The following is a 57,671-nucleotide window of genomic DNA, read 5'->3' on the forward strand; positions in this document are numbered from 1 at the left end:
CATTGAGAACTTCAAGCTGTTCCAGCGTCATGTTTGCCGAGCGATGCCCCACCATTTGTTGTTGCAGCGAGGGAACCGACAGCAGCGGCAAATCAACCATGCCGATATGTTTTTCCGAGAGTTTGCGCACCAGCGGCTGGTTAATGAAGAAGTTAAAAGTCTTCGGTGCACGAGCCATCAGCGGTGCGTAGCTCTCGACCGTGGCGACGAGGTGGTCGCGCAGGGGGCGCAAATAACGGGTGTGATAGAGTTGCAGAAAGCGAGAACGAAACTCAGGCACGTCAATTTTGATGGGACACTGAGTCGAACACGCTTTACAGGCCAGGCAACCCGACATCGCCTCTTTGACTTCGTGCGAGAAATCATATTCGCCTTTATTCGCATGCCAGCTATTGCGCGTGCGGGCAATTAACGTCCGCAAACTGACGCCGGATTCAGGCAGTTCTTGTTCCAGTTTGAGTGGGTCAATGCCGCGATCCGCCAACAAGCGCAGCCATTCACGCACCAGCGTTGCGCGCCCTTTCGGTGAATGAATCCGGTTCTGGGTGATCTTCATCGACGGACACATCGGACTACGGGCATCAAAGTTGAAGCATAAACCGTTGCCGTTACACTCCATCGCACCGCGCCACTGCTGGCGTACCGCAATGGGGATCTGCCGGTCGAATGTACCGCGCTTCACCGCGTCCACTTTCATCATAGGCGCGTCGATACCTTCCGGTGGGCAAATTTTCCCTGGGTTGAGCCGGTTTTGTGGATCAAATGCCGCTTTGACTTTACGTAATTCGCCGTAAAGTTCCTCTCCAAAAAACGCCGGGCTGTATTCGGCACGAAAACCTTTACCATGTTCGCCCCACAACAAACCACCGTATTTCGCAGTCAACGCCACTACATCATCAGAGATTTGCTTCATCAAAATCTCTTGTTGTGGATCGCACATATCCAGTGCCGGACGGACGTGTAAGACACCTGCGTCGACATGACCGAACATACCGTAGCTTAAGCCGTGGCTGTCGAGCAGCGCGCGAAATTCAGCAATATAATCCGCCAGATGTTCCGGCGGTACGCAGGTATCCTCAGCAAACGGAATTGGCTTAGCGGCACCTTTGGCATTGCCAAGCAGGCCGACGGCTTTTTTGCGCATGGCATAAATACGCTCAACACCTGCCAGCTCACTGCATACCTGCCAGCCGATCACACCTGCTTGCTGGCTGGCGATAAGTTCATCCAGCCGCGCACAGAGCGCATTCACCTGCTGATCGATAAGTGCTTCATCGTCTCCGGCAAATTCAACAATGTTTAGCCCGAGCATCTGTTTGTCAGGTACATCGGTAATCAGCTCACTGACGGAATGCCAGACGATATCTTCCCGCGCCAGATTCAGCACTTTTGAGTCTACCGTCTCTACCGAAAGCGCGCGCGCTTCGACCATAAACGGTGCGTTACGCAGGGCGGAGTCAAAAGAATCATATTTGACGTTCACCAGACGGCGCACTTTAGGCAAGCGCGTAATATCCAGCCGCGCTTCGGTAATAAAGGCCAGCGTCCCTTCTGAACCCGTCAGAATGCGCGTAAGGTCGAACTCAGTCATCTCATCGTTAAAGACATGACGCAGATCGTAACCCGTCAGAAAACGGTTAAGTTTGGGGAATTTGTCGATAATTAACTGGCGTTGCTGACGGCAACGTTGATAAACCGTGTTATAAATTCGCCCGATTGCGGTATTGGTTTTACCCAGCGTTTCTGCCAGTTCGATGGGTAAAGGTTGCGTATCGAGAATATCGCCCCCCAACAACACCGCGCGTACGCCAAGTACGTGATCTGACGTTTTGCCATAGACCAGCGATCCCTGACCGGATGCATCGGTATTGATCATCCCACCGAGCGTTGCCCGGTTGCTGGTCGAAAGTTCCGGCGCAAAAAAGTAGCCGAACTGTTTCAGGTACTGATTGAGTTGATCTTTTATCACCCCGGCCTCAACGCGCACCCAGCCCTCTTCAGGGTTAATTTCGATGATGCGGTTCATATGGCGGGACATATCAACAATAATCCCCTGGTTGAGCGCCTGACCGTTAGTGCCGGTGCCGCCGCCGCGGGGGGTAAAGATCAGCGATGAATAGCGTTCCTGCGCGGCAAGACGGGCGATCAGCGCCACATCTGCGGTCGAACGCGGAAATACCACTGCATCGGGGAGAAGTTGGTAAATACTGTTGTCGGTCGACATTGTCAGACGATCGGCATAACTTGTCGCCGTATCGCCAGTAAAACCCTGTTGCTCCAGCTCTTGCAAAAAATTAAGCACCAATTGAACGACGCCGGGTGCCTGGGAAATCTGTGGAATCATTATATTGACCCTTTCCTGCGGTCTGTGATGTAGATCGATACACTGTTCTTTCAGGCTGCTAATAGCGCACTGAAAGGTGATGTTTGTTTACTCTATGGATTTCGAGTTGCAGGAAGGCGGCAAGCGAGTGAACTCCAGGAGCTTACAAAGTAAGTGACTGAGGTGAACGAACGTAGCCGCAGCACATGCAATTTGAAATACGACGAGTAAATCGTTTGCGTGTTGCCTGAGTTGTTGTACCACATTTTTTTCTAACACGCCCATCAGAATTAAGGGCAGAATCGGCCTGTTAAAAACCGCTGAAATTGCTCATCATTATGCAGGTGAGTTTCGCGTGTTCACGTCGCGTCGACGATTTGACGCACAAAAAAGGTGAAAAGTAGTTATGGTAAATGTTCGTCAGCCCAGGGATGTCGCACAAATTCTGCTTTCGGTGCTGTTTTTAGCCATCATGATTGTGGCATGTCTGTGGATTGTTCAACCCTTTATTCTCGGCTTCGCATGGGCCGGTACGGTGGTTATCGCCACCTGGCCGGTATTGTTACGTTTGCAAAAGATCATGTTTGGCCGCCGCTCTCTCGCCGTTCTGGTGATGACGCTGTTATTAGTGATGGTGTTTATCATCCCTATTGCTTTGCTGGTTAACAGTATTGTCGATGGCAGCGGTCCACTGATTAAAGCCATTTCCAGCGGTGACATGACGTTACCCGATCTGGCATGGCTTAATACCATACCGGTGATTGGCACGAAGCTGTATGCAGGCTGGCACAACTTGCTGGATATGGGAGGCACGGCGATCATGGCCAAAGTCCGTCCTTATATTGGCACCACCACCACCTGGTTCGTTGGGCAGGCGGCGCATATCGGGCGCTTTATGGTGCATTGTGCGCTGATGCTTCTCTTCAGTGCCCTGCTGTACTGGCGCGGTGAACAGGTGGCACAAGGCATTCGCCATTTTGCAACCCGTCTGGCAGGCGTTCGCGGAGATGCCGCCGTACTGCTGGCTGCACAGGCTATCCGCGCGGTGGCGCTGGGTGTGGTGGTGACGGCGTTAGTACAGGCTGTGCTTGGCGGTATCGGCCTCGCCGTATCCGGCGTACCTTATGCAACGTTGCTCACGGTGTTAATGATCCTCTCCTGCCTTGTCCAGCTTGGCCCATTGCCGGTACTGATTCCGGCGATCATCTGGCTTTACTGGACCGGCGATACCACCTGGGGCACGGTATTACTGGTATGGAGTGGTGTGGTTGGCACGCTGGATAACGTCATCCGCCCAATGTTAATTCGCATGGGTGCCGATTTACCGCTGATCCTGATCCTCTCTGGCGTTATTGGTGGTTTGATTGCTTTCGGGATGATCGGCCTGTTTATTGGTCCGGTCCTGTTAGCCGTTTCCTGGCGTCTTTTTGCCGCGTGGGTGGAAGAAGTCCCACCGCCGACTGACCAACCGGAAGAAGTTCTCGAAGAACTTGGCGAAATCGAGAAACCGAATAAGTAATTTCTCATCAGGCGGTTCTGCCGCCTGATTGTTAACCACCGCTAATTGATATTTGCTTGCTCTTCCCCATATTTTCCTGCTTACCGCCATTCAGCTGGTAGTACCTGTCGCAAATTCTTTACAGTTTTTAAACTAATGAGACGAATCTGATCGACGCAAAAAGTCCGTATGCCTACTATTAGCTCACGGTTATAAATCAACATATTGATTTATAAGCATGGAAATCCCCTGAGTGAAACAACGAATTGCTGTGTGTAGTCTTTGCCCATCTCCCACGATGGGCTTTTTTTTAACATTTTTCTTCTTCGCTACCTCGCCCCCTCACTCTTTCCAATAATGTTGCACAAGATACTGTGACTCTCTTCAAGCCGTCGGCAGGCTGATAATGTTATTTATATTTTATTGTTTATTTCATGCAGCCATTACACGATGAACGCTTATGAACTCCAGGCTCTTCGCCATATTTTTGCCATGACTATTGATGAATGCGCGACCTTGATTGCCCAGACCGCTGACAGTGAAAGCTGGCATCAGTGGGAAAATGGCAAATGCGCCATTCCTGATCGTGTGGTCGAGCAACTGTTGGCTATGCGACAGCAACGAAAAAAACATCTTCATGCCATCATAGAGAAAATAAATAACCGCATCGGCAACAACACCATGCGTTTTTTCCCTGACTTAACCGCGTTTCAACGTGTCTACCCTGATGGCAATTTTATTGACTGGAAGATCTATCAATCGGTAGCCGCTGAATTATATGCACACGATCTGGAGCGCCTTTGTTAATTTTCCAAAGAAAGGAATTGTCGTTGTTACAACAATAATGAACGGATGCTGACACAACATCGCTTCACTTTTTAAAGCACCTTTGCTAAGTAGAACCTATGAAAAATCCCTATTTCCCTACCGCACTTGGGTTGTATTTTAATTACCTGGTGCATGGTATGGGCGTCATTTTGATGAGCCTGAATATGGCCTCGCTGGAGACGCTTTGGCAGACTAATGCCGCAGGCGTCTCAATAGTTATCTCATCGCTGGGTATTGGTCGATTAAGTGTCTTGCTTTTTGCAGGATTATTATCCGATCGCTTTGGTCGCCGCCCTTTTATCATGCTCGGGATGTGCTGCTATATGGCCTTCTTTTTTGGCATCCTGCACACCAATAACATCATTATCGCTTATGGTTTGGGCTTTCTGGCGGGAATGGCAAACAGTTTTCTCGATGCAGGCACCTATCCCAGTTTGATGGAAGCTTTTCCACGTTCATCGGGTACAGCTAATATTTTAATTAAAGCATTTGTTTCCAGCGGGCAATTTTTATTACCGCTAATCATCAGCCTGTTAGTGTGGGCTGAACTGTGGTTCGGCTGGTCCTTTATGATTGCCGCAGGCATTATGTTTATTAATGCTCTGTTTTTATACCGTTGTACGTTCCCACCCCATCCGGGTCGTCGCTTACCTGTCATAGAGAAAGCCACCAACTCTACGGAACATCGCTGTTCAATTATCGATTTAGCCAGTTATACCTTATATGGCTATATCTCAATGGCAACCTTTTATCTGGTTAGCCAGTGGCTGGCACAGTACGGACAATTTGTTGCAGGCATGTCATACACTATGTCGATCAAACTACTCAGTATCTACACCGTGGGTTCGCTGCTTTGTGTATTTATTACCGCTCCACTCATTCGTAATACCGTTCGCCCAACAACATTACTCATGCTGTACACCTTTATCTCATTTACTGCTCTGTTTACCGTCTGCCTGCATCCCACATTTTATGTGGTGATAATATTTGCTTTTGTCATTGGTTTTACCTCTGCTGGAGGTGTTGTGCAAATTGGCCTGACGTTAATGGCTGAACGTTTCCCCTACGCTAAAGGTAAAGCGACAGGGATCTATTACAGTGCGGGCAGTATTGCGACCTTTACTATTCCGTTGATTACGGCTCATCTGTCCCAAAGAAGTATTGCCGATATTATGTGGTTCGATACCGCCATCGCTGCCATTGGTTTTTTACTGGCACTGTTTATCGGCTTACGCAGCCGCAAAGAAACGCAGCATAACTCGCTAAAGGAAAATGTCGCTCCGGGTGGGTAATGCAATATTCTTTTCAGGTCATGCAAGATCTTACGGATAAATAACTCTTTCTGCGCTAACTAAGGAAAATCGCGGTCAAAAACAAACTATGACATGCAATATTCCTGGAAACATAAACTTTATGCCATGTACCCAGGGATAATCATCTTCAGTATAGTAATTATGTAAACCGTCGGAGAACAATACGTACGGTAACGAAATAATCTTTCAGCAAGGAGCTGTGAAAATGTCTCAAAATAAGGCTTTCAGCACGCCATTTATCCTGGCTGTTCTTTGTATTTACTTCAGCTATTTTCTGCACGGCATTAGTGTTATTACGCTTGCCCAAAATATGTCATCTCTGGCAGAAAAGTTTTCCACTGACAACGCGGGCATTGCCTATTTAATTTCCGGTATCGGTCTGGGCCGATTGATCAGTATTTTATTCTTCGGTGTGATCTCCGATAAGTTTGGTCGTCGGGCGGTAATATTAATGGCAGTAATAATGTATCTGCTATTCTTCTTTGGTATTCCCGCTTGCCCGAATTTAACTCTCGCCTACTGTCTGGCAGTGTGCGTAGGTATCGCTAACTCAGCATTGGATACGGGTGGCTACCCTGCGCTCATGGAATGCTTTCCGAAAGCCTCCGGTTCGGCGGTCATACTGGTTAAAGCGATGGTGTCATTCGGACAAATGTTCTACCCAATGCTGGTGAGCTATATGTTGCTCAATAACATCTGGTACGGCTATGGGCTGATTATTCCGGGTATTCTGTTTGTACTGATCACGCTGATGCTGTTGAAAAGCAAATTCCCCAGCCAGTTGGTGGACGCCAGCGTAGCTAATGAATTACCGCAAATGAACAGCAAACCGTTAGTCTGGCTGGAAGGTGTTTCATCGGTACTGTTCGGTGTAGCCGCATTCTCGACCTTTTATGTGATTGTGGTGTGGATGCCCAAATATGCGATGGCTTTTGCTGGTATGTCAGAAGCTGAAGCATTAAAAACCATCTCTTATTACAGTATGGGCTCGTTGGTCTGTGTCTTTATTTTTGCCGCACTACTGAAAAAAATGGTCCGGCCCATCTGGGCTAATGTATTTAACTCTGCACTGGCAACAATAACAGCAGCCATTATCTACCTGTACCCTTCTCCACTGGTGTGTAATGCCGGAGCCTTTGTTATCGGTTTCTCAGCAGCTGGTGGCATTTTACAGCTCGGCGTTTCGGTCATGTCAGAGTTTTTCCCCAAAAGCAAAGCCAAAGTCACCAGTATTTATATGATGATGGGTGGACTGGCTAACTTTGTTATTCCGCTGATTACCGGTTATCTGTCGAACATCGGCCTGCAATATATCATTGTTCTCGATTTTACTTTCGCGCTGCTGGCCCTGATTACCGCAATTATTGTTTTTATCCGCTATTACCGCGTTTTCATTATTCCTGAAAATGATGTGCGGTTTGGCGAGCGTAAATTTAGCACCCGGTTAAACACAATTAAGCATAGAGGTTAAAGGAGTTAATTATGGATGTTACCGCAAAATACGAATTGATTGGGTTGATGGCCTATCCTATCCGGCACAGTTTATCGCCCGAAATGCAGAATAAAGCCTTAGAAAAAGCGGGATTGCCATTTACCTATATGGCCTTCGAAGTGGATAACGATAGCTTTCCCGGAGCAATTGAAGGATTAAAAGCCCTCAAAATGCGCGGAACTGGTGTATCGATGCCAAACAAACAACTGGCGTGTGAATATGTTGATGAATTAACGCCAGCGGCCAAACTGGTGGGTGCCATCAACACCATCGTTAATGATGATGGCTATCTGCGTGGCTATAACACCGACGGCACGGGCCATATTCGCGCCATTAAAGAGAGCGGTTTTGATATCAAAGGCAAAACGATGGTGCTGTTAGGGGCCGGTGGTGCCTCAACGGCGATTGGCGCGCAGGGGGCAATTGAAGGTTTAAAAGAAATTAAACTCTTTAACCGTCGGGATGAGTTCTTCGATAAAGCCCTCGCCTTCGCGCAACGGGTTAACGAAAACACCGATTGCGTCGTGACAGTCACCGATCTCGCCGATCAGCAAGCCTTTGCTGAAGCCCTGGCTTCCGCCGACATTTTAACCAATGGCACAAAAGTGGGTATGAAACCCCTTGAGAATGAATCATTGGTTAATGATATCAGTCTGTTACATCCGGGACTTCTGGTCACTGAATGCGTGTATAACCCGCATATGACGAAGTTATTGCAGCAGGCGCAACAAGCTGGTTGCAAAACGATTGATGGATACGGCATGTTGTTGTGGCAAGGGGCTGAACAGTTCACGTTATGGACTGGCAAAGATTTCCCTCTGGAATATGTTAAACAGGTCATGGGGTTCGGTGCCTGACAGGCTGACCGCGTGCAGAAAGGGTAAAAAATGAAAACCGTAACTGTAAAAGATCTCGTCATTGGTACGGGCGCACCTAAAATCATCGTCTCGCTGATGGCGAAAGATATCGCCAGCGTGAAATCCGAAGCTCTCGCCTATCGTGAAGCGGACTTTGATATTCTGGAATGGCGTGTTGACCACTATGCCGACCTCTCCAATGTGGAGTCTGTCATGGCAGCGGCAAAAATTCTCCGTGAAAGCATGCCAGAAAAACCGCTGCTGTTTACCTTCCGCAGTGCCAAAGAAGGCGGCGAGCAGGCGATTTCCACCGAGGCTTATATTGCTCTCAATCGTGCAGCCATCGACAGCGGCCTGGTTGATATGATCGATCTGGAGTTATTTACCGGCGATGATCAGGTTAAAGAAACCGTGGCCTACGCCCACGCGCATGATGTGAAAGTTGTCATGTCCAACCATGACTTCCATAAAACGCCGGAAGCCGAAGAAATCATTGCCCGTCTGCGCAAAATGCAATCCTTCGACGCCGATATTCCTAAGATTGCGCTGATGCCGCAAAGTACCAGTGATGTGCTGACGTTGCTTAGTGCAACCCTGGAGATGCAGGAGCAGTATGCCGATCGCCCCATAATCACAATGTCGATGGCAAAAACTGGCGTAATTTCTCGTCTGGCTGGTGAAGTATTTGGGTCGGCGGCAACTTTTGGTGCGGTAAAAAAAGCCTCTGCGCCAGGGCAAATCTCGGTAAATGATTTGCGCACGGTATTAACTATTTTACATCAGGCATAAGCAATAATATTTCGGCGGGAATATCCTCCCCCGCCGAAATGAAAAAAGTATTTTTAACCGTATTTAATAAAAATATTTCGTGAGTCTCTGTGCGCTAATTCTCCATCTGGCGTAGGGAAAATCACACCTGAATCAGGAATTAACAATGAAACCTGTAAAACCACCTCGTATTAATGGACGAGTGCCGGTCCTGTCGGCACAGGAAGCGGTGAATTATATTCCCGACGAAGCGACACTTTGTGTGTTAGGCGCTGGCGGCGGTATTCTGGAAGCCACCACGTTAATTACTGCTCTTGCTGATAAATATAAACAGACTCAAACACCACGTAATTTATCGATTATTAGTCCAACAGGGCTTGGCGATCGCGCCGACCGTGGTATTAGTCCGCTGGCACAAGAAGGTCTGGTGAAATGGGCATTATGCGGTCACTGGGGACAATCGCCGCGTATTTCTGATCTCGCAGAACAAAATAAAATTATTGCTTATAACTATCCACAAGGTGTACTTACACAAACCTTACGCGCCGCCGCAGCCCACCAGCCTGGTATTATTAGTGATATTGGCATCGGAACATTTGTCGATCCACGCCAGCAAGGCGGCAAACTGAATGAAGTCACTAAAGAAGACCTGATTAAACTGGTCGAGTTTGATAACAAAGAATATCTCTATTACAAAGCGATTGCGCCGGATATCGCCTTCATTCGCGCTACCACCTGCGACAGCGAAGGCTACGCCACCTTTGAAGATGAGGTGATGTATCTCGACGCATTGGTTATTGCTCAGGCGGTGCACAATAACGGCGGTATTGTGATGATGCAGGTGCAGAAGATGGTTAAGAAAGCCACGCTGCATCCTAAATCTGTCCGTATTCCGGGTTATCTGGTGGATATTGTGGTAGTCGATCCGGATCAAACCCAACTGTATGGCGGTGCGCCGGTTAACCGCTTTATTTCTGGTGACTTCACCCTTGATGACAGCACCAAACTTAGCCTACCCCTAAACCAACGTAAATTAGTTGCGCGGCGCGCATTATTCGAAATGCGCAAAGGCGCGGTGGGGAATGTCGGCGTCGGTATTGCCGACGGCATTGGCCTGGTCGCCCGGGAAGAAGGTTGTGCTGATGACTTTATTCTGACGGTAGAAACAGGCCCAATTGGCGGTATTACTTCACAGGGGATCGCCTTTGGCGCGAACGTGAATACCCGTGCCATTCTGGATATGACGTCCCAGTTTGATTTTTATCACGGTGGCGGTCTGGATGTTTGTTATTTGAGTTTTGCTGAAGTCGACCAGCACGGTAACGTCGGCGTGCATAAATTCAATGGTAAAATCATGGGCACCGGTGGATTTATTGATATCAGTGCCACTTCGAAGAAAATCATTTTCTGCGGCACATTAACTGCGGGCAGTTTAAAAACAGAAATTGCCGACGGCAAATTAAATATCGTCCAGGAAGGACGGGTGAAGAAATTTATTCGGGAACTACCGGAAATTACTTTCAGCGGAAAAATCGCTCTCGAGCGAGGACTGGATGTTCGTTATATCACTGAGCGCGCCGTATTCACGCTAAAAGAAGACGGCCTGCATTTAATCGAAATCGCTCCTGGCGTCGATTTACAAAAAGATATTCTCGACAAAATGGATTTCACCCCAGTGATTTCGCCAGAACTCAAACTGATGGACGAAAGATTATTTATCGATGCGGCGATGGGTTTTGTCCTGCCTGAAGCGGCTCATTAACAGGAGTATAATGATGGATTTTTCTTTAACTGAAGAACAAGAACTGCTGCTGGCCAGTATTCGCGAGTTGATTACGACCAACTTCCCGGAAGAGTATTTCCGCACCTGCGATCAAAACGGGACATACCCGCGTGAGTTTATGCGGGCACTGGCGGATAACGGCATTTCTATGCTTGGCGTGCCGGAAGAATTTGGTGGCATCCCTGCGGATTACGTCACCCAGATGTTGGCGCTGATGGAAGTGTCAAAATGCGGTGCTCCGGCATTTTTGATTACCAACGGTCAATGTATTCACAGCATGCGCCGTTTCGGTTCTGCTGAGCAGCTACGTAAAACGGCAGAGAGCACCCTGGAAACGGGTGATCCCGCCTATGCCCTGGCGTTGACGGAACCAGGCGCAGGCTCAGACAATAACAGTGCCACTACCACTTACACGCGTAAAAATGGCAAGGTTTACATCAACGGCCAGAAAACCTTTATTACCGGCGCGAAAGAGTACCCATATATGCTGGTGCTGGCGCGCGATCCAGAACCGAAAGATCCCAAAAAAGCCTTCACCCTGTGGTGGGTCGACTCCAGTAAGCCCGGCATTAAGATTAACCCGCTGCATAAAATCGGCTGGCATATGCTCAGCACCTGCGAAGTCTATCTCGACAACGTGGAAGTTGAAGAGAGCGACATGGTGGGCGAAGAAGGAATGGGTTTCCTCAATGTGATGTACAACTTTGAGATGGAACGCCTGATCAACGCCGCGCGCAGCACCGGCTTTGCCGAGTGTGCCTTTGAAGATGCCGCACGCTATGCCAACCAGCGTATCGCTTTTGGTAAGCCCATTGGTCATAACCAGATGATCCAGGAAAAACTGGCGCTGATGGCGATTAAGATCGACAACATGCGCAACATGGTGTTGAAAGTGGCATGGCAAGCCGATCAGCATCAGTCACTGCGCACCAGCGCGGCGCTGGCAAAACTGTACTGCGCACGTACCGCAATGGAAGTCATTGATGATGCGATTCAAATCATGGGCGGTCTGGGCTATACCGATGAGGCGCGCGTCTCTCGCTTCTGGCGTGATGTCCGTTGTGAACGTATCGGCGGCGGTACAGACGAAATTATGATTTACGTAGCAGGTCGGCAGATCCTGAAAGATTATCAGAACAAATAATCTGCAGGCGGCGCAGCTTCTTAACAAACTGCGCCGCCAGATTTATCCGACAAGACTTACTGGTTGAGGAAATTCAGATAGGATTTCTTGTTCCGCAAAACAGTTTTTAAATTGCCTGCGGTAATCGCTGGGCGAACAGCCGACATGGCGCAAAAACAGTTTGGCAAAGTGATCGACATTTTCGTAACCCACACGCCAGGAGATCTCTGCCTGTGATAATTCAGTATTGGTGAGTGACCATTTCGCTTCCGTCATACGCCGTTGAATAACATAGTTAATAGGGGAAATACGATACTCTTTGGTAAATTCATGGCAAATATAACTGACGCTGGCACGAAATTTTTTCGATAACTGCTCTAAAGTGATTTTTTCGCGATAATTATTATTCAGATAGAAAAGAATATCTTTTATCAGAACATCTTTTTTAATATACCCCTGCTCCGAACGATAAGCATTTTTAAAGTTTTCGTAGTAAAGAATTGCTAACGTATAGGCAAATGCGTCCCATAACGAAGATGTTTGGCTATTTTTACTTTGCGGCAAAATCACACTTAGCTCATTAAATAAGGTTTTAATGACTTCTTTTCCCTGCCCTGCGGCAATGACCGGGCAAGAATGCGGTTGCAGTAGCTGATTTTCCTCAGTCCCCTGAAACTGAAAGCCGTACAGCGCACAGGTACACGTCGTTGCTGGATCGTTAACGTCAGAGGCCACCGCATGCAACCTGCCACGTTCTATCACCACAATGTCATCGGCATGCGCGACATATAACGAAGAATCGATGGTAAACCTTGCTACCCCTTTCTTGACGTAAATCAACTCGGTTTCATTGTCATGAACGTGATGTCCGGACTCCCATTTTGGATCATCGCTAAATGCAAAACGTGAAAGCCGTGGCGTTTTACCGGCGACAAACAGCGTTTCGCTGGCGTTATCAAAACAGCGTTGATACATGACAACCTCCCTATTCCATGAGCAAGCAAAAACAATATATGCCGGATAAAATACGGCGTGTATTGCGGTTATACAACCGCGTTTAGCGAGAGCTAAACAAGATTATTTACACTGAATGCAAGATTGTACGGTCATGGAATAACAACATTGCCGCAAATTGCACTTTTGTTTTAGCGATCGCATTTTTTTTGCAAGATTGTTGGCAAGGAAAACAGCTTGCTCCGTCGAAAACCCCGCACCGCTATCGCACACTATTTTCAGGCCATTTTTACCTTCTATCGGAGATGGTTCCGTATGCGACTCACAGGAGAAATCATGAAAATAATAACCTGCTTTAAGCTGGTGCCTGAAGAACAGGACATTGTTGTCACTCCAGAATATACCCTGAATTTCGACAATGCCGACGCCAAAATCAGCCAGTTCGATCTCAATGCCATTGAAGCTGCAAGCCAGATTGCAACAGATGACGATGAGATAGCCGCGCTGACCATTGGCGGCTCATTGTTGCAGAACTCGAAAGTGCGCAAAGACGTGCTATCCCGCGGGCCGCATAGCCTGTATTTGGTGCAGGATGCGCAACTTGAACATGCACTGCCTCTCGATACCGCAAAGGCGCTGGCGGCAGCAGTTGAAAAGATCGGCTTCGATTTACTGATCTTTGGTGAAGGTTCCGGCGACCTTTATGCCCAGCAGGTTGGCTTGCTGGTCGGAGAAATTCTGCAACTTCCGGTGATTAATGCAGTGAGTGCTATTCAGCGTCAGGGCAATACACTGGTGATTGAACGCACGCTTGAAGATGATGTTGAAGTTATTGAGCTCTCTGTTCCAGCCGTGCTCTGCGTCACCTCCGATATTAACATGCCACGCATTCCTTCGATGAAAGCCATTCTCGGCGCGGGTAAAAAACCGGTAAATCAGTGGCAGGCAAGTGATATTGGCTGGAGCCAGAGCACACCACTTGCTGAACTGACCGGCATTCGCGTACCGCCGCAAACAGAACGTAAGCACATCATTCTCGATAACGATTCGCCGGAGGCCATTGCCGAGCTGGCGGAACATCTGAAGAAAGCCCTGAACTGAAGCCTACGGAGAAGAAACGATGAGTCAATTAAACAGCGTCTGGGTCTTTAGCGATAATCCTGAACGTTATGCTGAACTGTTTGGCGGCGCTCAGCAATGGGGCCAACAGGTGTATGCCATTGTACAAAATACCGACCAGGCGCAGGCAGTTATGCCTTATGGGCCAAAATGTATTTATGTTCTTGAGCAAAACGACGCGCTGCAACGTACTGAAAATTACGCCGAAAGCATTGCTGCCCTGCTGAAAGATAAACACCCCGCTATGTTGCTGTTGGCCGCGACGAAACGTGGTAAAGCTCTGGCAGCACGGTTAAGTGTGCAACTGAATGCGGCGCTGGTGAACGATGCCACGGCGGTGGATATTGTCGATGGTCACATTTGCGCCGAACACCGGATGTATGGCGGGTTAGCGTTCGCTCAGGAAAAGATCAACAGCCCGCTGGCGATCATTACCCTTGCACCCGGTGTTCAGGAACCGTGCACCAGTGATATCTCTCATCAGTGCCCGACAGAAACGGTACCTTATGTTGCCCCGCGTCATGAAATTCTCTGTCGCGAACGCCGTGCGAAAGCGGCAAGCAGCGTGGACCTGAGCAAAGCAAAACGTGTGGTTGGCGTCGGTCGTGGTCTGGCGGCGCAGGATGACCTGAAAATGGTCCACGAACTGGCGGCGGTGCTGAATGCTGAAGTCGGCTGTTCACGTCCAATTGCCGAAGGCGAGAACTGGATGGAGCGTGAACGTTATATCGGTGTCTCCGGCGTGTTGCTGAAATCCGATCTCTACCTGACGCTGGGGATCTCCGGGCAGATCCAGCATATGGTTGGCGGCAACGGTGCAAAAGTGATTGTCGCCATTAATAAAGATAAAAATGCGCCAATCTTCAACTATGCCGACTACGGTCTGGTGGGCGATATCTACAAAGTCGTCCCTGCCCTGATTAGTCAGTTGAGTCGCTAATTCCCTTTCAACCACATCTCCCGCTGTAAACGCAGCGGGAAGGGAGCATAACGCATGTCGGATGACAAATTTGATGCCATTGTGGTCGGTGCGGGCGTTGCCGGTAGCGTTGCCGCACTGGTCATGGCGCGAGCCGGGCTGGATGTCCTGGTGATAGAACGCGGCGACAGTGCCGGATGTAAAAACATGACCGGCGGGCGTCTTTATGCCCACACACTTGAAGCGATCATTCCGGGCTTTGCTGCATCAGCACCGGTAGAACGCAAGGTCACACGCGAGAAAATCTCCTTCTTAACCGAAGAGAGTGCCGTTACCCTCGATTTTCACCGCGAGCAACCAGATGTTCCGCAACACGCGTCTTATACCGTATTGCGTAATCGTCTGGACCCGTGGTTGATGGAACAAGCCGAACAGGCTGGCGCGCAGTTTATCCCGGGCGTTCGTGTCGATGCGCTGGTTCGTGAAGGAAATAAGGTCACTGGTGTTCAGGCCGGGGATGATGTTCTTGAAGCGAATGTGGTGATTCTGGCTGATGGCGTTAACTCGATGCTTGGCCGCTCGCTGGGAATGGTTCCCGCTTCCGATCCGCATCATTACGCTGTTGGTGTTAAAGAGGTTATTGGCCTCACACCAGAACAGATCAACGATCGCTTTAATGTTACGGGCGAGGAAGGTGCCGCCTGGCTGTTTGCCGGTTCCCCTTCTGACGGCCTGATGGGCGGCGGATTCCTCTATACCAACAAGGATTCCGTATCGTTGGGGCTGGTTTGTGGATTGGGTGATATCGCCCATGCAAAAAAAAGCGTGCCGCAAATGCTGGAAGATTTTAAACAACACCCCGCCATTCGCCCACTGATTAGCGGCGGCAAACTGCTTGAATATTCCGCGCACATGGTACCGGAAGGCGGTCTGGCGATGGTGCCGCAGCTGGTTAATGAGGGCGTGATGATCGTCGGTGACGCCGCAGGTTTCTGCCTCAATCTGGGCTTTACGGTTCGCGGAATGGATTTAGCCATCGCATCGGCCCAGGCTGCCGCCACAACAGTGATTGCCGCTAAAGAACGCGCTGACTTCTCCGCCAGCAGCCTGGCGCAATACAAACGTGAGCTGGAACAAAGCTGCGTCATGCGTGATATGCAGCATTTTCGCAAGATCCCGGCGCTGATGGAAAACCCGCGCCTGTTTAGCCAATACCCACGAATGGTCGCCGACATCATGAACGAAATGTTCACTATCGACGGTAAGCCTAACCAACCGGTACGCAAAATGATCATGGGACATGCGAAGAAAATTGGGCTGATCAACTTGCTGAAAGATGGCATTAAAGGAGCAACCGCGCTATGAGCCAGAACGCTACGGTTAACGTCGACATCAAATTAGGTGTCAATAAATTCCATGTTGATGAGGGTCACCCGCATATCATTCTGGCGGCAAATCCCGATATCAATGAATTCCGTAAATTAATGAAAGCTTGCCCTGCCGGACTTTATAAGCAGGATGACGCAGGAAACATACATTTTGATTCCGCCGGTTGTCTCGAATGCGGCACCTGTCGGGTGTTGTGTGGCAATACGATTCTCGAACAGTGGCAATATCCCGCAGGCACCTTCGGTATTGATTTTCGCTACGGCTAATCATGCATCCCACAGGCCCGTATCTCGGGCCTGATGTTCTGTTTCGAGAGTCCAAAATGAAAGTGACATTAACGTTTAACGAACAACGTCGTGCGGCGTATCGTCAGCAAGGATTATGGGGCGATGCTTCGCTGGCCGATTACTGGCAGCAGACCGCTCGTTCGATGCCAGATAAAATTGCCGTGGTCGATAATCATGGTGCATCGTACACCTATAGCGAGCTCGATCATGCCGCGAGCTGTCTGGCAAACTGGATGCTGGCGAAGGGTATTGAATCAGGCGATCGCATCGCATTTCAACTGCCAGGCTGGTGTGAATTTACCGTTATCTATCTTGCCTGCCTGAAAACCGGTGCGGTTTCCGTGCCGCTGTTGCCTTCCTGGCGGGAGGCTGAACTGGTGTGGGTGCTCAATAAGTGTCAGGCAAAAATGTTCTTTGCACCGACGTTGTTTAAACAAACGCGTCCGGTAGATTTAATCCTGCCGCTGCAAAATCAGCTTCCACAACTACAACAAATTGTCGGCGTGGACAAACTGGCTCCCGCCACCTCTTCCCTCTCATTAAGTCAGATTCTCGCCGACAATACCCCACTGACTACGGCGATAACGACCCACGGCGATGAATTAGCCGCTGTGCTATTTACCTCCGGAACCGAGGGTCTGCCAAAGGGCGTGATGCTAACGCATAACAATATTCTCGCCAGTGAGCGGGCTTATTGCGCGCGGCTGAATCTGACCTGGCAGGATGTCTTTATGATGCCTGCGCCACTTGGTCACGCAACGGGCTTTCTGCATGGCGTAACAGCACCTTTTTTGATTGGTGCTCGCAGCGTGTTGTTAGATATTTTCACTCCTGATGCGTGTCTCGCGCTGCTTGAGCAGCAGCGTTGCACCTGTATGCTCGGCGCAACACCGTTTGTCTATGACCTTTTGAATTTACTGGAGAAACAGCCCGCAGACCTTTCAGCGCTGCGCTTCTTTCTTTGCGGCGGCACCACGATCCCCAAAAAGGTGGCGCGTGAATGCCAACAACGCAGCATTAAATTATTAAGTGTTTATGGTTCCACAGAAAGTTCGCCGCATGCGGTGGTAAATCTCGACGATCCTTTGTCGCGCTTTATGAACACCGATGGTTACGCTGCCGCAGGCGTAGAGATTAAAGTGGTCGATGATGCACGCAAGACCTTACCGCCTGGTTGTGTAGGTGAAGAGGCTTCGCGTGGTCCCAATGTGTTTATGGGTTATTTTGATGAACCGGAATTAACCGCCCGTGCGCTGGATGAAGAAGGCTGGTATTACAGCGGCGATCTCTGCCGAATGGATGAAGCTGGCTATATAAAAATAACCGGGCGCAAGAAAGATATTATTGTCCGCGGCGGCGAAAATATTAGCAGCCGTGAAGTAGAAGATATTTTATTGCAGCATCCTAAAATTCACGATGCCTGTGTGGTTGCGATGCCCGATGAACGTTTAGGTGAACGCTCATGCGCTTATGTCGTGCTGAAAGCGCCGCATCATTCATTATCGCTGGAAGACGTGGTGACTTTTTTTAGCCGTAAACGGGTCGCGAAATATAAATATCCTGAACATATCGTGGTAATCGAAAAACTACCGCGCACTGCCTCAGGTAAAATACAAAAGTTTTTGTTAAGGAAAGATATTATGCGGCGATTAACTCAGGATGTCTGTGAAGAGATTGAATAAGTTTCATCTCGGGGATCACATAAACCCGGCGACAAAACGCCGCCGGGGATTTATTTTATTTCTTCAGTTCAGCCAGGCTTAACCAGGTTTGCACCACGGTATCCGGGTTCAGAGACAGGCTATCGATCCCCTCTTCCATCAACCATGCGGCAAAGTCTTCGTGGTCGGACGGACCCTGACCGCAAATCCCGACATATTTGCCCTGTTTCTTCGCGGCACGAATCGCCATCGACAGCAGTGCTTTCACCGCATCGTTGCGCTCATCGAACAGTTCAGACACCACGCCGGAGTCACGATCCAGACCGAGCGCCAGCTGCGTCATGTCGTTTGAGCCAATTGAGAAGCCGTCGAAATATTCGAGGAACTGCTCTGCCAGCAAGGCGTTGGACGGAATCTCACACATCATGATGATTTTCAGCCCGTTCTCACCACGCTTCAGCCCCTGACGCGCCAGTTCCTCAACCACCGCTTTCGCCTGATCTACGGTACGCACGAACGGGATCATGATCTCAACATTGGTCAGCCCCATGTCGTTGCGCACACGTTTCACTGCTTCACACTCCAGCGCGAAGCAGTCGCGGAAGCTGTCGGAAACATAGCGGCCCGCGCCACGGAAGCCGAGCATCGGGTTCTCTTCATCTGGCTCGTAACGCTCACCACCGACCAGGTTGGCATATTCGTTCGATTTAAAATCAGAGAGACGGACAATGACGCGCTTCGGATAAAACGCAGCACCCAACGTCGCGATCCCTTCAGTCAGACGACCAACGTAAAACTCACGCGGAGAATCAAAACCTTTCATCATCTCGCGGATTTCGTTTTGCAACTGCGGTTCCTGATCGTCAAACTCAAGCAGTGCGCGTGGGTGGACGCCAATCATACGGTTGATGATAAATTCCAGACGCGCAAGGCCCACGCCTTCGTTCGGCAGGCAGGCGAAATCGAAAGCACGGTCCGGGTTACCGACGTTCATCATCACTTTCAACGGCAGATCCGGCATCGTTTCTACGCTGGAGCTTTTCACGCTAAATTCCAGCAACTCAGCATAGACGTAACCGGTATCACCTTCTGCACAAGAAACAGTGACGTTCTCACCGTCTTTCATCCGTTCTGTTGCATCACCACAGCCCACTACCGCCGGAATGCCCAGTTCACGAGCGATGATCGCCGCGTGACAGGTACGTCCGCCACGGTTAGTGACGATAGCCGATGCTTTCTTCATGATCGGTTCCCAATCTGGGTCGGTCATGTCAGTGACCAGCACGTCGCCAGGTTCAATGCGGTTCATTTCGCTGATGTCATGAATGACTTTCACCGGACCCGCGCCGATGCGATGACCGATAGCGCGGCCTTCGGCGATAATCTTGCCCTGTGAATGCAGCGTATAACGTTCCATAACCTGACCGCGAGAACGCACAGTTTCTGGACGCGCCTGCACGATAAACAATTTACCGGTGTGGCCATCTTTCGCCCACTCAATATCCATCGGGCGACCGTAGTGTTTCTCAATTTGTACGGCCTGTTTTGCCAGTTCCTGCACTTCTTCGTTGGTCAGCGAGAAGATGTCACGCTGTTCCTGCGGTACGTCTTCGATTTTAACCTGCTTGCCGTGCTCCTGGGTCGGCGCGTAAACCATGCGGATTTTTTTTGACCCCATGGTGCGGCGCACGATAGCCGGGCGATTCGCCGCCAGTGTCGGTTTGTGCACGTAAAACTCATCCGGGTTAACCGCACCCTGCACGACCATTTCACCAAGGCCCCATGCGGAAGTGATAAACACCACCTGGTCAAAGCCGGATTCGGTATCAATGGAGAACATCACGCCAGAAGATGCGAGGTCGGAGCGCACCATCCGCTGAACACCGGCGGAGAGCGCCACGCCACGGTGATCGTAACCCTGGTGCACACGATAAGAGATGGCGCGATCGTTAAACAGAGAAGCAAATACATGTTTCACTGCCACGAGAACGGCGTCAAAACCCTGAACGTTGAGGAAAGTTTCCTGCTGGCCGGCAAAAGAAGCGTCCGGCATATCTTCTGCAGTAGCGGAGGAACGCACCGCAAAAGAGGCGTTTTCGTCATCGGCGGAAAGCTGTGCATAGGCTTCGCGGATGGCGTTTTCCAGCTCAGGCTGGAAGGGAGTGTCGATAATCCACTGGCGGATTTGCGCGCCCGCTTTCGCAAGCTGGGTAACATCGTCAATATCCGTTTTATCCAGCAGTTCATAAATGCGCTGGTTTACGCCGCTTTGATCCAGAAACTGGTTAAACGCGTCGGCGGTTGTGGCGAAACCATTCGGAACGGAAACACCCATTCCGGAAAGGTTAGTAATCATTTCACCCAGGGAGGCATTTTTGCCCCCAACCCTGTCTACATCATTCATGCCGAGTTGGTTATACCAAAGCACCAGCGGTGACGAGCCATTGTTGGACATCGAACAATCCTTTTGTGATAAATGAACGGTTTGAGAAACACATTTCTGCGCATTTATCTTTGCATATTTAACCGGATGAAAAAAACGGTGAATCGTTCAAGCAAATATATTTTTTTACTTTTTAAGACTGATCCCAGCGTTGCGCAAATCTGCTCTCTTCGACAATTTCCACATAAACCATCGGTATAAACGAAACCGTAAAAATGAAATGCTGTTTTCATAAAAAATAAAATTGAAGGTTCATTTTATAAACCAGACATAACGTTCTACGCTTCTGTGCGTTTTTAATTTATGCTTTCATAGAATTATGTCTGCATTACGGGAAGAACAAAATGGATAATGCTGTTGATCGCCACGTTTTTTATATTTCTGATGGTACGGCAATAACTGCGGAGGTATTAGGACACGCAGTAATGTCACAATTTCCCGTCACTATCAGCAGCATTACGCTGCCGTTTGTCGAAAATGAGAGCCGTGCACGGGCAGTGAAGGATCAGATTGACGCAATTTATCACCAGACAGGTGTGCGCCCACTGGTCTTCTACTCCATCGTGTTGCCGGAGATTCGCGCCATCATCTTGCAAAGTGAAGGCTTTTGCCAGGATATCGTTCAGGCGCTGGTTGCCCCGCTACAACAAGAGATGAAACTGGATCCAACGCCGATTGCTCATCGTACCCATGGCCTTAACCCTAATAATCTCAATAAATACGATGCGCGCATTGCGGCGATTGATTACACCCTTGCCCATGACGACGGCATTTCGTTGCGCAATCTGGACCAGGCTCAGGTGATCCTGCTCGGCGTTTCTCGCTGTGGTAAAACCCCCACCAGTCTGTATCTGGCAATGCAATTTGGTATCCGCGCGGCAAACTACCCCTTTATTGCCGACGATATGGATAATCTGGTGCTACCCGCGTCGCTCAAACCGCTTCAGCATAAATTGTTCGGCCTGACTATCGACCCGGAACGTCTGGCGGCGATTCGCGAGGAACGTCGGGAGAACAGTCGCTATGCCTCGCTTCGTCAGTGCAGGATGGAAGTCGCGGAAGTGGAAGCGTTGTACCGTAAAAATCAGATCCCATGGATTAACAGTACCAATTATTCGGTAGAAGAGATTGCCACCAAGATCCTTGATATCATGGGCCTTAGTCGTCGAATGTACTAGAGAACTAGTGCATTAACTTGTTTTTTTGTTATCATGCTAACCACCCGGCGAGGTGTGACACACCTCGCACTTGAAATCAGCTGCGATTGGTTTATCGTGATGCGCATCACTTCCCGGTAGTCCTGCCGTAGAAGCAACAAATTTCTGAGACTTGTAATGAACAGAACTGACGAACTCCGTACTGCGCGTATTGAGAGCCTGGTAACGCCCGCCGAACTCGCGCTACGGTATCCCGTAACGCCTGGCGTCGCCACCCATGTCACCGACTCCCGCCGCAGAATTGAAAAAATACTGAATGGTGAAGATAAGCGACTGTTGGTCATTATTGGCCCCTGCTCGATCCACGATCTCACCGCTGCAATGGAGTACGCCACCCGTCTGCAGTCGCTGCGCAACCAGTACCAGTCACGGCTGGAAATCGTAATGCGCACCTATTTTGAAAAACCACGAACTGTTGTCGGCTGGAAAGGGCTAATCTCCGATCCGGATTTAAACGGCAGCTATCGGGTAAATCACGGTCTGGAGCTGGCGCGCAAATTACTTTTACAGGTAAATGAGCTGGGCGTCCCTACCGCGACTGAGTTCCTCGATATGGTGACCGGTCAGTTTATTGCTGATTTAATCAGTTGGGGCGCGATTGGCGCACGTACTACCGAAAGTCAGATCCACCGTGAAATGGCTTCGGCACTCTCCTGTCCGGTAGGTTTTAAAAATGGTACCGATGGCAACACGCGAATTGCCGTGGATGCTATCCGCGCTGCCCGCGCCAGCCATATGTTCCTCTCGCCTGACAAAAACGGTCAAATGACCATCTATCAGACCAGCGGCAATCCGTATGGCCACATTATTATGCGTGGCGGCAAAAAGCCGAATTACCATGCGGATGATATCGCCGCTGCCTGCGATACGTTGCACGAGTTTGATTTACCTGAACATCTGGTGGTGGATTTCAGCCACGGCAACTGCCAGAAGCAGCATCGTCGCCAGTTAGAAGTTTGTGAGGATATTTGTCAGCAAATCCGCAATGGCTCTACGGCGATTGCTGGAATTATGGCGGAAAGTTTCCTGCGCGAAGGAACGCAAAAAATCGTCGGCGGTCAGCCGCTCACTTACGGTCAATCCATTACCGACCCGTGTCTGGGCTGGGAAGATACCGAACGCCTGGTCGAAAAACTCGCCTCTGCGGTTGATACCCGCTTCTGAATGCGTGCCCATTCCTGACGGAATGGGCATTTCTGCGCAACTTGTTGTCTTCTCAACAAATTACTGCTTGCTCTGGCCCGCCAGAATATTGATAATAAGAATCATTGTTATATCAATTATTATTAATTTTTATGCGTTATACGGATAGCAGAAAACTCACGCCTGAAACGGATGCCAATCACAAGACCGCTTCCCCGCAGCCCATTCGGCGAATTACCAGCCAGGCACTGTTAGGTCCGGATGGCAAACTGATTATCGATCATGACGGGCAAGAATATCTGCTCCGTAAAACTCAGGCTGGCAAGCTGCTGTTGACCAAGTAGCCTTTAACTCGAGCAGCTGACTTGAAGCCGTTTACCCCAGTCAGGTGGACGACTGACATAGTCATCATCCCTGTCGCTGAAAGGATTTCGCAACGCCTCATGCAGGCGGTGCAATTCCGTCATATCACCCTTTTCTGCCGCTTCAATCGCCCGTTGCGCCAACCAGTTGCGCAACACCAGAGCTGGGTTAACGCTTTGCATCAGCTGCTGACGCTCACTATCGGTAACCTCGTCTTGTTGCAAACGTACCCGATAACGGGCAAACCAGTCATCAAATGCCGCACGATCGATAAACTCATCACGTAGCGGTGACGCCGCGCTGTACTGCTCGGTCAGACTCAGCATGCGGAATGTTCGGGTATAATCGCTGCGCTCTCGCGCCATCAGACTGAATAATTCATTCAGTAGCGCGTTATCCTCTTTTTGCTCCGTCATGAAGCCCAGTTTCTGCCGCATCCGTTGTCCATAATGCGTCAACAAAACCTGCTGATAGCTGTCCAGGGCCTCATTCAGGGCATCTACGGCAACAAATGGTGACAATGTCTGCGCCAGACGCTGTAAATTCCACAACGCGACGGCAGGTTGATTATCAAAGCTGTAACGCCCTTGGTGATCCGAGTGATTACAAATAAAACCGGGTTCGTAATCATCAAGAAAACCAAACGGCCCGTAATCAAGCGTCAGCCCCAGCAGCGACATGTTGTCGGTATTCATCACCCCATGAGCAAAGCCGACCGTCTGCCATTGGGCAATTAACGATGCGGTACGTGCGACAACATCGGTAAACCAGAGACGGTATTTGTCCTCATCATCTGCAAGATGTGACCAGTAATGACGAATAGCAAATTCAGCTAACTGACGAACCTTTTCCGGCTCGCGGCGATAGTAAAAATGTTCGAAATGACCAAAGCGCAGATGGCTTGGTGCCACACGCATCAGCATCGCGCCTGGCTCCACCGTTTCCCGATACACTGGCGAATCGCTGGTGACGATACTCAACGCGCGGGTCGTCGGAATGCCCAGATAATGCATCGCCTCACTGGCGAGACTTTCTCGTATCGTCGAACGTAAAACCGCCCGTCCATCACCCATTCGCGAATAAGGCGTCAGGCCAGCACCTTTCAGATGCCAGTCCATTGTAGTGCCATCAGCAAGCCGTTGTTCGCCGAGTAAAATGCCGCGCCCATCACCCAGTTGGCCCGCCCAGACGCCGAACTGATGACCACTGTAAACCTGCGCCAGTGGTGACATACCAGGCAGTAGGGTTTCGCCACCCCAGACACCTGCGCCATTTTTAAACAGTGACGATGGAATACCCAGCGTGTTAGCCAGTTCGGCATTATGCCAAATCAGCCGGGCATTATTTAAAGGCGTAGGGGAAAGTGTTGTATAGGTTGCTGGCAATTCATCGCGCCAACGGGTAATAAAAGACAGGGTCATAGATCCTCCTGTTTGATAGTGTAGACGGTTACTCTCGTCTTAAACACCAGCAAACAGGAGGGTTATCGCTGAACCAACGTCGTTATCTGATTTACAGGAACGGCAGGCCACAGGCATCCCTGGAGAGCATGGAAATCAAAGGGGGTAATCTGTGCCATTATTTCTGGCGTATCAATGCCCCCCGCGATGATGCAATTGCAACATGGGGAAATTTGCGCCTGGATCGCACGAATAAACGGTTCGAAGGAGCGATGCGTGATTTGTTGCTGAATAAAACTTTTATCCAGCATGACGCGGGTGAAAAGACCATCAAAAACCGCTTTCATTGTGCTATTGCCTGCGCCCAAATTACCTAACACAAGGGGATACATTTGCGATAAGGACAAAAGATCGCGATTATCTTTTCCTTCATCGAGATGCGGGTAATTCTCATTAATCAACAGTTCAATAAACGGATATTTTAATAGTTCGCCCGCGTAATTATCCCTGTCTAATAATAAAGTAGCCACTTGTGGGGTTAAATTAAGCCAGGCAAAGAGTTTATGTTGAATAAAAAAGTGTTGGCATGATTTTAGCAATTCCAACTGCTCAGAAAATAATTGCCAATGTTGCTCCTCGGTAAGTTGCGCTATAACCCGACTCGTCGGTATACGAACCGTACCATCTTCACTGGAGAAATGGGTAATTAACTCAACGCCGACAAGGTCTTGCTGGTTATCTCTTATCGGCAGGAAATAGCAATCAGAATGATAAAGATTCTCCAAAAAAATCTTCATGGTAACCGTCCCTCTCGAAGGATGTTTTTCAGTATCCGGCTAAAAGGGATGAGGCCATAAGACATAACAATTACAGAAGGAGTAACTTTCATTTGTTCCATGTTAACCACTTTTTCAGGGGTCCTTTTATTAGATTATCCTGATTATAAACGAATAATCCATATACGGTATTTTTGTCTGTAAAATACTACTGTATTCAGGAGTAAATGGACGGAGATGTATCATCGCCGTCCATTTTTCGACATACTAGATTCGTCTCGCCTGCCAGAAATTTTTCTGCCAATAGACATTATCGAGTGAGGAACGCATCACTCCCTTGCTGGTAGAGGCGTGGATAAATTGGTTGTTGGTATCGTAAATACCTACATGCAAACCATTTTGTCCGGAGCCCGTTTTGAAAAAGACCAGGTCACCAGGCAGCAACTCGTCTTTATCAATTTGCGTGCCGATAGAGGCTTGTTGTTTGGTTTCACGGGGCAGCTGCAAATCGAAACGATCGCGCATCGTCACAACCACAAACCCCGAACAGTCCACACCGCGCCGCGTCATGCCACCATAACGATACGGCGTGCCATGCCAGCTCTGTAGCTGGTCGTTCAAACCGGCAATAACGGTAATCGAATCAGAAAGTCTGGCATTTGGCGGCGGTGCTTTATGGTGGCTACACCCGGCCAGAAACAGTGCTGTGATCAAAATAAGGCAGAAACGCATTCCGTACGGTTCCTCTGTTTTTTATTCTTGCATTAATTTAGCGTCGTAATTACCCGATTTTCAAGATACTAATGAAATCAGATGGTCGAAATCAGCATTCTGTGACCTTCGATATCCAGACGGCGAAAATTCATCCCATAGGCCTGCGCCAGATTTGGCGGCGTGAGCACCTCTTCTCTGCGTCCACTGGCCAGCATTTTTCCACCTTTTAGCAACCACGCCCGATGCGCATGACGCAAGGTGTGGTTGAGATCGTGACTGCTCATAACAATCGCCAGTCCTTGCTGACACAGCGCGCTCAGAATTTTGTCTAACGCACTTTGTTGCGCAACATCAAGACTGTTCATAGGCTCATCAAGAAGTAGTAATTGGCCTGCGGGATTGGCTTGTGGTGTGATTTGCAGCACCACCGCAGCAAGACGTACGCGTTGCCATTCGCCGCCGGAAAGTTGATTGGTGCTACGTCCGAGTTTGTCATCAAGAGCCAGCGCCCCTGCGACATCATTCAGTAGTTCGGTACGCGTTTTATCGTGCTGATGCAGTGTCAGGTAGTGCCAGACCGGCATTGCAAACGGTGGCGTCTGTTGTTGTGAAAGATAGGCGCGATGCAGCGCGAGTTTTGTTGCGGACCATGCTTCCAGTGGTTGCCCCGCGAACTGAATGCTTCCCTTACCGCTGGTCATTCCGGCCATTCGCGCCAGTAAGGTACTCTTACCCGCGCCATTCGGCCCCACCAGATGCAGGATCTCCCCAGCCCGAACCTCGCCAGAAAGCGGCCCAAGGCGGGTTGATTCCGCAACATCCTGTAGCTGCATCACAATAGACATTATTTCGCCAACGCCAGTTTAATGCTTTCCATCACAATGGGATCTTCCGGCGTCATATCCGGGGAAAAACGCTGGATGACCAATCCGTCCCTGCCAACTAAAAATTTCTCAAAATTCCATAAAATATCATCAGGGTACAGCGGTGCACGACCTTTGCTGACCATACGGGCATAGAATCCGCTCTCTTCCGGCGCGACTGCCGTCGGCGCTGCGGCAATCAATTTTTGATACAGCGGATGGCGTCCTTCGCCATTAACTTCAATCTTACTGAACATCGGGAACGTCACCCCCCAGGTAGTGGTGCAGTAAGTTTTAATCTCTTCATCGCTGCCCGGTTCTTGCTCCAGAAACTGGTTGCACGGGAATCCCAGCACCACAAAACCACGATCGGCCCAGGCTTTCTGAATATTCTCCAACTGCTCATATTGCGGCGTTAAGCCACACTTTGAGGCGACATTGACAATCAACAGCACATTACCGGCGTACTTCTCCAGCGTGGTCACTTCACCGTCGATATCTTTCACTACGGTCGTCAGAATGGAATCTTGCATCGTTTCTCCTGGGTGGTCAGTAAAAATCTTAGCTTTTAATCATAGACCGTCTTTTTGCGGCTAACGTCCTGCTTTTAACAATAACCAGATAAACACCGGCGCACCCAACGTTGCGGTGACCACGCCAATAGGCAGCTCTGCGGCAGCTAATGCCAGGCGCGCTACAACATCGGCCAGCAGTAATGCGCTCGCCCCTGCCAGCGCGCAGCCGGGAAGTAATACGCGATGATCGGTCAAACCACATAACCGGAGAATATGTGGGATCACCAGACCAATAAAGCCGATAGCACCCGCCAACGCCACACTGACGCCAACCATCCAGCCGGTCGCTGCCACCAGCACATTGCGCCAGAACCACAGGGGTAAACCCAGTTGCCGCGCCGAGATCTCGCCAAGTGCTAACATATTCATCGGTCTGGACTGACAACAGATCCACAACAACACGGGGATCAATGCCAGCATCAGCCAACTTTGCCGCCAGTCTACGCCGCCAAAACCGCCCATCATCCAGTACATCAGCTGACGTAAATCAACAGAGGTGGAAAAATAGATAGCCCACGTCATTAGTGCGCTACAGATAATCCCTAATGCAACACCAGCCAGCAATAACCGACTGGTCGAAAGATGACGACGGGCAAAACGTAAGAGTATTAAAGTGATGATAAGCGCGCCAGCAATCGCACACAGCCCTAGTGCCCAGTTTGGGAGTTGCCCTTGCCCAAGCAATACCGCGGCGATAAGCCCTACGCCTGCGCCGTTAGAGACGCCAAGTAGTCCAGGTTCTGCCAGAGGATTTTCAAACAATGCCTGCATTACAGCGCCGGATATAGCCAGCGCCGCACCAACCAGCAATACAGCCAGCGTACGTGGCAGGCGAATTTGCCAGACGAACAGTTCGCCACGAGGAGTAAACCAGTCACCTGGCGAAATCCATTGTTCACCGGCGCAAAGGCTTAAGAGAAGCGCCAGCAGCATCAAAACTGACAGGCATAATAACCAGCGAATATTTTGTCGCTGTTGTTGGCGGGCAAGTGTCAGCATGGTATCCGTTCTGCTGAAGTGTCATGGCGTTGATTTTACGGTGACTCTTCGACAGTGAAAAGAAAAAAGGCCGCAGAGCGGCCTTTTTAGTTAGATCAGATTACTCGTCTTTGGGCGAAGCGTTTTCGACCCGGCTTTTTAACTTCTGCCCGGGTCTGAAGGTCACCACGCGCCGTGCTGTAATGGGAATATCCTCGCCCGTTTTCGGGTTACGTCCCGGGCGTTGATTCTTATCACGCAGATCGAAGTTACCAAAACCAGAGAGTTTCACCTGTTCGCCGTTTTCCAGAGCTCGACGGATCTCTTCGAAAAACAGTTCAACCAGTTCTTTGGCATCCCGCTTGCTAAGCCCAAGCTTATCAAACAGATATTCTGACATTTCAGCTTTTGTAAGCGCCATAGGTTCAATCCCTCAATGATGCCTGGAATCGCTCTTTTAATGCCTCTACACATTTGGCGACGGTAGCGGCAATCTCCTCTTCTTCGAGTGTACGGCTGGTATCTTGCAGGATCAGGCTTATGGCGAGGCTCTTATACCCCTCCGCAACACCCTTACCGCGGTACACGTCAAATAAGTTTACGCCAACTACCTGATTTACGCCAACTTTCTTACATTCGGATAAAATATCCGCTGCGGGAACGTTTTCTGCGACCACCACCGCGATGTCACGACGGTTCGCCGGGAAGCGAGAAATCTCGCGCGCCTGAGGCACCACGCGGTCTGCGAGCTTGTTCCACTCCAGTTCGAACACCAGAGTGCGACCGTTAAGATCCAGTTTACGTTCCAGTTCAGGATGAACAACCCCAACAAAACCAATACGTTCACCTTTCAGATAAATCGCTGCGGATTGCCCCGGATGCAGTGCCGGATTCGCTTCTGCACGGAACTCAACCTCATTAAGTTTACCGGTCAGGTCGAGAACGGATTCAAGATCGCCTTTCAAATCATAGAAATCAACGGTCTCTTTTGCCAGGTTCCAGTGCTCTTCGTAACGGTTACCGCAAATCACACCGGCTAACATCAGATCCTGACGAATGCCCAACGGTGCCTGAGTATCTGGCACGAAACGCAGACCACTTTCGAAAATGCGCACACGGTTCTGCTGACGGTTCTGGTTGTACACCACGGTTGCCAGCAGGCCGGTCCACAGGGAAAGACGCATTGCTGACATTTCAACGGAAATAGGGCTTGGCAGCAGTAAGGCTTCAACGCCTGGATGGATCATCTGCTGCACTTTCGGATCAACGAAGCTGTAGGTGATCACTTCCTGATAGCCTTTGTCGTTGAGCAGCGTTTTCACGCGCTTGAGCGACAGATCGGCTTCGCGGTGAGTACCCATAATCAGGTTTGCCTGCACCGGCTCATCAGGGATGTTGTTGTAGCCGTAAACACGCGCGACTTCTTCGACCAGATCTTCTTCAATCTCCATGTCGAAACGCCAGCTCGGCGCAACTGCCTGCCACTCGTCTTTGCCTTCGGTCACTTCGCAGCCGAGACGACGCAGAATGTCAGTGACCTGCTCATCGGCAATATGATGGCCAATCAGGCGATCCAGTTTGCTGCGACGCAAAGTGATGGTTGCACGCTTCGGCAGCGTTGCTTCGTTGGTGATATCAATTACCGGACCAGCCTCACCACCGCAGATGTCGATCAGCAGACGGGTCGCACGTTCCATCGCTTTGTGCTGCAGTGCCGGATCAACGCCACGCTCATAACGGTGAGACGCATCAGTATGCAGACCATGACGACGAGCACGACCGGTGATAGACAGCGGGCTGAAGAAAGCGCATTCCAACAGGACGTTTTGCGTTTCGTCATTCACGCCAGAGTGTTCGCCACCAAAGATGCCGCCCATCGCCAGCGCCTTGTTGTGGTCGGCGATGACCAGGGTGTCAGCGTTCAGCTTCGCTTCGGTACCGTCGAGCAGTACCAGCGTTTCGCCCTCTTTCGCCATCCGCACCACAATGCCGCCTTCAATGCGATCTTTATCGAAAGCGTGCATCGGCTGGCCCAGTTCGAGCAGCACATAGTTGGTGACGTCAACAACTGCATCGATAGAACGGATCCCGCAACGACGCAGTTTTTCTTTCATCCACAGCGGAGTTGGCGCTTTAACGTTAATGCCTTTTACCACACGGCCAAGATAACGCGGGCAGGCTTCCGGCGCTTCTACTGCAATCGGCAGCGTGTCGTCGATGGTCGCACCAACCGGAACGATTTCCGGTTCAACCAGCGGCAGCTGGTTCAGCACGGCAACATCACGCGCCACGCCGATAATGCCTAAGCAATCGGCACGGTTTGGTGTCACGCTGATTTCGATGGTGTTGTCATCGAGTTTCAGGTATTCGCGGATGTCGGTGCCAATCGGCGCATCCGCTGGCAGTTCGATAATGCCGCTGTGATCGTCAGAAATTCCCAGCTCAGAAAAGGAGCACAGCATCCCTTCAGACGGTTCGCCGCGCAGTTTTGCCGCTTTAATTTTGAAATCACCCGGCAGAACAGCACCAATGGTCGCTACCGCCACACGCAGGCCCTGACGGCAGTTTGGCGCACCGCAGACAATGTCCAGCAGGCGATCGCCGCCGACATTCACTTTTGTCACTCGCAGTTTGTCAGCGTTCGGATGCTGCGCACACTCAACCACTTCACCCACAACCACGCCGTGGAAGCTACCGGCAACCGGTTCTACACCGTCAACTTCCAGGCCCGCCATAGTGATTTGATTTGCCAGCGCATTGCTATCAATCGCCGGGTTCACCCATTCGCGTAACCACAGTTCACTGAATTTCATAATCTATTCCTGCCTTATTTAAACTGTTTGAGGAAACGCAGATCGTTTTCGAAGAATGAACGCAGGTCGGTGACGCCGTAACGCAACATAGTCAGACGCTCCATCCCCATCCCGAAGGCGAAACCAGAGTAAACTTCCGGATCGATGCCAACATTACGCAGCACGTTCGGATGCACCATCCCGCAGCCCAGTACTTCCAGCCATTTACCGTTTTTACCCATGACGTCCACTTCTGCAGAAGGTTCGGTAAACGGGAAGTAGGAAGGACGGAAGCGGATCTGCAAATCTTCCTCAAAGAAGTTACGCAGGAAGTCGTGCAGCGTGCCTTTCAGGTTGGTAAAGCTGATGTTGGTATCAACAATCAGACCTTCCATCTGATGGAACATCGGCGTGTGAGTCTGGTCGTAGTCGTTACGATAAACGCGGCCAGGCGCGATGATACGAATCGGTGGCTGCTGAGCTTTCATGGTGCGGATCTGTACGCCAGAGGTCTGGGTACGCAGCAGGCGGGTAGCATCAAACCAGAAAGTGTCGTGGTCAGCGCGCGCCGGGTGGTGACCAGGAATGTTCAGAGCATCGAAGTTATGATAATCGTCTTCGATTTCCGGCCCGGTTGCCACGGTAAAGCCAAGCTCACCGAAGAAACTTTCGATACGGTCGATGGTACGGGTCACCGGATGCAGACCGCCGTTTTCAATACGACGACCCGGCAGGGAGACATCAATCGTTTCCGCAGCCAGACGCGCATTCAGCGCTGCGCTTTCCAGTTCCGCTTTACGTGCATTCAGCGCCTGCTGAACCTGCTCTTTCGCTTCGTTGATAACCGCACCGGCTGCCGGGCGTTCTTCTGGCGGCAGCTCACGCAGGGTCGTCATCTGAAGGGTTAAGTGCCCTTTTTTACCCAAATATTCGACGCGCACATTGTCTAACGCGGCAACATCTGACGCCTGGCTAATGGCCGCCTTCGCACTGGCAACCAGTTCTGCGAGATGTGACATGGTTTTCCTCATTGTGTCAGTGGTGACACTGGTTCGTTGGACTTAGAGCCTATCCCATCAGGCTATTTTACTTGCCATTTTGGTCCCGGGCAGTGCTCGAAATCCTCACGTACTTAAGTACGCTCCGGTTTCTCCGCGCTGGCCGTGCCCAGACTGGCTGCGACAATTACGCCTGATGAGACAGGCTTTTTATTTTTCAAAACGCGCATACAAAAAAAGCCTCCACTGGGAGGCTTTCAGGCGCTGTTTTCCGTTTCTCTTCTCACGCGCTAGCCTCCTGGAGTCAGGTGCTAAAGTAAAAAAAGAAGCGGAAAATAGCAGCATTCATTGCTTGCGTTACCTTTTGGTACTTTTCAAAAGACCTTTATTGAAAAGGCTACGGCGATAAAAGTCAATGTTTTGATGGCGTTGAAACGAAAAGAGGGAGACTAGCTCCCTCTTTCAACTGGCTTATGCCAGAGCTGCTTTCGCTTTTTCAACCAGAGCGGTGAACGCTACTTTGTCGAATACTGCGATATCAGCCAGGATCTTACGGTCGATTTCAACAGAGGCTTTTTTCAGGCCATTGATGAATTTGCTGTAAGAAATACCGTTCTGACGTGCTGCTGCGTTGATACGCGCAATCCACAGTTGACGGAACTGACGCTTACGTTGACGACGGTCACGGTAAGCATACTGACCAGCTTTGATAACAGCCTGGAAGGCAACGCGGTATACGCGAGAACGCGCACCGTAGTAGCCTTTAGCTTGTTTCAAAATTTTCTTGTGACGTGCGCGTGCAATAACACCACGTTTTACGCGAGCCATATGTGCTCTCCTGTATCTATATTCTAATTAAAAAGTTAAAAAACGTTAACGGCTTATGCGTACGGCAGGCACGCGATTACCAGGCCCAGATCGCCTTTGGAAACCATGGCTTTCGGACGCAGGTGACGTTTACGTTTGGTCGCTTTTTTGGTCAGAATGTGACGCAGGTTAGCGTGCTTGTGCTTAAAACCACCTTTACCGGTTTTTTTGAAGCGCTTAGCAGCACCGCGTACGGTCTTAATTTTTGGCATTTTAATAACTTCCACTTCGCATTGTTAATAAACGAAACAAAGGCGAACAATGCCTGTGAAGCCCAAAGGCTCCACAGACAGTGCTACTTGAAGGCCTTACTGTTTCTTCTTAGGAGCGAGCACCATGATCATCTGGCGGCCTTCGATCTTCGTTGGGAAGGATTCGACCACTGCCAGTTCTTGCAAATCGTCTTTCACGCGATTAAGCACTTCCATACCGATTTGCTGGTGCGCCATCTCACGACCGCGGAAACGCAGCGTGATTTTGGCTTTATCACCCTCTTCGAGAAAGCGAATCAGGCTGCGGAGTTTTACCTGATAGTCGCCTTCATCTGTACCAGGACGGAATTTAATTTCCTTAACCTGGATAACTTTTTGCTTTTTCTTCTGTTCCTTAGAAGACTTGCTCTTTTCATAGAGGAATTTGCCGTAATCCATTATACGACAAACCGGCGGCTCGGCGTTAGGGCTGATCTCGACTAAGTCTACTCCGGCTTCTTCTGCTTTCTCCAGAGCTTCTCTCAGACTCACAATACCAAGCTGCTCGCCTTCCAGACCTGTTAAGCGAACTTCCTGGGCGCGAATTTCGCCATTGATACGGTTAGGGCGCGCCGTTTGAACTCGTTTTCCGCCTTTAATACCTTATTCCTCCAATTGTTTAAGACTGCGGCTGCGAATCTCTTGTTGCAGCTTCTCGATCACTTCATTTACGTCCATGCTTCCCAGGTCTTTACCACGGCGGGTGCGAACGGCAACTTTGCCTGATTCCACCTCTTTATCACCACAGACCAGCATATATGGGACGCGACGCAAAGTGTGCTCGCGGATTTTAAAGCCAATCTTCTCATTTCTCAAGTCTGCTTTAACACGAATGCCCGCATTTGATAGTTTTTGCGTCAATTCGTTAACGTATTCAGACTGTGAATCGGTAATATTCATGATAACAACCTGAACCGGCGCAAGCCAGGTCGGGAAGAAACCAGCGAATTCTTCGGTCAGGATACCGATGAAACGTTCCATCGACCCCAGAATTGCGCGGTGAATCATTACCGGTACCTTACGCTCGTTGTCTTCACCCACATAGGAGGCGCTCAGACGAGACGGCAAGGAGAAGTCCAGCTGTACTGTACCGCACTGCCATGCACGATCGAGGCAGTCATACAGGGTAAATTCAATTTTCGGACCGTAGAAAGCGCCTTCACCCAGTTGATATTCAAACGGGATGTTGTTTTCTTCCAGCGCAACTGCCAGGTCCGCCTCAGCACGATCCCACATTTCGTCGCTGCCAATACGTTTTTCAGGACGAGTGGAGAGTTTGACGACGATCTTCTCGAAGCCAAAAGTGCTGTACATATCATAGACTAAACGGATACATCCGTTAACTTCATCGCGAATTTGTTCTTCAGTACAGAAGATATGCGCGTCATCCTGGGTAAAACCACGTACACGCATCAGGCCATGCAGCGAACCTGACGGCTCGTTACGGTGGCAGCTACCAAACTCGGCCATACGCAGCGGCAGATCGCGATAAGACTTCAGCCCCTGGTTGAAAATTTGTACGTGACCCGGGCAGTTCATCGGCTTAATGCAGTATTCACGGTTCTCAGAAGACGTGGTGAACATTGCATCTTTGTAGTTGTCCCAGTGACCGGTTTTTTCCCACAGAACACGGTCCATCATGAACGGACCTTTAACTTCCTGATACTGGTACTCTTTCAGTTTAGAACGAACAAACACTTCCAGTTCACGGAAGATGGTCCAACCGTCGTTGTGCCAGAAGACCATACCCGGCGCTTCTTCCTGCATATGGTACAGGTCGAGCTGTTTACCGATTTTACGGTGGTCGCGTTTCGCGGCTTCTTCCAGGCGCTGCAGGTAAGCGTTTAGCGCTTTTTTGTCTGCCCACGCCGTACCGTAAATACGTTGCAACATTTTGTTGTTGCTGTCGCCACGCCAGTAAGCCCCTGCCGTTTTCATCAGTTTGAAATGATGGCAGAAACGCATGTTCGGTACGTGCGGACCGCGGCACATGTCGACATATTCTTCATGGAAGTACAGACCTGGCTTGTCATCATGGGCGATGTTTTCGTCAAGAATGGAGACTTTGTAGCTCTCCCCACGGTTGGCGAAAGTTTCACGCGCTTCGTGCCAGCTGACTTTCTTTTTAATGACGTCGTAGTTTTTCTCAGCAAGCTCATGCATCCGCTTCTCGAGTGCTTCGACATCTTCCTGGGTTAACGTGCGGTCAAGATCAACGTCGTAATAAAAACCGTTGTCAATAACCGGGCCGATTGCCATTTTGGTATGCGGCCAAAGTTGTTTAATCGCGTGCCCTAACAGGTGCGCACAGGAGTGACGAATGATCTCCAGACCTTCTTCGTCTTTGGCGGTAATGATCGACAGTTGTGCGTCGTTTTCAATCAGATCGCAAGCATCAACCAGTTCACCATTAACGCGCCCTGCGATACAGGCTTTCGCCAGACCTGGACCAATGTCCAGCGCAACATCCATGGGGCTTACAGCGTGGTCGTAATGGCGTTGGCTGCCATCAGGAAGAGTTATAACAGGCATTTTATATCCTTATTTGCAGTGGTGACCCACACGAAAGATCACATACAAAGAAAAATTTGTTTATTAACAGTTCATTGCGAAACCATCTAGCCAACAAATGCTAAATTGGTTCGCAATCAGGTACACAAATGAAAGACATTAACCTCTCACCTTCCACCCGGTTGAACGATGTTAACACTAAAAAAAGGGAGATTGTACCTTTCCGTTTCACATTGATTCGATTCGCAATTCGTTTGTAGTGAGTACACCAGCAAAACGCTTAAAGAACCACTGATAACATCACGCAGCGTCTGAAAGGTTTACTGCGAGCGGATTTACGCAGATAAACTGAATCCAGCAAAGTTCGTTGCGCTATTTGGCGGTGGTATTTAAACGATCATGAGATTAATGACGAACTGGTCATATCGCAATGATAAAAGTGACACAATTCTTATAGCAATTTTTCGTGCACATTTCGTTCTGGCGATAATAATTAATCATCATACTCAAAACCTCCAGACATATATAAGGCGAATAGATTATGAGTGAAAACGATATCATTATCAGAACTCATTATAAGTCTCCTCATAGAGTGCACATCGATAGCGACATACCAACGCCTTCAGCAGAGCCTATTAATCAATTTGCGCGCCAGCTCATCACCCTACTTGATAGCTCTGATTTAAGTTCGATGCTGTCATACTGTGTTACTCAAGAATTTACCGCAAGCTGTCGAAAAATATCACAAAATTGTTATTCCACTGCCCTTTTTATCATTAACTTTGCCACTTCCCCCATCCATGCAGAAAATATACTCATTACATTACACTATAAAAAAGAAATCATTTCCTTACTTCTGGAAACCACGCCCATTAAAGCTAACCATTTGCGAAGCATACTGGATTATATTGAACAGGAACAGTCAACTGCCGAAAAACGTAACCATTGCATGAAGCTGTCAAAAAAAATCCATAGAGAAAAAACTATACAACCAACAGTAAATCTCAATGGTAGTGCATTTTTTTTGCAATCTCCTTCTGACGCTATTTTTTGTCGCCATCTGTCATTACAATATGCCCTTGATTCCTTGGGAAATGGAAAAGGCAAAGTCAACCTGATTAAACATTACTCCTCCGTTGAATCCATACAACAGCATGTCCCTATAGTCCGGGACGCGGAGTTCAGAGCATTACTTCGCCATCCTCCTGCAGGGAGTCGCGTTATCGCGAGTAAGGATTTTGGCTTCGCTTTAGATATTTTCTTCTGTCGAATGATGGCAAACAATGTCAGTCATATGTCCGCGATTTTATATATAGACAATCATACTTTATCAGTAAGGCTACGAATAAAGCTGGCAGCGGATGGACAGTTAAATTATGTTGTGTCCGTTTACGATCCGAACGACACCAATGTTGCCGTCAGAGGCACCCACAGGACAGCACTAGGCTTTGTCTCGCTTGATAAGTTCATCAGTTCAGGTCCCGATGCTCAGACCTGGGCTGATATGTATGTTCGCAACTGTGCAATTGCAATTCTCCCTCTATTACCTGAGGGAGTTCCAGCGGCTATTTTCGCGGGTATTGCGACACGAATGCCATTTGCCCCTATACATCCATCGGCAATGTTGTTAATAATGGCCACAGGACAGACTCAACAGCTTATTACATTATTCAAACAGTTGCGCATACTCCCTGAAAAAGAAATCATTGAAATAATAACTGCGCAGAATAGCGTTGGTACACCTGCTTTATTTCTGGCTATGATGAACGGACATGCTGACAACGTAAAAATATTTATGCAAGAAATTCAGTCACTGGTATACAATCATATCATTCATGAAGATAACCTGGTTAAATTACTGCAAACTAAAAGTGCTAACGAAACACCTGGACTCTATATCTCCATGTTGTATGGATTCGATGAAATAATCGATATCTTTCTGAATGCATTAACCACTCCAATAGCACAAGAGCTTTTAAACAAAAAGCTGGTAATGGATATTTTAGCAATGAAAATACACGACGGTGAACCAGGATTATTCGCTGCAATGGAAAATAATCACCCTTTGTGTGTTACACGGTTCCTCTCAAAAATTTATGAAATCGCCTTTAAATATAACCTCAGTAAAATTAACATCATGGATTTATTAAAAGGCGCAACAGCACATGGAACCCCTGCTTTATACATCGCCATGAGCAAGGGTAATGAAGACGTCGTGCTATCTTATATATCGATGCTGTGTACTTTTGCAAAAAAATATTCTTTTAGTCAACATCAGTTATTCACACTGTTGGCCGCTAAAAATTATGACAACATATCAGCTGTTCATATAGCCATTCATCATAATCATTATAAAACGGTAGAAACATATTATGCAGCTATAAATGTAATCAGCCAAAGCCTGAGCTTTAGTCCAGATGAACTACAGGCGTATTTATAACTAAATATTTACGATGTATATGTTGATACATATACTTTAAACTCAATAACAGTGACCGGGTGCACAACGCCACCCAACGGCTGCAATTGCAAAAAATCCCTTGTTGCCTGTCCCTTTTGTTACACTCCGTTATCACGCACAAGAGATATGCAGGACACTGGTATGCCGACTAAACGCTTTGATAAAAAACACTGGAAGATGGTGGTGGTGCTACTGGCAATCTGTGGCGCTATGTTGTTGCTACGTTGGGCAGCAATGATTTGGGGATGAGCAGTGACAAACGAAAACAGCCAGACCGCATACTACGGTCCGGCAGATAATGTTACATGCTGTAGCCCAGCGATAAGGTTGTCCGACGATCGGTATGTTCCGGTGCAGACTCTGGAGGTTCAGAGTTCCATGTGACGTTGTAAGCCACCTTCAGTCCAAAATGTTCATTAATAGCAACATTTAATGCGCTTTCAGAGTTCAGCGTTGTGTCTTCCGCGCCAAAGACTGAAACACCCTGCGTAAATTTAGCGTTGTCAGTCAACTGCCATGCATAAGCCCCGGAGGCATAACCCAGCGGCTGGGTTTCATTGGCATTGTCGGTATATTTGTCGTAACGCACACCTGGACCGAATTCAAAGCGGAAACTGTGTACCGGGCCATTCAAAAACTGGCGACCATAACCCGCGGTCAACACATCGCGCTCTCGATAGCCGTTATAACGGTCTGTCAGCCAGCTTGCCTGCCCAAATAAATAGTCATAATCAGTTAAATTAAAACGGCTACGCCCGCCCGCCGCATATTTTTCTGAAGAACGCTCATCATTAGAAGAGGTATTACTGGCGTTCCCCCACAGCGACCAGGCAGTGGTATGTCCATACCAGGTCATGGTAGTGTCAGCCGTAAGTGAGGAGCTTTTCGTATTGCCTGATTGTGCAAGATATCCTGCATTCAGATTACCTTCGAAAGGTTTTTTAGCGCTGGCAGGATCGTCCATGACAGTAAAAACGGAATCATCGGCAGCTGCATTCAGTGACGCAAACATGCCCCCCGCCAACATAACGATGGCAGGAACTGTCTTCAAAAGCTTCATTTATCAAGAGTCCGTACAACAAAAAAAGAGACCTTCGCGGTCCCGGAAACTTTCTTAAGGATCAAAGATTAGCGTCCCTGGAAAGGTAACGAATTATAAAAAGGCGCGAATAACTTAGCAATGTATTCTTATTTCATTTTTTGAATAAGCATGTGGCGAAAACAGATTTTTATTTATATATATTTATCTGCAAAATTTTAAATAAAGCTCTAATAAATCATATTGTTAATTTCTTCACTTTCCGCTGATTCGGTGCCAGACTGAAATCAGCCTATAGGAGGAAATGATGGTACGTATCTATACGTTGACACTTGCGCCCTCTCTCGATAGCGCAACAATTACCCCGCAAATTTATCCCGAAGGAAAGCTGCGCTGTACCGCACCGGTATTCGAACCCGGAGGCGGCGGCATCAACGTCGCCCGCGCCATTGCCCATCTTGGAGGCAGTGCCACAGCGATCTTCCCGGCGGGTGGTGCGACCGGCGAACATCTGGTTTCACTGTTGGCAGATGAAAATGTCCCCGTCGCTACTGTAGAAGCCAAAGACTGGACCCGACAGAATTTACACGTACATGTGGAAGTAAGCGGTGAGCAGTATCGTTTTGTCATGCCAGGCGCGGCATTAAGTGAAGATGAGTTTCGCCAGCTTGAAGAGCAAGTTCTGGAAATTGAATCCGGTGCTATCCTGGTCATAAGCGGAAGCCTGCCGCCAGGTGTGAAGCTAGAAAAATTAACCCAACTGATTTCCGCTGCGCAAAACCAAGGGATCCGCTGTATCGTCGACAGTTCTGGCGAAGCGTTAAGTGCAGCACTGGCGATTGGTAACATCGAGTTGGTTAAGCCTAACCAAAAAGAACTCAGTGCGCTGGTGAATCGCGAACTCACCCAGCCAGACGATGTCCGCAAAGCCGCGCAGGAAATCGTTAATAGCGGCAAGGCCAAACGAGTTGTCGTTTCCCTGGGTCCACAAGGGGCGCTGGGCGTTGATAGTGAAAACTGCATTCAGGTTGTGCCACCACCGGTGAAAAGCCAGAGCACCGTTGGCGCTGGTGACAGCATGGTCGGCGCGATGACACTGAAACTGGCAGAAAATGCCTCTCTTGAAGAGATGGTCCGTTTTGGCGTAGCTGCGGGGAGTGCAGCCACACTCAATCAGGGAACACGCCTGTGCTCCCATGACGATACACAAAAAATTTACGCTTACCTTTCCCGCTAACTGAAACATTCCCCCTGCATTGGGGGAATCACCACCAACCTGTCGGCAACGCGTTTCTCCGACTATGCTCAAAAGTCATGTGATAACAAAGGGGTGAACTATGGCCAGTGGCGATCTTGTCCGTTATGTCATAACCGTCATGTTGCACGAGGATACATTGACTGAAATTAACGAGTTGAATAATTACCTGACTCGCGACGGTTTTTTGCTCACCATGACGGATGATGATGGAAATATCCATGAGCTGGGGACTAACACTTTTGGACTTATCAGTACCCAAAGTGAAGAAGAAATTAGAGAACTGGTTTCGGGGCTTACCCAAAGTGCAACCGGCAAAGATCCTGAAATCACCATCACGACCTGGGAGGAATGGAATAGCAACAGAAAATAAATGGTTTTTGGGCAATAATCAGTCTGTGGTGTGCGTTAGCTCGTGTTTTTACACCGCATTCTTGCGCTAACCTTATGATCTGGCAGACAACATGGGAGAGACATCATGTGGCAGGCAATCAGTCGTCTTTTGAGCGAGCAGTTAGGTGAAGGCGAAATCGAACTGCGTAATGAACTGCCTGGCGGAGAAGTCCATGCCGCATGGCATTTGCGCTATGCAGGACGTGACTTTTTCGTCAAATGTGATGAAAGGGAACTGCTTCCCGGTTTTACCGCCGAAGCCGACCAACTGGAGTTACTGTCGCGTAGTAAAACCGTCACCGTGCCTAAGGTTTGGGCAGTTGGCGCTGACCGTGACTACAGTTTTCTGGTGATGGATTATCTCCCACCTCGCCCGCTGGATGCGCATAGCGCATTTATTCTTGGTCAGCAAATTGCGCGTTTACATCAATGGAGCGACCAACCGCAATTTGGCCTCGATTTCGATAACGCGCTCTCCACAACTCCCCAGCCCAACACCTGGCAACGTCGCTGGTCAACTTTTTTTGCTGAACAACGGATTGGCTGGCAGCTGGAACTGGCGGCAGAAAAAGGGATCGCTTTCGGCAATATCGATGCCATCGTCGAGCATATTCAGCAGCGTCTGGCCTCGCATCAACCGCAGCCTTCTCTGTTGCACGGCGATTTATGGTCCGGCAACTGTGCGCTGGGTCCGGATGGCCCGTACATTTTCGACCCGGCCTGCTACTGGGGTGACCGAGAGTGCGACCTGGCGATGTTACCGCTGCATACTGAACAGCCGCCACAAATCTATGACGGCTATCAGTCAGTATCCCCGCTACCTGCCGATTTCCTTGAACGTCAACCGGTTTACCAACTCTACACGCTGTTAAATCGTGCAAGGTTATTTGGCGGTCAGCATTTGGTTATTGCTCAGCAGTCACTGGATAGATTATTAGCAGCATAATATGGGGTGAGGATAATGGCCGCTCCGTGCGGCCTTTTGATTAAATAAACCCCAGCAGGGAAAAGAACACATAACCTGCAGCAATACAAATAACCGGCAGGATATACAGCGAGAAAAACTGCAGGAAAATAGTATGGTGCGGCACAACAATACGTGACTCAATTTGTTCACGCGTTAGCCCCTCTTCCCCTTTGGCTTTTTCCAGAATGAGTTGATCTTCAACACCTTCCCGCAAGAAGCGCGCCTGGCGACTCATCCGGGCACCGGAATCCTGCAACGCCAGTCCGACAAAAATCAGGATGAAAATCACCCAGAACATAACGTTCACGCCACCATTAAAATTGGGGGTCGGGGAGTTATACCAGAACAGATTCAAAAAAGGCGTATTCGCCTGCATCATATCGATCATGACATGAGTAAAGTCGAGCATGACCGCATTAATGCCTTCCTGGTTTTCCTGCCGGGTATTCATAAATTTCAGCAAAGAAATCAATGTAGAGATCAATGCAGGTATAAAAATCACCCAACCTAAAATCCTTTTCAAAACAGCAATGCGTCCAGCTTGTTGATACGTCATGAGTTCTCCTTGATTAAGACGCGTCGTTTCACTTAGTTTACCTGTAGATATCTGTTTTCGCCCATTCTTTAAAGGCGATATGATAGGCGCTTAATCATAAGCACGGCTTAATACCTTACACATAATGCTCTAAAGGAGAGGTTGTAATGTCAACCCCGCGTCAGATTCTTGCTGCAATTTTTGATATGGATGGATTACTTATCGACTCAGAACCTTTATGGGATCGGGCCGAACTGGATGTGATGGCAAGCCTGGGGGTGGATATCTCCCGTCGTAACGAGCTGCCGGACACCTTAGGTTTACGCATCGATATGGTGGTCGATCTTTGGTACGCCCGGCAACCCTGGAATGGTCCAAGCCGTCAGGAAGTAGTAGAACGGGTTATTGCTCGTGCCATTTCACTGGTTGAAGAGACACGCCCATTATTGCCAGGCGTGCGTGAAGCCGTTGCGTTATGCAAAGAACAAGGTTTATTGGTGGGACTGGCCTCCGCGTCACCACTACATATGCTGGAAAAAGTGTTGACCATGTTTGACATACGCGACAGTTTCGATGCCCTCGCCTCGGCTGAAAAATTGCCTTACAGCAAGCCGCATCCGCAAGTATATCTCGACTGCGCAGCAAAACTGGGCGTTGACCCGCTGACCTGCGTAGCGCTGGAAGATTCGGTAAATGGCATGATCGCCTCTAAAGCAGCCCGCATGCGTTCCATCGTCGTTCCTGCGCCAGAAGCGCAAAATGATCCACGTTTTGTATTAGCAAACGTCAAACTCTCATCGCTGACAGAACTCACCGCAAAAGACCTTCTCGGTTAATAACCAAGGGCAGTTATCACGCTGCCCCTGGTTCTTTATCTGAATTTGCATTCAACTGGCGGATTAATCGTCAATTTAAGAGAAAGAGTTACACCGTCACTACTTCCGTGCACTGTATAAAAATCCTATACTGTACGTATCGACAGTTTAGTGAGTTTTATCATGACGGCGGAAGGTCACCTTCTCTTTTCTATTGCTTGTGCGGTATTTGCCAAAAATGCCGAGCTGACGCCCGTGCTGGCACAGGGTGACTGGTGGCATATTGTCCCTTCCGCAATCCTGACGTGTTTGTTACCGGACATCGATCACCCAAAGTCGTTTCTTGGGCAGCGATTAAAGTGGATATCAAAACCGATCGCCCGCGCTTTTGGGCATCGTGGTTTTACCCACAGTCTGCTGGCGGTATTTGCGCTGCTGGCAACCTTTTACCTTAAGGTTCCTGAAAGCTGGTTTATTCCTGCTGATGCGTTGCAGGGAATGGTACTGGGTTATTTGAGCCACATACTTGCCGATATGCTGACACCCGCCGGTGTTCCCCTGCTCTGGCCATGCCGCTGGCGTTTCCGCTTGCCTATCCTGGTTCCCCAAAAGGGCAACCAACTGGAACGTTTTATCTGCATGGCATTATTTGTCTGGTCGGTATGGATGCCCCATTCATTACCCGAAAACAGCGCTGTTCGTTGGTCATCGCAAATGATCAATACCTTGCAGATCCAGTTTCATCGGCTTATTAAGCATCAGGTTGAATACTAAAAAGGCAAAAATCGCCTTTCTGGAATAAGCAATTCCATTTGAATATAAGAGCCAGCTCACAGTTCTGTTAATCTTGCGCCAACACTATGACTGCTACGCAGTGATAGAAATAATAAGATCAGGAGAACGGGGATGAACTTTCCATTAATTGCGAACATCGTGGTGTTCGTTGTACTGCTGTTTGCGCTGGCTCAGACCCGCCATAAACAGTGGAGTCTGGCGAAAAAAGTGCTGGTGGGTCTGGTGATGGGTGTGGTTTTTGGCCTCGCCCTGCATACCATTTATGGTTCTGACAGCCAGGTACTTAAAGATTCTGTACAGTGGTTTAACATCGTTGGTAACGGCTATGTTCAACTGCTGCAAATGATCGTTATGCCGTTAGTCTTCGCCTCTATTCTGAGCGCGGTTGCCCGTCTGCATAACGCATCACAGTTAGGCAAAATCAGTTTTCTGACCATCGGAACGCTTTTGTTTACCACGCTGATTGCGGCGCTGGTCGGTGTGCTGGTCACCAACCTGTTTGGTTTGACGGCTGAAGGTCTGGTTCAGGGTGGTGCAGAAACTGCACGTTTGAATGCCATCGAAAGTAACTATGTTGGTAAAGTCTCTGACCTGAGCGTTCCGCAGCTGGTCTTGTCCTTTATCCCGAAAAACCCGTTTGCCGATCTGACCGGAGCCAATCCGACGTCAATTATCAGCGTGGTAATTTTTGCCGCATTCCTCGGTGTAGCTGCGCTGAAACTGCTGAAGGATGATGCGCCGAAAGGTGAACGCGTCTTAACCGCTATCGATACCCTGCAAAGCTGGGTGATGAAACTGGTTCGCCTGGTCATGCAGCTGACCCCTTACGGCGTTCTGGCGCTGATGACCAAAGTGGTTGCAGGTTCTAACCTGCAAGACATCATCAAACTGGGTAGTTTCGTTGTCGCGTCCTACCTCGGTCTTCTGATTATGTTTGCAGTGCATGGCCTTCTGCTGGGCATTAATGGCGTGAGCCCGCTGAAGTACTTCCGTAAGGTATGGCCAGTACTGACGTTTGCCTTTACCAGCCGTTCCAGCGCCGCGTCTATCCCGCTTAATGTGGAAGCACAAACGCGTCGTCTGGGTGTACCTGAATCTATCGCCAGTTTCGCCGCCTCTTTCGGTGCGACCATTGGTCAGAACGGCTGTGCCGGTTTGTATCCGGCAATGCTGGCGGTGATGGTTGCGCCTACGGTTGGCATTAACCCGCTGGACCCGATGTGGATTGCAACTCTGGTCGGTATTGTTACCGTTAGTTCCGCAGGCGTTGCCGGTGTCGGTGGTGGCGCAACTTTCGCCGCACTGATTGTGCTGCCTGCGATGGGCCTGCCTGTAACGCTGGTGGCATTGTTAATCTCCGTTGAACCGCTTATCGACATGGGCCGTACGGCGCTAAACGTTAGTGGCTCGATGACCGCTGGCACGCTGACCAGCCAGTGGCTGAAGCAAACCGATAAAGCCATTCTGGATAGCGAAGACGACGCCGAACTGGCACACCGTTAATTCTTATGCTGGCAACGGTCCGTTTTGTATAGGGGCCGTTGCCTTACTTTTTAAATGTTCCATCGCGGCGATGCATACTGACTCATATTTAAACAGATCGTCAGCGAAAAAAATGGCTAACTTATCAATACATTCCTGACTCAATGAATGTGCTTGTAGCGAGAAGCTTAAAACCTCATACCCAAGACGTTTTCTAAGTGAACTATCTGAAATACTCATAATCTCTTCAAGCACACCACTTCCCATTCCCGGAAGATTCAGTGGATTAAAAAGAAGATTGACATTAAGCATTGATATTACCGAAGGAAACTTTAGGAGACTCTCATTTTTTTGAATCGCAGCAAAAATGCTCCCAACAGGATGTATATAATTTTGTTCATAGTATATCGTTCTTAAATACTGAATAACCAACCTGTTTTTTATATTGATCAAATTGGTCATTTTTTCTGGTCGGAATTCACAGGTAAAATCCATCCCAACAAAATTCTCATTAATACCTCTTATCCTAATTTCACTACCATAAAGATTATTAATTATCACTCTATATTTAACATTGTCCTGCAGATATGTATCAAAACTAAGTGCTGGCGCTCCTGGCTTTGAGGCATCATAGTTAATGTTAGACATATAGGTAATCATATAATTGAAGTTTGATTCTGCTATTTCATCGCAGGCACATTGACCCGTTGATATAAAGAAAGTGAGTGCTGTCATGGTAGACTGCAGCCTTTCTTTAAAAGAGTCGAAGGCAAGGTTTTTAATATTTAAATTACCATAATCACTCTGTATTAAGTTTGTAGAAAACATCTCCCACCTCATATTTCAACAAAATTATTATCTCATTTGAATCTAAGCAATTTACAATATAAGTTTAATGGCAACGCCACAGGATGAACTATCAAAAATAGCTCATTCTGATTAGCTAAACTTAACTATTATAAAATAAATAAACAATTAAAGAAAAAAGATCACTTATTTATAGCAATAGATCGTCAAAGGCAGCTTTTTGTTACAGGTGATTTGAATGAATGTAGCATCGAAATACAGAATTTCAGGCCATGTACCACCCGGCAAAACCGGGAGGTACGTAATCCTTACTCAGTCACTTCCCCTTCCTGGCGGATCTGATTTGCCCAACGCTGGGCGGATTCAGGCACAGTAAACGCCGGTGAGCGCAGAAATGACTCTCCCATCAGTACAAACGCAACATATTTGCCACGCAGCATCCAGACATCACGAAACGAATCCATCTTTATCGCATGTTCTGGCGGCGCGGGTTCCGTGCGTGGGACATAGCTAATAATCTGGCGGTTTTGCTGACGGAGCGGTTTCTTCATTACTGGCTTCACTAAACGCATATTAAAAATCAGAAAAACTGTAGTTTAGCCGATTTAGCCCCTGTACGTCCCGCTTTGCGTGTATTTCATAACACCGTTTCCAGAATAGTCTCCGAAGCGGGATCTGGCTGGTGGTCTATAGTTAGAGAGTTTTTTGACCAAAACAGCGGCCCTTTCAGTAATACATTAAGGAGACGAGTTCAATGTCGCAACATAACGAAAAGAACCCACATCAGCACCAGTCACCACTACACGATTCCAGCGAAGCGAAACCGGGGATGGACTCACTGGCACCTGAGGACGGTTCCCATCGTCCAGCGGCTGAACCGACGCCACCGGGAGCGCAGCCAACCGCGCCAGGGAGTCTGAAAGCCCCTGATACACGTAATGAAAAGCTGAACTCCCTGGAGGACGTGCGTAAAGGCAGTGAAAATTATGCACTGACCACCAACCAGGGTGTACGCATCGCCGATGATCAAAACTCCCTACGCGCCGGTAGCCGTGGCCCAACACTGCTGGAAGATTTTATTCTGCGCGAGAAAATCACTCACTTTGACCATGAGCGCATCCCGGAACGTATTGTTCATGCACGCGGATCAGCCGCTCACGGTTATTTCCAGCCATATAAAAGCTTAAGCGATATTACCAAAGCGGATTTCCTCTCAGATCCGAACAAAATCACCCCAGTATTTGTACGTTTCTCTACCGTTCAGGGTGGTGCTGGCTCTGCCGATACCGTGCGTGATATCCGTGGCTTTGCCACCAAGTTCTATACCGAAGAGGGTATTTTTGACCTTGTTGGCAATAACACGCCAATCTTCTTTATCCAGGATGCGCATAAATTCCCCGATTTTGTTCATGCGGTAAAACCAGAACCACACTGGGCAATTCCACAAGGGCAAAGCGCCCACGATACTTTCTGGGATTATGTTTCTCTGCAACCTGAAACTCTGCATAACGTGATGTGGGCCATGTCGGATCGTGGTATCCCGCGCAGCTATCGCACCATGGAAGGCTTCGGTATTCACACCTTCCGCCTGATTAATGCCGAAGGGAAAGCGACGTTCGTACGTTTCCACTGGAAACCATTGGCCGGTAAAGCCTCACTGGTTTGGGATGAAGCACAAAAACTAACCGGACGTGACCCGGACTTCCACCGCCGCGAGTTGTGGGAAGCGATTGAAGCGGGTGATTTCCCGGAATACGAACTGGGCTTCCAGTTGATTCCTGAAGAAGATGAATTTAAGTTCGACTTCGACCTTCTTGATCCAACTAAACTTATCCCGGAAGAACTGGTGCCCGTTCAGCGTGTTGGCAAAATGGTGCTTAATCGTAATCCGGATAACTTCTTTGCCGAAAACGAACAGGCGGCTTTCCATCCTGGGCATATTGTCCCCGGTCTGGATTTCACCAACGATCCGCTGTTGCAGGGGCGTTTGTTCTCTTATACCGATACACAAATCAGTCGTCTTGGCGGACCAAATTTCCATGAGATTCCGATTAACCGCCCGACCTGCCCTTACCATAATTTCCAGCGTGACGGCATGCATCGTATGGGGATCGACACTAACCCGGCGAATTACGAACCGAACTCGATCAACGATAACTGGCCGCGCGAAACACCGCCGGGGCCGAAACGTGGCGGTTTTGAATCATACCAGGAACGCGTGGAAGGAAATAAAGTTCGCGAGCGCAGTCCATCGTTTGGCGAATATTATTCCCATCCGCGCCTGTTCTGGCTAAGTCAGACGCCATTCGAGCAGCGCCATATTGTCGATGGTTTCAGCTTTGAGTTAAGCAAAGTAGTTCGTCCGTATATTCGTGAGCGCGTTGTTGACCAGCTGGCGCATATTGATCTCACTCTGGCCCAGGCGGTGGCGAAAAATCTCGGTATCGAACTGACTGACGACCAGCTGAATATCACCCCGCCTCCGGACGTCAACGGTCTGAAAAAGGATCCATCCTTAAGTCTGTACGCCATTCCTGACGGTGATGTAAAAGGTCGCGTGGTAGCGATTTTGCTTAATGGTGAAGTGAGATCGGCAGACCTTCTGACCATTCTCAAGGCGCTGAAGGCCAAAGGCGTTCATGCCAAACTGCTCTACTCCCGAATGGGTGAAGTGACTGCGGATGACGGTACGGTGCTGCCTATAGCCGCTACATTTGCCGGAGCGCCTTCGCTGACGGTCGATGCGGTTATTGTCCCTTGCGGCAATATCGCGGATATCGCTGACAACGGCGATGCCAACTACTACCTGATGGAAGCCTACAAACACCTTAAACCGATTGCGCTGGCGGGAGACGCGCGCAAGTTTAAAGCAACAATCAAGGTCGCTGACCAGGGTGAAGAAGGGATTGTGGAAGCTGACAGCGCCGATGGTAGTTTTATGGATGAACTGTTAACGCTGATGGCAGCACACCGCGTGTGGTCACGCATTCCTAAGATTGACAAAATCCCGGCGTAAATATGGATAAGGTCACGCCCCCTGGGGAGTGACCTTACCACCTTACTTACACATCAAGATAACTACCCAACCGATAACCACGCTCAGCAATCGCATATTTCAACGACGCTGAAGTCAGCACATCCAGTTCCGTTAACCGAGGGAAGCAATAAGCACTCTGGCGAATCGTATTATCGATAAACGCCGGGTGGCACATCACTTCCAGAGAGCGCTCGCCGCGATGACTGGAGTCATCAAGCACTTGCAGGAACAGTGTCTCGCTAATCTCTTCACCATAAAACGCGCTACTGAATCCCTGCGAACTGCGCAGATTAGCCGGTAAATCACCAACGTTAGATAGCGGCTGACGGTCGATGCGCAACGCTATCCCCTCTTCAGCCGCAAACCTGGCAACAATCGGGAAAATCTGCGGGAACATATGCACATGATGATGGCTATCAAGATGCGTAGGTTTGCGTCCAAATAGCTCAATGAAACGCAAATACTGACTGGCAAGCTCCTGAGTAATTTCTTCCAGCGGTAAAGCATCTTCTTCTGCCAACTGCCAGATCCATTTTCCCAGCACACCATCGCGGGTTAACCCCGGCATAGCTGTCAGTGCCTTGCCCATAGTAAGGACAAAGTGCATCCCTATGGCCAGACTCGGTTCATCACGACTCAACTGCACTGCATGGTCAATAGCCTGCCCATTCACCAGCGCCGTCGTCGACGTGACAATCCCATTGCGACAGGCCTCGATAATGCCGTAGTTCTGACCTTTGCTTAAGCCAAAATCATCGGCATTAACAATCAGTAAGCGTTCCATAATCAGCCTCGGTTAATGTGCTTTTTTAAGCTCTGCGATGCAGTCGGCAAAATTTGGCAGCCATTTCTCGTGCGCCAGAATCATCTCGCGTGCCAGCAGCTCAGCATCGCGATCGGAATGCACCAACGGACTAAGGTTTAGCGCCAGTAACACATCGTTAAATTCCCCGCTAAGTGCGGCGTTGCTGGCAGCAATCTCGAAACCTTTGATGGTGTGAATCAGCCCCATCACTTTATCATCGAAATGCGTAATGCGCGGATGTGGCGTCGCGCCATCGCGCCCCAGCGTACAGGTCATTTCTACCGCCCAGTCTGCCGGAATATTATCAATATGCCCATGATGCGGGATATTAACGTAATGTTCTGCTTGCTTGTCGTTGTAGATAGCGTTGATCACTTCGCACGCTGCATCAGAGTAATAAGCCCCACCGCGCTGTTCCAGCTCTTTCGGCTTAACATTCAACTCCGGGTTTTTATATAGCTCAAAAAGTTGTTTCTCGACTTTCTGTACTACCTGCGCACGTGCGCCGCCTTTGTAGTATTCGCCCATTTCAATAGCCAGCATCTCTTTTTGCTTGAAGTAATAAAGCAAATAAGAACACGGCAACAGATTCAGAGAACGAATTAAGCCTTCGCTAAATGGCAGATCGAAAATATTTTTAACGCCAGATGCTTTTAACTGCCCGGATGCCACACCATCAAGCAATTCGGCAAAGCGTGATTTGCCATTTACCAGCACATCCTTAATGAACACCATATGGTTGAGGCCGAACAAATCGATAGATAAATCATCGCTGTCTTTCAGCATCAGAACATCGCGAATAAACATCTTCATGCCGATCGGAATATTACACACGCCGATAAAGCGTTTAAATCCGGTATGACGATAAACGGCTTCAGTGACCATTCCCGCCGGGTTAGTGAAGTTAATCACCCATGCATTCGGACAAAGTTCTTCGACATCTTTTACGATGTCAAAAATCACCGGAATGGTACGCAGACCTTTAAACAAACCGCCCGCACCGTTAGTTTCCTGACCAAGATAACCATGACTTAATGGAATACGTTCATCCAGTTCGCGCGCCGGTAATTGGCCTACGCGCAGTTGGGTAGTAACGAAATCAGCATCTTTCAATGCTTCGCGGCGATCCAGCGTTTTATAAAGCTTCATCGGGACGCCAGCGTTATCAATCATCCGTTGGCAGAGATCAAAAATAATATCCAGTTTAGCTTTACCACCTTCAACATCCACCAGCCATAATTCGCTGACAGGTAATTCGTGATAACGCTTAATAAATCCTTCCAGTAACTCCGGGGTATAGCTGCTCCCGCCACCAATAGTGACGACTTTTAATTTCTGGCTCATAATTTCTCCCTTCAGTACAGAATACTGATATCTGGCATATCTGCCCCCGGACATAAATAATCCAGCAACAGGACAGATATGTTAATTGTCAGGTATAACGACTTACTGATTAAATTCAGTCAATTTCTTACGATAGCTCTTAGGCGTAAAGGACGTTAATTTCTTAAACGTTTTAATAAACAAGCTCGGGCTACTATAACCGGCCTCAAACGCAATATCCGTCACAGAATAGTTGGTCATTTCCAGTTGTTTTTTGGCAAAATTAATACGGATCTCATTAATAATCTGCATTGGTGTTTTGCCATAATATCGTTGAGTCGCTCGCGTCAAATATTCCTGTGATTTGGCTGACAACGTCACCATATTCTCCAGCGCCGATTCACTAAACTGCTCTTTATCATGCATCTTTTCTACCGTACTTTTCAGCCACTGCGGTACATCATCAATCACCTGTTCTTCGCGGTAATGACGCAAACGGTTAATGACATAAAAAGTAACCATCTCAACAAACTCTTCCAGCCCTGTTTCGCGGAAATTCAATGAAGAAATCACGGTTTCCACATAGGTGAGAAAAGCGTTATTGGTCCGGTATACCTGCGAAGCGACAAAGCAATAAGGCAACAACGGCAGGTAATGCTGCTCAAAAAAGCGTTTACTGATCCCAACGTTCAATATGCGCGTGGCACCAAACTCATAAAAACTTTGATGGTGCGAACCTAACGGAATAAAAACAAAATCGCCCCGTTCCAGTAACACGCGCTTACCGTTAATCTCCTGGAAATAACGCCCGGTTAATACCAGAGTAAATTCATAATAGTCGTGCTGATGCAGTCCGCTGATACTCTCAGTTTTGTTGTAGATAAACACATGGAAGTTTTTGCCATTAAACAACTGCTGTTCTCGGGCAGTGGCAATTTCCGGCGCGTTAATCACTGGCTGCATCATCGACTCCTTATGCCTTCAGTTTTTCATGAAGCTCAATTAATTCAGTAATCAGTTCACGCGCAAGCATGGACGTCATTAAATGATCCTGAGCGTGGACCAGCACCAGACTCACTTTCATCTTACCTTCGCCCGCATCGCCTTCAATCAGTTTCGTCTGTACCAGATGCGCTTCATTCAATGCCATCCGTGACTGATCCATCATGGCTTTTGCTGCGGCAAAATCGCCCTGCTTCGCCTGTTTCAGTGCGGCATACGCCAGGCTGCGCGCTTGTCCGGAGTTGATGATAAGTCCCATCACCACTTCTTCCAGCTCTTCAGCTTCTGTTTGCGTATCAGGAATATTGTCAAGATCCATCATATATCGTTCCTCATTTATTCCCGGTACAGCGTTACCCGTACCGGTATCGATTAAAATTTCAGGGCATTAGCAATATCTTCTTCGCTCTCTTCTTTATCAATCGCGTTTTGTGCTTTGTTAGCCACCACAACAAAGGGCAGATAAATTAACGTTGCGATACCAAGGTTGAAGAGTGCGACCAGCAATGCAGCGACGCTACCGTTGGTGTTAAAGAAGGCTCCCAAACCGGTTGGCATGGTCCACGGTGCAATATTGGTCACCGGAGGAATAATGCCCATGTAGTACGCTGCCAGAGTGATTGCCGCCAGAATCGGTTGTACCAGTACAAACGGGATAAACATCACCGGGTTCATGATAATTGGCAAACCAAACAGAATCGGTTCGTTAATCTGGAAGATGCCGGACGGCAGCGCCAGTTTTGCCACCTGACGATAATCAGCACGGCGAGAAGCGATAAAGATAGCCAGGATCAGACCCAAAGTCGCACCACTGCCACCGAGGAAAATAAAGGAGTCCAGCATCGGCTTGGCCCAGATATGGAAGGTCTTACCGGCTGCCAGCGCCGCTTCGACGGAACCATATTGCTGATAGGTCGCGATATTTTCCAGCGCCCAAGGCGTCATAATGCCGTTGTCCAGTGCGGTCAGCGCCAGCGCACCATGAATACCGAAGAACCAGAGCAGTGGAACAAAGATCACATAGGCCCAGCCCACCACGCTACCCAACGATGCCAGTGGGGTTGAGATGGTATCCATAATGATCTGATGGAAGTTGGTGCCCCAGGTATTCAACGCCCAGGCAATAATCCCCATCACGGAAAGAATAATAAAGCCGGGAATTAATGCCGAGAAGGAACGCGATACTGAAGCAGGTACGCTGTCGGGCAATTTAATGACCCAATTGCGGCGGACAATAAAGGTAAACATTTCTGCCACCACCAGGCCAATAATAATCCCGGAGATGATATTCGCCCCACCTAACCAGTTTGCGCCAACCGCATAGGCCTCACCGACACTATATGGGGTGACGGTCATAAATGCTGCAACGGATAACAACCCAGCCGCCAGCGCATCGACTTTACGCTCTTCTGCCAGCGCCATGCCAATAAAGAACGGTGCCATTAAAGACATTATCCCTAATGTTCCGTTATATACGTTGCCGCCGATACCTTTCAGACCATTAAGTGTTTCAATGGTTGAGGCATCCAGGCGAATACCTAAGGAATAAAAAAACGACCCCTCCCCAAAGCTTAGAAAAACGTTGTTAATTAATACAAACATGGCTCCCGCAAGGGTTAACGGCATTAAGCGAATAAAACCATTTTTGATTGCATTAACGTGTGGTTGCTTTCCTATTTTAACTGCAAAAGGGAGGAGTACCTTTTCAAGCGATGCAATAACATTACTCATAGAAAAATACCCTTAAAAACCGCAATTTAAATATTGCGGTATTGATTTATGAAATAACTCTTTGACGGGAAAATTTAAAATAAATTAATTTGCTGCGGCTTTTTTAATCGCTGCAACCGCAGCCTTAAGCACGCCTAAACCATCGACTTTGCCATAAAGAAGCGAGTCAATTACTTCAACCGGTTTGTTGGGTAACAAACGCTGGATTTCGGGCAACATATAAGCAATCTGCGGCCCTAATAACACGACATCGGCATTCTGACCTTTTTCACCAGCCAGTGTTTCCGGAAATGCTTCAATAATGACCGGAACTTCATATTTTTCTGCCTGTGCGCGCATTTTTGATACCAGTAAAGAGGTAGACATGCCCGCAGAACAAAACAGATAAATGTGTTTCTTTTCCATAAAACTGCCCTCATCGACGATTATCTGTCAGCCAGACACTCCGCAAGCCTTAACCTGCTTCCATGCTCTGGATAACTTGCGAAACCAACATGACTTTTTTTGTGGCTGAAAGGAGTATACGGTATAGACCTGAGCAATAGTATTTCTTTGACCTTATAAATTGTCTCTCCTTGACCTGTGGTTATGACCCTCTTCACATTTCGGGCAAATAATTCGCGAAGATAATTAAGAACACAGGCCAAAAAAAACCGGCGCAATGGCCGGTTTCCGTTGTTACTCAAGCTTTCAGACGAAGTGATTACTTCGCAGCCTGTGGATCAGTGTCGTATTCAGCACAGGTCTGATAACCGGAGTTGATGACATGTCCGGTATCATCTAACGCGACAAAGTAGGTTTCTGCTTTACCATCACGTTGACCCAGGATGTAGGTCTGGCAAGTACCACGAGCATGAATCATGCTCACTTCAGACGAAGGTTTACCCGCAATTTGTGCAACCTGCGCCCGGCTCATGCCTTTTTTGACGTCTTTCACCACAGGCTGTACAAACTGGTCTTTGGTACGATCATAAGCCGTACAACCCGCCAGCATGGTTAATACCGCCGCTGCACTCAGAATTCCTGCCATATTCTTGTTCATATTCCGTCCTCTTGTTTATCAGCGTGTTAGATAAGCCTGGAATACATTGGGCGCTTTTTCAAGCCCGTGAACGAAACGGCTCCGCTTTCAGAGGATTCCTGTATGACGTTTTAACCACCATTCAGCCCGCTGTCGCTTGTCGTTTCAGTAGCAACGGGTTAGCTTTAAGGAAGTTTTGTCTTTTCTGTCTGGAGGGGTTCAATGACATTGCAACAACAAATAATAAAGGCGCTGGGCGCAAAACCGCAGATTAATGCTGAAGAGGAAATTCGTCGTAGTGTCGATTTTCTGAAAAGCTACCTGCAAACTTATCCGTTCATTAAATCACTGGTGCTCGGGATCAGCGGCGGTCAGGACTCCACGCTTGCCGGTAAGCTGTGCCAGATGGCGATTAATGAGCTGCGCCAGGAAACCGGCAACGAATCGCTGCAATTTATTGCCGTACGCCTGCCCTATGGTGTTCAGGCCGACGAACAAGATTGCCAGGATGCCATTGCCTTTATTCAACCGGATCGCGTATTAACCGTCAATATCAAGGGCGCGGTATTGGCCAGCGAACAGGCGCTTCGCGAAGCGGGTATTGAATTAAGTGATTTTGTCCGTGGCAATGAAAAAGCGCGTGAGCGGATGAAAGCACAATATAGCATTGCGGGTATGACCAGCGGTGTCGTGGTGGGCACCGATCATGCAGCAGAAGCCATTACCGGATTCTTCACTAAATATGGTGACGGCGGTACGGACATTAATCCGCTGTATCGCCTCAACAAACGTCAGGGTAAACAGTTACTGGCGGCATTAGGTTGTCCGGAACATCTTTATAAGAAAGCCCCAACGGCCGATCTGGAAGATGATCGCCCTTCTCTGCCAGATGAAGTGGCACTCGGCGTGACCTATGACAATATCGACGACTATCTGGAAGGGAAAAACCTACCTGAACAGGTCGCCAGAACAATACAGAACTGGTATCTGAAAACCGAACATAAACGCCGTCCGCCAATTACCGTTTTCGATGATTTCTGGAAAAAGTAATAATTTGCACATATTGGTTTGTGCGAAAAAGAGTGCTTTGTTCACGCCGGATGCGGCGTGAACGCCTTATTCGCCCCACAAAACTATGCAAATTCAATATATTGCATGAGTCGCATAGGCCTGACAGGCGTAGCACGTCAGACGGTGTAACCTTTGTCATCAACCCGCCTCTTTTTTAATCGCTCCCCGCCTGTTACACTGGATAGATAACCAGCATTCGGAGTCAACAGTGGTACGGCGTTTAACTTCTCCGCGGCTCGAATTTGAAGCTGCGGCAATTTATGAATATCCCGAACATTTACGATCATTCCTTAATGACTTACCCACCCGACCAGGGGTGTATCTGTTTCATGGCGAAAGTGACACCATGCCGCTCTATATCGGCAAAAGCGTTAATATCCGCAGTCGGGTGCTTTCTCATTTACGCACCCCGGATGAAGCCGCCATGCTGCGACAATCCCGACGCATCAGCTGGATATGTACCGCCGGTGAAATCGGCGCACTGCTCCTTGAAGCGCGATTAATCAAAGAGCAGCAGCCGCTATTTAATAAACGATTGCGCCGCAATCGCCAGCTCTGCGCCCTGCAATTAAATGAAAAGCGCGTCGATGTGGTGTATGCCAAAGAGGTGGATTTTTCACGAGCCCCCAACCTGTTTGGCCTGTTTGCCAATAGGCGCGCAGCTTTGCAAGCATTGCAGACCATCGCTGATGAACAAAAACTTTGTTATGGCCTGTTGGGACTGGAACCGTTAAGCCGCGGGCGTGCATGTTTTCGTTCTGCATTAAAACGTTGCGCCGGGGCGTGTTGCGGTAAAGAGAGCCCTGACGATCATGCGCTACGCTTGCGCCAGGCTCTGGAGCGTTTGCGGGTGGTGTGTTGGCCTTGGCAAGGTGCGGTGGCACTGAAAGAACAGCACCCGGAAATGACTCAATATCATATTATTCA

55 protein-coding genes, 1 other RNA gene and 1 other annotated feature (2 of these 57 running past the window's edge) are annotated in these 57,671 nt (G+C 48.9%); of the genes, 28 read left to right on the top strand and 28 right to left on the bottom strand.

From position 1 onward, the window contains the following. A protein-coding gene (gene ydiJ, locus BEB54_RS02750; protein WP_105276974.1) for a D-2-hydroxyglutarate dehydrogenase YdiJ crosses the window boundary here: on the bottom strand, positions 1 to 2,344 show its 5' portion. 713 nt of this gene lie to the left of the window's left edge; 2,344 of the gene's 3,057 nt are visible here — the first part of the coding sequence; the start codon lies at positions 2,342 to 2,344; its stop codon lies beyond the left edge, outside the window. A gap of 385 nt (positions 2,345 to 2,729) precedes the next feature. Here ydiJ and ydiK point away from each other — a divergent pair, with 385 nt between their 5' ends. The 9 genes from ydiK (at position 2,730) to BEB54_RS02800 (ending at position 12,006) form a co-directional block, all read left to right on the top strand. Continuing rightward, positions 2,730 to 3,842, top strand: coding sequence for an AI-2E family transporter YdiK (ydiK, locus tag BEB54_RS02760; protein ID WP_000248647.1), 1,113 nt, complete (start codon positions 2,730 to 2,732; stop codon positions 3,840 to 3,842). Positions 3,843 to 4,027: 185 nt separating this feature from the next. Next, positions 4,028 to 4,135, top strand: an RNA gene (rprA, locus tag BEB54_RS02765) — antisense sRNA RprA. Between the two features lie 136 nt (positions 4,136 to 4,271). Continuing rightward, positions 4,272 to 4,628: a YdiL family protein gene (locus tag BEB54_RS02770; protein ID WP_105276973.1), complete on the top strand. Its 357-nt coding sequence runs from the start codon at positions 4,272 to 4,274 to the stop codon at positions 4,626 to 4,628. A 98-nt stretch (positions 4,629 to 4,726) separates the two neighbouring features. Next, entirely contained in the window at positions 4,727 to 5,941 is a 1,215-nt protein-coding gene (locus BEB54_RS02775; protein WP_105276972.1) for an MFS transporter, read from the top strand. Positions 5,942 to 6,167: 226 nt separating this feature from the next. Beyond that, positions 6,168 to 7,433 carry an MFS transporter gene (locus tag BEB54_RS02780; protein WP_032184339.1) on the top strand — a complete coding sequence of 422 codons (1,266 nt, stop codon included), beginning with the start codon at positions 6,168 to 6,170 and terminating at the stop codon, positions 7,431 to 7,433. Between the two features lie 11 nt (positions 7,434 to 7,444). Beyond that, the gene (gene ydiB / locus BEB54_RS02785; protein WP_000383469.1) at positions 7,445 to 8,311 is read left to right on the top strand and encodes a quinate/shikimate dehydrogenase; all 867 of its coding nucleotides are present in this window, start codon (positions 7,445 to 7,447) and stop codon (positions 8,309 to 8,311) included. Positions 8,312 to 8,341: 30 nt separating this feature from the next. Continuing rightward, entirely contained in the window at positions 8,342 to 9,100 is a 759-nt protein-coding gene (gene aroD / locus BEB54_RS02790) for a type I 3-dehydroquinate dehydratase (protein WP_032184340.1), read from the top strand. Between the two features lie 145 nt (positions 9,101 to 9,245). Further along, complete coding sequence (locus BEB54_RS02795) at positions 9,246 to 10,841, top strand: acyl CoA:acetate/3-ketoacid CoA transferase (protein ID WP_032184342.1); 1,596 nt, start codon at positions 9,246 to 9,248, stop codon at positions 10,839 to 10,841. A 13-nt stretch (positions 10,842 to 10,854) separates the two neighbouring features. Next, positions 10,855 to 12,006 carry an acyl-CoA dehydrogenase gene (locus BEB54_RS02800; RefSeq protein ID WP_000347836.1) on the top strand — a complete coding sequence of 384 codons (1,152 nt, stop codon included), beginning with the start codon at positions 10,855 to 10,857 and terminating at the stop codon, positions 12,004 to 12,006. 42 nt (positions 12,007 to 12,048) lie between these two features. On the opposite strand, the gene BEB54_RS02805 is transcribed toward BEB54_RS02800, so the two are convergent. After that, entirely contained in the window at positions 12,049 to 12,960 is a 912-nt protein-coding gene (locus BEB54_RS02805; protein WP_000284810.1) for an AraC family transcriptional regulator, read from the bottom strand. Positions 12,961 to 13,275: 315 nt separating this feature from the next. On the opposite strand from BEB54_RS02805, the gene BEB54_RS02815 reads away from it, so the two are divergent. Genes BEB54_RS02815 through fadK form a run of 5 tightly spaced genes read left to right on the top strand, consistent with a single transcriptional unit; the run spans position 13,276 to position 18,335 of the window. Then, entirely contained in the window at positions 13,276 to 14,040 is a 765-nt protein-coding gene (locus BEB54_RS02815; RefSeq protein WP_000692119.1) for an electron transfer flavoprotein, read from the top strand. Positions 14,041 to 14,059: 19 nt separating this feature from the next. Next, positions 14,060 to 14,998, top strand: a complete 939-nt coding sequence (locus BEB54_RS02820) for an electron transfer flavoprotein subunit alpha (RefSeq protein ID WP_000080696.1) — start codon at positions 14,060 to 14,062, stop codon at positions 14,996 to 14,998. A gap of 54 nt (positions 14,999 to 15,052) precedes the next feature. Further along, positions 15,053 to 16,342, top strand: coding sequence for an FAD-dependent oxidoreductase (locus BEB54_RS02825; RefSeq protein ID WP_105282127.1), 1,290 nt, complete (start codon positions 15,053 to 15,055; stop codon positions 16,340 to 16,342). Further along, the gene (locus BEB54_RS02830; protein ID WP_000081071.1) at positions 16,339 to 16,632 is read left to right on the top strand and encodes a ferredoxin family protein; all 294 of its coding nucleotides are present in this window, start codon (positions 16,339 to 16,341) and stop codon (positions 16,630 to 16,632) included. Before BEB54_RS02825 ends, BEB54_RS02830 begins: the two co-directional genes overlap by 4 nt. A 56-nt stretch (positions 16,633 to 16,688) precedes the next feature. Further along, positions 16,689 to 18,335: a medium-chain fatty-acid--CoA ligase gene (fadK, locus tag BEB54_RS02835; RefSeq protein WP_105277027.1), complete on the top strand. Its 1,647-nt coding sequence runs from the start codon at positions 16,689 to 16,691 to the stop codon at positions 18,333 to 18,335. Positions 18,336 to 18,390: 55 nt separating this feature from the next. Here the strand turns inward: fadK and ppsA are convergent, their stop codons facing one another. Further along, positions 18,391 to 20,769, bottom strand: a complete 2,379-nt coding sequence (ppsA, locus tag BEB54_RS02840) for a phosphoenolpyruvate synthase (RefSeq protein ID WP_000069375.1) — start codon at positions 20,767 to 20,769, stop codon at positions 18,391 to 18,393. A gap of 332 nt (positions 20,770 to 21,101) precedes the next feature. Between ppsA and ppsR the strand changes: the two genes are divergently transcribed. From ppsR to hemP, 3 genes are all read left to right on the top strand, one after another. Next, positions 21,102 to 21,935, top strand: a complete 834-nt coding sequence (gene ppsR / locus BEB54_RS02850) for a posphoenolpyruvate synthetase regulatory kinase/phosphorylase PpsR (RefSeq protein WP_000368046.1) — start codon at positions 21,102 to 21,104, stop codon at positions 21,933 to 21,935. 156 nt (positions 21,936 to 22,091) lie between these two features. Then, entirely contained in the window at positions 22,092 to 23,138 is a 1,047-nt protein-coding gene (gene aroH / locus BEB54_RS02855; protein ID WP_001082226.1) for a 3-deoxy-7-phosphoheptulonate synthase AroH, read from the top strand. 131 nt (positions 23,139 to 23,269) lie between these two features. Beyond that, positions 23,270 to 23,461, top strand: a complete 192-nt coding sequence (gene hemP / locus BEB54_RS02860) for a hemin uptake protein HemP (RefSeq protein WP_105276970.1) — start codon at positions 23,270 to 23,272, stop codon at positions 23,459 to 23,461. 3 nt (positions 23,462 to 23,464) lie between these two features. On the opposite strand, the gene selO is transcribed toward hemP, so the two are convergent. The 14 genes from selO to thrS form a co-directional block, all read right to left on the bottom strand. After that, positions 23,465 to 24,901, bottom strand: a complete 1,437-nt coding sequence (gene selO / locus BEB54_RS02865; protein WP_105276969.1) for a protein adenylyltransferase SelO — start codon at positions 24,899 to 24,901, stop codon at positions 23,465 to 23,467. A 62-nt stretch (positions 24,902 to 24,963) separates the two neighbouring features. Then, positions 24,964 to 25,677, bottom strand: coding sequence for an anti-FlhDC factor (gene ydiV, locus BEB54_RS02870; RefSeq protein ID WP_001563444.1), 714 nt, complete (start codon positions 25,675 to 25,677; stop codon positions 24,964 to 24,966). A 246-nt stretch (positions 25,678 to 25,923) separates the two neighbouring features. Next, positions 25,924 to 26,388, bottom strand: a complete 465-nt coding sequence (locus tag BEB54_RS02875; RefSeq protein ID WP_001209785.1) for a C40 family peptidase — start codon at positions 26,386 to 26,388, stop codon at positions 25,924 to 25,926. A 77-nt stretch (positions 26,389 to 26,465) separates the two neighbouring features. Further along, positions 26,466 to 27,215, bottom strand: a complete 750-nt coding sequence (gene btuD, locus BEB54_RS02880; protein ID WP_000029466.1) for a vitamin B12 ABC transporter ATP-binding protein BtuD — start codon at positions 27,213 to 27,215, stop codon at positions 26,466 to 26,468. Continuing rightward, the gene (btuE, locus tag BEB54_RS02885) at positions 27,215 to 27,766 is read right to left on the bottom strand and encodes a bifunctional thioredoxin/glutathione peroxidase (protein ID WP_001154187.1); all 552 of its coding nucleotides are present in this window, start codon (positions 27,764 to 27,766) and stop codon (positions 27,215 to 27,217) included. Before btuE ends, btuD begins: the two co-directional genes overlap by 1 nt. 60 nt (positions 27,767 to 27,826) lie before the next feature. Beyond that, positions 27,827 to 28,807: a vitamin B12 ABC transporter permease BtuC gene (btuC, locus tag BEB54_RS02890; protein WP_000956530.1), complete on the bottom strand. Its 981-nt coding sequence runs from the start codon at positions 28,805 to 28,807 to the stop codon at positions 27,827 to 27,829. Between the two features lie 100 nt (positions 28,808 to 28,907). After that, positions 28,908 to 29,207, bottom strand: a complete 300-nt coding sequence (gene ihfA, locus BEB54_RS02895; RefSeq protein WP_001229265.1) for an integration host factor subunit alpha — start codon at positions 29,205 to 29,207, stop codon at positions 28,908 to 28,910. 4 nt (positions 29,208 to 29,211) lie between these two features. Beyond that, positions 29,212 to 31,599 (bottom strand): phenylalanine--tRNA ligase subunit beta, encoded by a 2,388-nt coding sequence (pheT, locus tag BEB54_RS02900; protein WP_105271097.1) that lies wholly within the window; start codon positions 31,597 to 31,599, stop codon positions 29,212 to 29,214. 14 nt (positions 31,600 to 31,613) lie between these two features. Then, complete coding sequence (gene pheS, locus BEB54_RS02905) at positions 31,614 to 32,597, bottom strand: phenylalanine--tRNA ligase subunit alpha (RefSeq protein ID WP_000018588.1); 984 nt, start codon at positions 32,595 to 32,597, stop codon at positions 31,614 to 31,616. 209 nt (positions 32,598 to 32,806) lie between these two features. Further along, positions 32,807 to 32,931, bottom strand: a sequence feature (Phe leader region). Then, positions 32,881 to 32,925: a pheST operon leader peptide PheM gene (pheM, locus tag BEB54_RS02910; protein WP_001386830.1), complete on the bottom strand. Its 45-nt coding sequence runs from the start codon at positions 32,923 to 32,925 to the stop codon at positions 32,881 to 32,883. It overlaps the preceding feature by 45 nt. 116 nt (positions 32,932 to 33,047) lie before the next feature. Beyond that, a complete protein-coding gene (gene rplT, locus BEB54_RS02915; protein ID WP_000124850.1) occupies positions 33,048 to 33,404 on the bottom strand; it encodes a 50S ribosomal protein L20 in 357 nt (118 codons plus the stop codon). Between the two features lie 53 nt (positions 33,405 to 33,457). Next, complete coding sequence (rpmI, locus tag BEB54_RS02920) at positions 33,458 to 33,655, bottom strand: 50S ribosomal protein L35 (protein ID WP_001124225.1); 198 nt, start codon at positions 33,653 to 33,655, stop codon at positions 33,458 to 33,460. A 96-nt stretch (positions 33,656 to 33,751) separates the two neighbouring features. Then, the gene (gene infC / locus BEB54_RS02925) at positions 33,752 to 34,294 is read right to left on the bottom strand and encodes a translation initiation factor IF-3 (protein ID WP_001700733.1); all 543 of its coding nucleotides are present in this window, start codon (positions 34,292 to 34,294) and stop codon (positions 33,752 to 33,754) included. Positions 34,295 to 34,297: 3 nt separating this feature from the next. After that, a complete protein-coding gene (thrS, locus tag BEB54_RS02930) occupies positions 34,298 to 36,226 on the bottom strand; it encodes a threonine--tRNA ligase (RefSeq protein WP_001144202.1) in 1,929 nt (642 codons plus the stop codon). Between the two features lie 520 nt (positions 36,227 to 36,746). Between thrS and espL1 the strand changes: the two genes are divergently transcribed. Continuing rightward, positions 36,747 to 38,645: a type III secretion system effector EspL1 gene (espL1, locus tag BEB54_RS02935; protein WP_105276968.1), complete on the top strand. Its 1,899-nt coding sequence runs from the start codon at positions 36,747 to 36,749 to the stop codon at positions 38,643 to 38,645. A 162-nt stretch (positions 38,646 to 38,807) separates the two neighbouring features. Next, on the top strand, positions 38,808 to 38,915 hold the full coding sequence (yniD, locus tag BEB54_RS02940; protein ID WP_001142445.1) for a small membrane protein YniD: 108 nt from the start codon (positions 38,808 to 38,810) through the stop codon (positions 38,913 to 38,915). Positions 38,916 to 38,967: 52 nt separating this feature from the next. Here yniD and BEB54_RS02945 read toward each other — a convergent pair whose 3' ends face one another. Then, positions 38,968 to 39,726 (bottom strand): DUF481 domain-containing protein, encoded by a 759-nt coding sequence (locus tag BEB54_RS02945; protein ID WP_105276967.1) that lies wholly within the window; start codon positions 39,724 to 39,726, stop codon positions 38,968 to 38,970. Between the two features lie 286 nt (positions 39,727 to 40,012). On the opposite strand from BEB54_RS02945, the gene pfkB reads away from it, so the two are divergent. From pfkB to BEB54_RS02960, 3 genes are all read left to right on the top strand, one after another. After that, positions 40,013 to 40,942, top strand: coding sequence for a 6-phosphofructokinase II (gene pfkB, locus BEB54_RS02950; RefSeq protein ID WP_105276966.1), 930 nt, complete (start codon positions 40,013 to 40,015; stop codon positions 40,940 to 40,942). A gap of 100 nt (positions 40,943 to 41,042) precedes the next feature. Further along, positions 41,043 to 41,333, top strand: coding sequence for a type V toxin-antitoxin system endoribonuclease antitoxin GhoS (gene ghoS / locus BEB54_RS02955; protein WP_000146149.1), 291 nt, complete (start codon positions 41,043 to 41,045; stop codon positions 41,331 to 41,333). A 105-nt stretch (positions 41,334 to 41,438) separates the two neighbouring features. Beyond that, positions 41,439 to 42,299 carry a fructosamine kinase family protein gene (locus BEB54_RS02960; protein WP_000267670.1) on the top strand — a complete coding sequence of 287 codons (861 nt, stop codon included), beginning with the start codon at positions 41,439 to 41,441 and terminating at the stop codon, positions 42,297 to 42,299. Between the two features lie 40 nt (positions 42,300 to 42,339). On the opposite strand, the gene BEB54_RS02965 is transcribed toward BEB54_RS02960, so the two are convergent. Next, positions 42,340 to 42,876: a YniB family protein gene (locus BEB54_RS02965; RefSeq protein ID WP_000222172.1), complete on the bottom strand. Its 537-nt coding sequence runs from the start codon at positions 42,874 to 42,876 to the stop codon at positions 42,340 to 42,342. Positions 42,877 to 43,022: 146 nt separating this feature from the next. On the opposite strand from BEB54_RS02965, the gene hxpB reads away from it, so the two are divergent. From hxpB to tcyP, 3 genes are all read left to right on the top strand, one after another. Next, a complete protein-coding gene (hxpB, locus tag BEB54_RS02970; RefSeq protein ID WP_105276965.1) occupies positions 43,023 to 43,691 on the top strand; it encodes a hexitol phosphatase HxpB in 669 nt (222 codons plus the stop codon). A 162-nt stretch (positions 43,692 to 43,853) separates the two neighbouring features. Further along, positions 43,854 to 44,444: a metal-dependent hydrolase gene (locus tag BEB54_RS02975; RefSeq protein ID WP_001295408.1), complete on the top strand. Its 591-nt coding sequence runs from the start codon at positions 43,854 to 43,856 to the stop codon at positions 44,442 to 44,444. A gap of 132 nt (positions 44,445 to 44,576) precedes the next feature. After that, positions 44,577 to 45,968: a cystine/sulfocysteine:cation symporter gene (tcyP, locus tag BEB54_RS02980; protein WP_001010714.1), complete on the top strand. Its 1,392-nt coding sequence runs from the start codon at positions 44,577 to 44,579 to the stop codon at positions 45,966 to 45,968. 3 nt (positions 45,969 to 45,971) lie between these two features. Here tcyP and BEB54_RS02985 read toward each other — a convergent pair whose 3' ends face one another. Together BEB54_RS02985 and cedA are read right to left on the bottom strand one after the other, a co-directional pair. Continuing rightward, the gene (locus BEB54_RS02985) at positions 45,972 to 46,775 is read right to left on the bottom strand and encodes a hypothetical protein (RefSeq protein WP_105282128.1); all 804 of its coding nucleotides are present in this window, start codon (positions 46,773 to 46,775) and stop codon (positions 45,972 to 45,974) included. Between the two features lie 287 nt (positions 46,776 to 47,062). Next, positions 47,063 to 47,326: a cell division activator CedA gene (gene cedA, locus BEB54_RS02990; protein WP_001241561.1), complete on the bottom strand. Its 264-nt coding sequence runs from the start codon at positions 47,324 to 47,326 to the stop codon at positions 47,063 to 47,065. Between the two features lie 182 nt (positions 47,327 to 47,508). Here cedA and katE point away from each other — a divergent pair, with 182 nt between their 5' ends. Beyond that, complete coding sequence (gene katE, locus BEB54_RS02995; RefSeq protein WP_105276963.1) at positions 47,509 to 49,770, top strand: catalase HPII; 2,262 nt, start codon at positions 47,509 to 47,511, stop codon at positions 49,768 to 49,770. Between the two features lie 46 nt (positions 49,771 to 49,816). Here the strand turns inward: katE and chbG are convergent, their stop codons facing one another. The 7 genes from chbG to osmE form a co-directional block, all read right to left on the bottom strand. Then, on the bottom strand, positions 49,817 to 50,575 hold the full coding sequence (gene chbG, locus BEB54_RS03000) for a chitin disaccharide deacetylase (RefSeq protein WP_032184358.1): 759 nt from the start codon (positions 50,573 to 50,575) through the stop codon (positions 49,817 to 49,819). Between the two features lie 12 nt (positions 50,576 to 50,587). Continuing rightward, positions 50,588 to 51,940, bottom strand: a complete 1,353-nt coding sequence (celF, locus tag BEB54_RS03005) for a 6-phospho-beta-glucosidase (protein ID WP_000078750.1) — start codon at positions 51,938 to 51,940, stop codon at positions 50,588 to 50,590. A gap of 102 nt (positions 51,941 to 52,042) precedes the next feature. Then, complete coding sequence (chbR, locus tag BEB54_RS03010; RefSeq protein WP_000983653.1) at positions 52,043 to 52,885, bottom strand: transcriptional regulator ChbR; 843 nt, start codon at positions 52,883 to 52,885, stop codon at positions 52,043 to 52,045. Positions 52,886 to 52,892: 7 nt separating this feature from the next. Further along, positions 52,893 to 53,243: a PTS N,N'-diacetylchitobiose transporter subunit IIA gene (chbA, locus tag BEB54_RS03015; protein WP_000968919.1), complete on the bottom strand. Its 351-nt coding sequence runs from the start codon at positions 53,241 to 53,243 to the stop codon at positions 52,893 to 52,895. Between the two features lie 50 nt (positions 53,244 to 53,293). Beyond that, positions 53,294 to 54,652 (bottom strand): PTS N,N'-diacetylchitobiose transporter subunit IIC, encoded by a 1,359-nt coding sequence (gene chbC / locus BEB54_RS03020; protein ID WP_000073041.1) that lies wholly within the window; start codon positions 54,650 to 54,652, stop codon positions 53,294 to 53,296. Positions 54,653 to 54,736: 84 nt separating this feature from the next. Continuing rightward, positions 54,737 to 55,057, bottom strand: coding sequence for a PTS N,N'-diacetylchitobiose transporter subunit IIB (gene chbB, locus BEB54_RS03025; RefSeq protein ID WP_000412169.1), 321 nt, complete (start codon positions 55,055 to 55,057; stop codon positions 54,737 to 54,739). A 298-nt stretch (positions 55,058 to 55,355) separates the two neighbouring features. Further along, on the bottom strand, positions 55,356 to 55,694 hold the full coding sequence (gene osmE, locus BEB54_RS03035; RefSeq protein ID WP_001039044.1) for an osmotically-inducible lipoprotein OsmE: 339 nt from the start codon (positions 55,692 to 55,694) through the stop codon (positions 55,356 to 55,358). A 201-nt stretch (positions 55,695 to 55,895) separates the two neighbouring features. On the opposite strand from osmE, the gene nadE reads away from it, so the two are divergent. Then, entirely contained in the window at positions 55,896 to 56,723 is an 828-nt protein-coding gene (gene nadE, locus BEB54_RS03040) for an ammonia-dependent NAD(+) synthetase (RefSeq protein WP_105276961.1), read from the top strand. 229 nt (positions 56,724 to 56,952) lie between these two features. Further along, positions 56,953 to 57,671 carry the 5' portion of an excinuclease Cho gene (gene cho / locus BEB54_RS03045; RefSeq protein ID WP_105276960.1) on the top strand. The gene runs 169 nt beyond the window's last position, so the window shows 719 of its 888 coding nt (coding positions 1–719); the start codon lies at positions 56,953 to 56,955; its stop codon lies off the right edge, out of view.

It is taken from the genome of Escherichia sp. MOD1-EC6021 (assembly GCF_002965245.1).
Taxonomy (GTDB): domain Bacteria; phylum Pseudomonadota; class Gammaproteobacteria; order Enterobacterales; family Enterobacteriaceae; genus Escherichia; species Escherichia coli_F.

Excerpts from the sequence above, each read along its gene's own strand:
- BEB54_RS02830 (WP_000081071.1), top strand. The coding sequence starts at position 16,339 with ATGAGCCAGAACGCTACGGTTAACGTCGACATCAAATTAGGTGTCAAT.
- ppsA (WP_000069375.1), bottom strand. The coding sequence starts at position 20,769 with ATGTCCAACAATGGCTCGTCACCGCTGGTGCTTTGGTATAACCAACTC.
- ydiV (WP_001563444.1), bottom strand. The coding sequence starts at position 25,677 with ATGAAGATTTTTTTGGAGAATCTTTATCATTCTGATTGCTATTTCCTG.
- btuD (WP_000029466.1), bottom strand. The coding sequence starts at position 27,215 with ATGTCTATTGTGATGCAGCTACAGGATGTTGCGGAATCAACCCGCCTT.
- BEB54_RS02780 (WP_032184339.1), top strand. The coding sequence starts at position 6,168 with ATGTCTCAAAATAAGGCTTTCAGCACGCCATTTATCCTGGCTGTTCTT.
- BEB54_RS02800 (WP_000347836.1), top strand. The coding sequence starts at position 10,855 with ATGGATTTTTCTTTAACTGAAGAACAAGAACTGCTGCTGGCCAGTATT.
- ihfA (WP_001229265.1), bottom strand. The coding sequence starts at position 29,207 with ATGGCGCTTACAAAAGCTGAAATGTCAGAATATCTGTTTGATAAGCTT.
- BEB54_RS02945 (WP_105276967.1), bottom strand. The coding sequence starts at position 39,726 with ATGAAGCTTTTGAAGACAGTTCCTGCCATCGTTATGTTGGCGGGGGGC.
- cedA (WP_001241561.1), bottom strand. The coding sequence starts at position 47,326 with ATGCGTTTAGTGAAGCCAGTAATGAAGAAACCGCTCCGTCAGCAAAAC.
- ghoS (WP_000146149.1), top strand. The coding sequence starts at position 41,043 with ATGGCCAGTGGCGATCTTGTCCGTTATGTCATAACCGTCATGTTGCAC.
- chbR (WP_000983653.1), bottom strand. The coding sequence starts at position 52,885 with ATGATGCAGCCAGTGATTAACGCGCCGGAAATTGCCACTGCCCGAGAA.
- BEB54_RS02960 (WP_000267670.1), top strand. The coding sequence starts at position 41,439 with ATGTGGCAGGCAATCAGTCGTCTTTTGAGCGAGCAGTTAGGTGAAGGC.
- tcyP (WP_001010714.1), top strand. The coding sequence starts at position 44,577 with ATGAACTTTCCATTAATTGCGAACATCGTGGTGTTCGTTGTACTGCTG.
- chbB (WP_000412169.1), bottom strand. The coding sequence starts at position 55,057 with ATGGAAAAGAAACACATTTATCTGTTTTGTTCTGCGGGCATGTCTACC.
- ydiB (WP_000383469.1), top strand. The coding sequence starts at position 7,445 with ATGGATGTTACCGCAAAATACGAATTGATTGGGTTGATGGCCTATCCT.
- aroH (WP_001082226.1), top strand. The coding sequence starts at position 22,092 with ATGAACAGAACTGACGAACTCCGTACTGCGCGTATTGAGAGCCTGGTA.
- BEB54_RS02875 (WP_001209785.1), bottom strand. The coding sequence starts at position 26,388 with ATGCGTTTCTGCCTTATTTTGATCACAGCACTGTTTCTGGCCGGGTGT.
- pheS (WP_000018588.1), bottom strand. The coding sequence starts at position 32,597 with ATGTCACATCTCGCAGAACTGGTTGCCAGTGCGAAGGCGGCCATTAGC.
- btuE (WP_001154187.1), bottom strand. The coding sequence starts at position 27,766 with ATGCAAGATTCCATTCTGACGACCGTAGTGAAAGATATCGACGGTGAA.
- thrS (WP_001144202.1), bottom strand. The coding sequence starts at position 36,226 with ATGCCTGTTATAACTCTTCCTGATGGCAGCCAACGCCATTACGACCAC.
- espL1 (WP_105276968.1), top strand. The coding sequence starts at position 36,747 with ATGAGTGAAAACGATATCATTATCAGAACTCATTATAAGTCTCCTCAT.
- selO (WP_105276969.1), bottom strand. The coding sequence starts at position 24,901 with ATGACCCTGTCTTTTATTACCCGTTGGCGCGATGAATTGCCAGCAACC.
- BEB54_RS02770 (WP_105276973.1), top strand. The coding sequence starts at position 4,272 with ATGAACGCTTATGAACTCCAGGCTCTTCGCCATATTTTTGCCATGACT.
- chbC (WP_000073041.1), bottom strand. The coding sequence starts at position 54,652 with ATGAGTAATGTTATTGCATCGCTTGAAAAGGTACTCCTCCCTTTTGCA.
- BEB54_RS02820 (WP_000080696.1), top strand. The coding sequence starts at position 14,060 with ATGAGTCAATTAAACAGCGTCTGGGTCTTTAGCGATAATCCTGAACGT.
- chbG (WP_032184358.1), bottom strand. The coding sequence starts at position 50,575 with ATGGAACGCTTACTGATTGTTAATGCCGATGATTTTGGCTTAAGCAAA.
- rpmI (WP_001124225.1), bottom strand. The coding sequence starts at position 33,655 with ATGCCAAAAATTAAGACCGTACGCGGTGCTGCTAAGCGCTTCAAAAAA.
- btuC (WP_000956530.1), bottom strand. The coding sequence starts at position 28,807 with ATGCTGACACTTGCCCGCCAACAACAGCGACAAAATATTCGCTGGTTA.
- BEB54_RS02985 (WP_105282128.1), bottom strand. The coding sequence starts at position 46,775 with ATGTTTTCTACAAACTTAATACAGAGTGATTATGGTAATTTAAATATT.
- nadE (WP_105276961.1), top strand. The coding sequence starts at position 55,896 with ATGACATTGCAACAACAAATAATAAAGGCGCTGGGCGCAAAACCGCAG.
- ppsR (WP_000368046.1), top strand. The coding sequence starts at position 21,102 with ATGGATAATGCTGTTGATCGCCACGTTTTTTATATTTCTGATGGTACG.
- fadK (WP_105277027.1), top strand. The coding sequence starts at position 16,689 with ATGAAAGTGACATTAACGTTTAACGAACAACGTCGTGCGGCGTATCGT.
- BEB54_RS02795 (WP_032184342.1), top strand. The coding sequence starts at position 9,246 with ATGAAACCTGTAAAACCACCTCGTATTAATGGACGAGTGCCGGTCCTG.
- katE (WP_105276963.1), top strand. The coding sequence starts at position 47,509 with ATGTCGCAACATAACGAAAAGAACCCACATCAGCACCAGTCACCACTA.
- BEB54_RS02825 (WP_105282127.1), top strand. The coding sequence starts at position 15,053 with ATGTCGGATGACAAATTTGATGCCATTGTGGTCGGTGCGGGCGTTGCC.
- celF (WP_000078750.1), bottom strand. The coding sequence starts at position 51,940 with ATGAGCCAGAAATTAAAAGTCGTCACTATTGGTGGCGGGAGCAGCTAT.
- BEB54_RS02775 (WP_105276972.1), top strand. The coding sequence starts at position 4,727 with ATGAAAAATCCCTATTTCCCTACCGCACTTGGGTTGTATTTTAATTAC.
- chbA (WP_000968919.1), bottom strand. The coding sequence starts at position 53,243 with ATGATGGATCTTGACAATATTCCTGATACGCAAACAGAAGCTGAAGAG.
- osmE (WP_001039044.1), bottom strand. The coding sequence starts at position 55,694 with ATGAACAAGAATATGGCAGGAATTCTGAGTGCAGCGGCGGTATTAACC.
- yniD (WP_001142445.1), top strand. The coding sequence starts at position 38,808 with ATGCCGACTAAACGCTTTGATAAAAAACACTGGAAGATGGTGGTGGTG.
- rplT (WP_000124850.1), bottom strand. The coding sequence starts at position 33,404 with ATGGCTCGCGTAAAACGTGGTGTTATTGCACGCGCACGTCACAAGAAA.
- pfkB (WP_105276966.1), top strand. The coding sequence starts at position 40,013 with ATGGTACGTATCTATACGTTGACACTTGCGCCCTCTCTCGATAGCGCA.
- BEB54_RS02805 (WP_000284810.1), bottom strand. The coding sequence starts at position 12,960 with ATGTATCAACGCTGTTTTGATAACGCCAGCGAAACGCTGTTTGTCGCC.
- BEB54_RS02965 (WP_000222172.1), bottom strand. The coding sequence starts at position 42,876 with ATGACGTATCAACAAGCTGGACGCATTGCTGTTTTGAAAAGGATTTTA.
- hxpB (WP_105276965.1), top strand. The coding sequence starts at position 43,023 with ATGTCAACCCCGCGTCAGATTCTTGCTGCAATTTTTGATATGGATGGA.
- BEB54_RS02815 (WP_000692119.1), top strand. The coding sequence starts at position 13,276 with ATGAAAATAATAACCTGCTTTAAGCTGGTGCCTGAAGAACAGGACATT.
- aroD (WP_032184340.1), top strand. The coding sequence starts at position 8,342 with ATGAAAACCGTAACTGTAAAAGATCTCGTCATTGGTACGGGCGCACCT.
- BEB54_RS02975 (WP_001295408.1), top strand. The coding sequence starts at position 43,854 with ATGACGGCGGAAGGTCACCTTCTCTTTTCTATTGCTTGTGCGGTATTT.
- pheT (WP_105271097.1), bottom strand. The coding sequence starts at position 31,599 with ATGAAATTCAGTGAACTGTGGTTACGCGAATGGGTGAACCCGGCGATT.
- hemP (WP_105276970.1), top strand. The coding sequence starts at position 23,270 with ATGCGTTATACGGATAGCAGAAAACTCACGCCTGAAACGGATGCCAAT.
- ydiK (WP_000248647.1), top strand. The coding sequence starts at position 2,730 with ATGGTAAATGTTCGTCAGCCCAGGGATGTCGCACAAATTCTGCTTTCG.